This is a genomic window from Lacinutrix chionoecetis, from assembly GCF_053604665.1.
This window is the reverse complement of sequence record NZ_JBSHNQ010000065.1, coordinates 5,001-62,671: the sequence shown is the minus strand read 5'-3', so window position 1 is coordinate 62,671 and position 57,671 is coordinate 5,001. Positions and strand designations below refer to the sequence as shown.

The following is a 57,671-nucleotide window of genomic DNA, read 5'->3' as shown; positions in this document are numbered from 1 at the left end:
TTATTCTTCTTTTTTAAAGAAAGACAAAAATAAACGCCGTTTTAAAACCATAACGGTTGGCTTAACAGCAGACCGTGAAATTATTTACAACCGTATTAACGAACGTGTAGATATCATGATGGCAGAAGGGCAGCTGGACGAAGCTAAATCGCTAATAAACAAACAAGAACTAAACGCCTTAAATACTGTTGGTTACAAAGAACTTTTTGCTTATTTTAAAGGAGAATATACACTTGCTTTTGCCATTGAAGAAATTAAAAAAAATACGCGTAGGTTTGCAAAACGACAACTCACTTGGTTTAAACGTAACGAAAACATCAACTGGTTCGATTACAAAACAGATGTAGCACAAATTATCTCAAAATTAGAAAGTAAAATGTAAAAGAGCACTTTCTATTGTGAGAGTAGCAGTATATTAGTTGTAATAAATAATTTTATGAAAGAAAAATTAACGTATTTTTTTAGACTTATCTATCAAACCAAAGATAAAATAGCCTTTTACCCTTCTCTTATTGGTTTTATAGGCTCTACGTTTGCCTTCATCATGTTTTATTTAGAAGAACGAGGCATTTCTAAATATCTATTAGACATTGTTCCTCAATTAGTAATTAATAATACCGAAACTGCCAGAATACTTTTAACCACATTTATTGGTGGATTAATTTCAATAATGGTTTTTAGTTTTTCTATGGTAATGATTTTGTTAAGTCAGGCATCGAGCAACTTCTCTCCTCGCCTGCTTCCTGGTTTAATATCGAATAGAAGACATCAAATGGTTTTAGGAGTTTATTTAGCTACTATTATTTATTGTATATTATTGCTGGTCTATATAGAACCTAATGGTGACAAATACCAACTCCCAGGATTTTCTGTATTATTTGCTATTATATTCATGCTCAATTGTCTTGCGGCATTTATTTATTTTATTCATTCCATTTCTCAGGAAATTCAGATTAGTAACATCATGGAGAAAATATTTAATACCTCTAAAAAACGATTGGAAGTATTAATTGCTCACGAAGATGAAAAAGATAATAATAAACAACTTAAAGACACTAATAACTGGAAAAGTTATCACTCTACAGTAAGTGGTTATTTGCAAGACGTGTCGCTTAAAAATATTGCCGAAATTGCAAAAAAAGCAAATACGCATATAGAAATAACTCCTGTTAAAGGAACTTTTGTTTTAACCGAAAATGATTTGTTTAAAGCCGAGAATGAGCTTAATGATGAACAGATAGAAAAAATACTAAGGCTTTTTGTTTTTTCTAAAAGCGAAATGATAGAAGATAATTACACGCTGGCTTTTAAACAACTTACCGAAATTGCTGTTAAAGCCATGTCACCAGGTATTAATGATCCTGGAACGGCATTAAACGCTATAGATTATATTACTCAGTTGTTTGCAATTCGAATTAGAAAAAACGATTTCACCTATTATAAAATAGATGGTGAGATTAGAGCTTCTATGAATACTGTTACCTTTAAAGAATTGCTATTTCAAGTTATGGCAGCTTTAAGAACGTATTGTAAACATGATATTATTATCGTACAGAAATTGTTAACTATGTTATCGAGTTTAGAAGCCATTTGTGAAAACGAAAACTATAAAAAAGCAATATCTATTGAAACGGAACAACTAAAAATAGATGCCAAAGAAAATATTAAAAATGAAAGAGATTTATCTTTTTTAAATAGTAGTAAATAAAAAAAACCACTGCTTTGCAGTGGCTTTTCTTTAACTTGATTATAGTCTTAGTCTGGGTTGACTACTAACCTGAAACCTTCACCGTGAATGTTTAAAATCTCGACTTTGTCATCTACTTTTAAATACTTACGTAATTTGGCAATATAAACATCCATACTTCTTGAAGTAAAGTAGTTATCATCTCTCCAAATTTTTGTTAGTGCTAATTCTCTGGGCATTAAATCATTTTCATGAAGCGCCAGAAGACGTAGCAATTCATTTTCCTTTGGAGATAACTTAGTGGCTTCGCCACCTTTATAGGTTAAAAATCTTAATTTAGAATTAAGATCGAAATTACCTATTTTAAATTCAAACTGCTTACTATCTGCAACAGTTTCGGTTGCTTTACGTTGCATAATTGCTTTAATTTTCATTAAAAGCACCTCACTATCAAAAGGTTTATTTAAGTAATCGTCTGCTCCAACTTTATAACCTTTAAGCACATCTTCTTTCATGGCTTTTGCAGTAAGGAAAATAATTGGCACATCGGCATTTTTTTCTCTAATTTCCTTAGCTAAGGTGAAACCATCTTTATAAGGCATCATAACATCTAAAATACAAAGATCGTAATCGTCCTTTTTAAACTTTTCGAAACCTTCCATACCGTTTTTGGCGTGGACAACTTCGTAGTCGTTCATCATTAAATAATCCTTTAATACGGTTCCAAAATTTGGATCGTCCTCTACTAATAATATTTTCTTTTCTTGTTCATCCATAATGTTATGATATTAACGGAAGTTTAATTGTAAAAGTACTTCCTTTGTCTTTTTCACTTTCTACTGATATGTGACCACTGTGGTCTTCTACTATTCTTTTAACGTAAGCCAAACCTAAACCGTGGCCTTTAACGTTGTGTATATTTCCTGTGTGTTCTCTATAAAACTTTTCGAAAACACGTTTTGCTGCAGCTTTGCTCATGCCACTGCCTTCATCTGTAATTTTAATTAAGATACTATTTCCAACATTTAAAGTATCTACAGTAATTTTAGGAGATTCTGGCGAGTATTTTACTGCGTTATCTAATATATTTACAAGCACATTGGTAAAATGTGTTTCGTTTGCTAATACAAACGATTTTGATGCTGTTAATTCTGTTTCAATGTGTCCGCCCTTGTCTTCAACAATTAATTCTACATGAGAAATAGCATCTTCTATTAAGTCGTGTAAACGTACACGTTCCTTACTAATATTTAGCTCGTTTTTTTCAAGTTTAGATATTCTTAATACATTTTCTACTTGTGCATGCATACGCTTATTTTCTTCACGTATCATATGCAAATAGCGCTTTACTTTTTCTTTATCATCTATTATTTTTGGATTCTTAATAGAATCTAAAGCTAAGTTTATGGTTGCAATAGGCGTTTTAAACTCATGCGTCATATTATTAATGAAATCTGTTTTAATTTCAGCAATCTTACGTTGCTTCATTATTTGAGTTAATGCTGTAATAAAGGCAATTAAAATAATGGATGTAAACAAAATTGATAAAGCCAACATACCTAATACAGACGACCATATAAACCGATCACGTTCTGGAAAATTAACTAATAAACGGTAGTTGTTATTTCCGTTATCTTCTGAAAAAATAGGGAATTGTAAGGTGATTTGGTTTTCTAAATCAAAATTATCTGTTTGTATTTTAGTTGCCAAACCATTACTATAGATTGCAAATTCGTAATCAATATCTATATCATCCTGCAATAGTTTTAATTTTAGCAATTTATCTATGCGTTCTCGAGAAGTACGTTTAAGTATTGGTTTTCGCCAAGCAAAATTTTTATAATGTGTTTCGTACATTATATCTTCGGTTTTGCTAATTTGAGATAAAATGGCATCTGAGCCTATTGTTCCATCAATTTCACTTGTTTTATAAACTTTAGTTTCGTTTTCGTTTATAATTTTTTTAATATTAGTACTATCTAAACCTATGTCAAAGAGCGCAGAAGATAATTTATAATTTTCTTCTAAAATTCCATTTCTGTAAACCAGTGTTTCGTTTTTATCTCGATTTTCCTGCTTTACGTAAAGATTAATAAGTGCTGTTGTGTCCTTATCTACTTCAATACCTTGGGCTATTAACTTTCTTAATTTTATAATATGGTCTCTGTATTCATCATCTTCAATAGTTTTAGAGACATAGCTTAATGCTTTTTTTACAGTAAAATTAAAGTTATCTTCCTTATTGCTTATAGAATTTGAAATGTAAAAACCTTGAACAAAAATGATACCTATAAGAGACAGACTCATCAAGATAACTAATACAAAAAACACTTTTTTACTCATTCAGTCAAAATTAATATTTTAACATTTAGTAAGCGGTGCATTTAACCTTACATTAACAAAAATGTTAAATTTTAGCTTTTAAGTGTTTTTTTTAAGAGTAGAGTGTGCACTTTTAACACTTCTTTTTGAGTTGTTTCCAAGTCGGTGTTAACAATTACAAAGTCCGAAAGACGCATTTTAATGGCGTCTTTCCACTGGTTTTCTATTATTGCTTTTACTTTCTGCTCATCGACATTATCGCGTTTTACTACGCGAGCAATACGTTCTTTTTCTGATGCCGTAACTGTAATAATATAATCGTAGTTTTTATAGCTTCCATTTTCGAACAGAATAGCAGCTTCTTTTATAATATATGGTGCTTCTTGCTTATTAAGCCATTTTTTATAATGTTGTCCTACTTTAGGATGCACAATGGCATTCATTTGTTCTAAAAGGGCTTTATTGTTAAATATTGCTTTAGACAAGTATGGCCTGTTTAATTTATTATCAACATAAGCTAATTCTCCAAATAGCGCTATTAGTTTCTTTTTAATAACTTTAGAGGTATTCATTAATTTCTTGGCCTCATCATCTGCTATATATATGGGTATTCCCAATTTAGCAAATGCCTTTGCAACTGTCGTTTTACCACTACCTATACCTCCTGTAAGTCCTACTGTTATCATTCTGAGATTATATATTCAATTTTTTGTTCATGTAATCGCGCACTTTTTATATTTTTTGGAGACGCCACCAATTTTGGTGTTAAGTAGGCAGATTGACTGTTACGCTCTTTAAAGTCGCAAATTACTTTAAAGTCTTCAATATTAACAGCTTTAAAACTTGTTAAATTAGTATAGTAAGATACTGTAACTGTTTTAGGAAAATAATTCACTTCAAGATTATTAGGAATATTAATCAGGTTTAAAGGTAACGTTATGGTACCTTCTGTAAATTTCTCTGCATTAATGGCAATACTAACCGCTTTTGTTTTAACAAGAATTTGATTATCTAAAGAATCTAACTTTAATATTAATCTAGTGTTTATTGGTTTATTAATGTCGTTTTTCTCAAATAATTCGGTTTCTAAAAACTTCAGTTTTTTAATTAAAGATTCTGGACCAATTACTTTTACCGAGTCTGGGAATGCAACAATACTATCTAAAACGTCATAACCCGGAGTATAATCAAGTTTTAAATTAGGTTTTACAGGTACCATTTTAACAGCATTTATATCTACATTAAAAATTAAAGTATCTGGATTTATGGTTTTTAGTTTTATTTCTTTCCTAAATTGATTGTTTATTCCTGCGTAGCCTCTGGACAAAGACCAGATGTAAACAGAATCAGATTTCCTAATGTCTTTTCTAAAATCGATGGCAACAGATGGTGTATTAAAGTAATATTTTAGCCACTGAAAACCTGACGTTGTCATGGTAAGGTTTAACGTATTAGACGAGTCGTTAAGCACAATCATCTCGTCTGGTATGTCTTTTAAATTAACATTAAACTTTACCGTATTAGTATAAGAAGCTGAAAGTCTCGCCAATACCAAAATAAAAAAAGCAAGCAATAAAAAAATGAAGAAAACATTTAGTTTTCTACTTCTTACAAAGGTTTTTATTCTGGAGGTAATTATAGACATTATTTTAATTTAAAAAACAACTTTGGAAATTGTGTTTCCGGATTTCGGTTTAAAACACCAATATAAACTGTAGATTTTAAAAAACCCATGCCATAACCAAAAAACTGAATTGATAATGCAATTAGAGATTGAAAAGCAACAATAATACTTTTAGATTGTATTAAAGCCAATATAAATGCCAAACCATAATACCAAATCACGACATATAGCGGTAATAGGATATTAAATAACGCCACAATAACAGAAAACATGACACCAAATACAAAAATCGTTGGAAACCAGTACGTTATTTTTTTTGTCGAAGGATGCCATGTGTTAAGAATTGGTCTAACCATCCCAAATTTTTTAACTTGCGTGTAAAATTTAGACCAAGAAATTCTACGTTTATGATACACGTATGCCGTTTCAAAAAAAGCAGTTTTAAAACCTAAATTCCACAAGCGTATAGATAAATCCGGATCTTCACCTGGATGAATATTTCCAAAACCTTTTGTGGCTTCAAAGGCTTTTTTAGATAAGCCCATATTAAAACTTCTGGGTTGAAATTTGTTAACACTTTTTTTATTTCCTCTTATGCCTCCAGTAGTAATAAAAGACGTCATACTAAAATTAATTGCCTTTTGTAAATTCGAAAACGTAGCATGTGCTGCATCTGGTCCTCCAAAACAATCTACATACTCATTTTCTAAGTTGTTTTCCACAGCCTTAAGATAGGTTACAGGTAAAATGCAATCGCTATCCAATATTATAAAATAGTTACCATTAGCCTTCTGCATACCATAATTTCTGGAATCTCCAGGTCCAGAGTTTTCTTTATAAAAATAAGCTATGTTTAACTGTGACTTGTAATTTTCTATAACGGTTTTCGAGGTGATTGTAGAACCATCTTCCACTACAACAATTTCGTAGTCTAACGTTGTATGGAGATTTGCAAAACTTTGTAAAAGCTCTGCAATCTCGTTAGGACGATTGTAAACAGGGATAATAAAAGAATATACTCTTTGCATAAAACAAATGTACAGTAAACCAATAAAAAAAGCCACTCTAAAAAGAGTGGCTTTTAAAAAATTTATGCTGTACTATAATTTTAGTAAAACATATTATAAACTAATATTAGTTTTTAATAATTCTAACAGTCTCTACTGCACTTCCAACAGTTACTTGTACAAAGTAAGCTCCAGATTGCAATTTAGACATATCAACGTCGTTAGATACTGCATTTGGTGCAATTCTAATTACTTCTTGACCTAACATATTAAATACAGATACATTGTTAATTGCTTGTTGTGCATTTAACGTTAACGTATTATTTACTGGGTTTGGATAGTAAGAGAAAATAGTATTACCATCGAAATCTGTAGTTGATAATGTAGCCTCAGAGATTGTTAATTCAATTGGTCCCGCAACTTTAGCAACACCAGTATTGTAAACTCTTACATAGTAAGTAGTTCCATCTGTTAATCCTCCAACATCTGTCATTCCTTCTCCAACACAAGCAACTTCTGTTCCACCACATGCATCGTAAATAGCAGCGGTATCTGCAGTAGTATCAACAGTTACTGCTCCTGTAGTTGTAGCTACAAAAGAATACCAAATATCTTGGTCGCCTCCTGTAGGTCCACAGGTTGCCGCAGCAATTCCAGAATCTGTAGCGTTAGTAGAATCACCGGTAACCATTACTCCTAAAGTAAGCGCTTCTGCATCTGCACATTCGTCGTTTGGAGGAGTACAAGCTGCTTCAATCGTAAATAGGAAATCATCACCAGAGCTAATCCAAGCTCCTACACTTATATAGTACTCAGTTCCTGCAGTAGAAGCAAAATCAACTGAAGTAGTTAAAGTACCTAACCCATCTTCACTTGCAACGCAAGCTCCTTCGGTAAATCCAGCACAAGTTCCATCTGTACTTTCGTAAACTCCAATTTGAGAACCTTCATTTGCAGCTACAACAGTAATTGTAACGTTATCTCCTGTTCCTGTAAATTGATACCAAACATCGTTTCCAATACTACCATCACATGATGTTGCTCCTCCTGCTCCTGTAGCTTGAATGGTGGTTCCATTTAATGTTTCACCACAACTAATAGGCTCAGAACCTGTACATAAATCGTTAGCTGGTGGTGGAGGTGTTGGGTAAGCGCATAAATCGAAATTAACTCCTGCCGTAGTAGAAGTACTTCTTACACTTACATAATATGTAGTACCAGACACTAAATCCTCACTAACAGACGTTGAAGTACAAGTTGTACCTACTTGAGTTAATGCTCCACATGATCCTTCAAAAATAGATACATACGTTGATGATGTTCCAAAATCCATAGTTTCAGTAACTGATAATGTATAGTTCGCTGTTGTTGTTGGAACAAAAGTGTACCATACATCGCTATTTGTAGTTGAGCAATCTGCTTCTGCTGATGCTGTAGCCGATACTGTTGTACCAGATACTGCATTAGAACATGTAGCATCTGCAGATTCTGTTAATACTAATGCTCCTGCACAATCATCATTTGCTGGTGGTGGTGGTGGAGTACCTACACACACATCGAAATTAGTTTGTGCAGTAGCAGTAGGGCTTGACGACCAACCATAAACTCTTAAGTAATATGTGTTTCCAGCAGTTAAACCTGATACAGTAAATGAATTAGGATCACTTTCTCCAACTTCATTAGCTGCTGTCATACTACATCCTGCTAAATCATCGAATACACTCATTCCCATATCTGTAGCAGTACCATTAACTGCAGTTACATTTAAAAGCGATATTAAGTGAGCAGTGTTAGTCGCTGTAAAAGTAAACCAAACATCATTATTTGGTGTTCCTGTTGCATCATCTGGTTGCGGTGAAGCTGTTGCTGCAACAGTTGTTCCTGCAGTAACTTCTCCACAATTTAAATCTTCGTTTACTGTCAATCCTATAGCATTATCACACTCATCGTTAGCTGGTGGACAAGCAAAATCTGTAAACGACCCTAAGTCCGTATCACATGAATTATCGGTATCATGTACTAAAGTTATGTCTATTGTTGAACCAAATGCATAAGGTCCAACTGTTGTAACACCTGTAGCGTTTACAGGAGTTGATGTTGTACCATCAAAAATATTTATTGATGTAGCATCTCCTAAACTAGTAACATCAACATCGATTGAAAACATTGAAGTTGCACAATCTAATACTACTGTTCCATTTCCTGCAGGAGCAATACAAGCCGGAGCTTCATCAAAAGATATAGTGTCTAAAGCTAAATCGCTTTCAAAACTCGCTCCCATAGTTGCTCTAAATGTTACGCTTATAGTTTGACCTGCATAAGTAGCCAAATCTACAACACCAGTTAAAAACGGATCATTTTCAAGTTGCTGTTGCCCAGAAATAGTAAAAACACTATCTGTACCATTAACAAGAACTTCTAAAGTCCCCATATTTACACCAAACATATGGTAATCGAAAAATAAAGCGGGTGCTGTTAATGTAGATAAGTCAACTAATGGAGAGATTAAATCTACTGAAGACCCAGCCGTAGCCGTTGTTGCTTCTGTAAATAAATAATTTCCATCACTTACTCCAGATCCTGGTCCAGTTCCTGTAGATGATGTATCTGTCGTAGCAGCAACTTCCCAGTTATAACCTCCGGCAGCTACTGTAGCACTCCAGCAATTTTCACCTGTAAAATCTGCTGCAGAAACTGTAAATGTCTCAAACGTCTCTGTGTATGGTGCTGCTTGTGCAGTACAAGGGGTTGTGAATGAAAATGGCCCAACCCATTGTGAAACACCTGATCCTCCTGTTGCTCCGCAATCTGCAAGGACATAATATTCATAATCAACATTTGGTGATAGTCCAGTAAATGTATGTGGGTTACCAACTCCTGCTTCTGTTGCAGTCATTGTTTGTGTTCCACCTGCCGTAATGTTAACTAATTCTACGTTATACACACTGGCTGTGCCATTTTCGGTCCACGACGCCTCAGCAGAAACAGTTGTTACAGTCGAAATTGTCAAACCACTCGGGTCTACACAATTTGCAACCGTTGTAAAACCAAATGGTCCTGCCCATGGCGATAAATCACCTCCGCCACAGTCTGCTTGCACATAAAATTCGTAATCATTAGCATCTGTTAAACCTGATGCTGTATATGGGTTTGTAACGCCAGAAGCTGTTGCTGTCATTGTTTGTGTTCCGCCAGCAGTAACGTCTACAATTTCTACATTCCATGAAGTTGCAGTATTATTCTCTGTCCAACCTAAATCTGCACCAGAAGTAGTAATGTTACTTGCTGTTAAAGCTGTTGGTGGAAGGCAAGTAATTGATGTACTTCTAAAAGAAGTTACATGACAAACAGAACCTCCAGCACATGTTTCGTCTGCAGTAACGTGCAATCTTACCTCTGATGAAGTAATTGCAGAAACTGTTAATGGAGATGGCCCGGATGCAATTACATTGTTTGATAAATCAGTAATCGTTACAAAGACATCTGCTCCAGCATCAGTGGCTACAAATTCATAATCTTCACCTACAACTATTCCGTTTATTGTGTTATACTCGGTGGAGAAAGTACAAGTTGCAATTTGTTGACTGACATTGTTGTTATTAGATGTCACTGTCAAATATGCTGTAGAATTGATACATTGCGCCGAAACAGCGAATGATGCAAACAGCATTAAAAGTAAAAAAGTAATTTTTTTCATATTAAATTGTTTTAGTTAAAAATTGGTAATTAATATCCTAAAATATTGATAATATATAGACTAATCATGCTATTTGTTGACAAATCGATTATATGCCTCTAATAACAGTTTAAATGCATTTTTTGATGGATACTTCGATATAAATGAGCGTAATCAATTCAATATCAGTTTTAAATAAAAAAAACCATGTAAATTAATTTACATGGCTTAAAAATTTGTTTCGTATTATACCTTATACTACTTCTGCCCTTCTACAAAAGCATCCATTACAGCATCGCTTACTCCCATATTACTAAAACCTCCATCGTTATACAAGTTTTGTAAAGTCACACGGCGTGTTAAATCGCTAAATAGTGTTACGGTGTAATTAGCGCAATCTAAAGCCGTTGCATTGCCTAATGGCGACATTTTTTCGGCGTAGGCAATAAAACCATCAAAACCTTTAACGCCACTTCCTGCAGTTGTAGGTGTTGGCGATTGCGAAATAGTATTTACGCGCACACGTTTATCTCTGCCAAAAAAATACCCAAAACTACGCGCTATGCTTTCTAAATAGGCTTTATTATCTGCCATATCGTTATAATCTGGAAACACACGTTGTGCTGCCATATAGGTTAAGGCAACAATACTTCCCCATTCGTTCATGGCATCTTGCTTATATAATGTTTGCATAACCTTATGAAACGACATTGCAGAGACATCTGTTCCTTTTTGTGTCCAGTCGTATTTTTGATCTGTGTATGCTTTTCCTTTTCTTACGTTAATAGACATGCCAATAGAGTGTAAAACAAAATCAATTTTACCGCCTAAAATTTCCATAGATTGCTCAACAAGATTCTGTAAATCTTCTTCACTTGTGGCATCGGCTGGTATAATTTGAGAGCCTGTTTTTTCTGCTAACGCATTAATTTGCCCCATACGCATAGCCACTGGTGCATTAGTAAGTACAAATGTTCCTCCTTCTTCATGTACACGCTCTGCTGTTTTCCATGCAATAGAGTTTTCGTCTAATGCGCCAAATATAATTCCTCGTTTTCCTTTTAATAAATTGTAAGACATATCTTAAATTGGTTTTCGTTGTTTCGTTTATTTGTTCTCTTTATCCAAAGATAGTATTAATTCAACAATTGTTTAGCATGTGCCAAGGCAGAGTTAGAAACCTCTAAACCGCCTAACATTTGTGCTATTTCCACTATACGCTCGTCGTGATTAAGTTTTACAAGATTAGTAGTTGTTACATTATTTACATCTTCTTTATACACTTTAAAATGTGTATGTCCTTTGGCTGCTATTTGTGGTAAATGCGTGATACTAAATACTTGCATCGTAGTGCTCATTCCAGCCATTATTTCTGCCATTTTATTTGAAATTTCACCAGACACTCCTGTGTCTATCTCATCGAACATAATAGTAGGTAGTTTTATGTATTGTGTAAGTATTGACTTTATTGCCAACATAATTCGAGATAACTCACCTCCAGAAGCAGCCTTTTTTAAAGGTTTAAAATCGCCTCCTTTGTTCGCTGAAAATAAAAAACTTAAATCCTCTTTACCGTTGCTATAATAATTTTGGGTAACCGTTAAATCGATTTTAAATTGTGCATTTAACATGCCTAATTGTGCCAAAATGACCTCCAGTTTTTTAGTTAACGACGGGATTGCTTTTGTTCTTTTATTATGAATTACTAACGCCAAAGCATCTAACTCCTCTGTTACTTTAGCGATTTTGGCTGTTGTTTTTTCAATTTCCGAATCTACATTTTCTGTAGCTAGCACTTTATCTGCTAATTCCTTTTCAATAGTATTTAGCTCTGTAATGGAGTTAACCACGTGTTTTTGATACAGATTGTGAATAATGGTTAACCTCCCGTTTACTTCTTCTAAACGGCTTGGGTCTGCTTCTAAATTTTCCTGAAAGGTTTCAAGTTCAGTAAACACGTCGTCTAACTCTATTAAGCTACTGTTGGTGCGATTGTACAGGTCTTGATAAGTTGATGAAATACCTGATAATTGTTTTAGTGTATTTTTTAATTCGGTTAAATTAGCCAAAACACCTATTTGCTCTTCGCTTAATAATTGATTTGAAGCTGTTAATTTTTCTTGAATGGCCTCAATATTATTTAGCATTTCGTATTCTTCTTCCAAATTTTCGAGTTCGCCCTCTTTTAAATTGGCCTGAGATAATTCATTTAATAAAAACGAATTATAATCGTGCTCTTTTATAGCTTCAGTTTGAAATTTCTTTAATTTTTCTAACGCCTTATTAAGCGTTTTGTATTCTAACCTTTTATCTGAATATTCTTGAAGTTCGCCTTGAGTGTTTGCCAATGCATCTATTACTTGAAACTGGAAAGCATCGTCTACCAACTGAAGCGTTTCGTGTTGCGAATGTATATCTATTAATTGCGCTCCTAATAGCTGTAAACTCGACAAATTAACTGGAGAATCGTTAACGAAAGCTCTCGATTTTCCGCTTGGCAAAATCTCTCTTCTAATAATTGTTTGTGGCTCGAAGTCTAAATCTTCGGCTTTAAAAAGATGTTCTAAATTGTAATTAGTGATATCGAAAACGGCTTCAATAATACACTTCTTTTCTTTATTACGCAGGCTTCCTAAATCGGCTCGTTTGCCTAAAATTAAAGATAATCCGCCTAATAAAATAGATTTTCCTGCGCCAGTTTCACCAGTAATAATGGTAAATCCGTTATTAAACCCAACTTGTAAATGGTCTATTAAAGCGTAGTTTTTAATGGATAGTGAAGTGAGCATGCTTTGTGTTATAAATTACAATTAGAAAGTTAAACTTTCTTTTTAAGAAAACCCAAGTAATAAGACCAATTTAGTACTTAATATTTCTCCATTTACTGGCATGAGTAGGTGCTACTCGGTTTAATAATTCTATAAGCGTAGTTACATCCACGTTTGGTCCAGCAGAGAAAATTTGTTCAATTTCTTCGGCTTTTGCATCAAAAAACACACGTGCAAGGTAAGAATTAGGTCTGTTTGCGTTCATTTTTCTAAAGAAAGCAAGTGCCAATGCAATTTCATTTTTAGCATCTCTACTATTCTCACTCATAGTGTCTAAACCTCTTCTGTGGTAGTTGTACATTACGGTTCTAAATTCGCTAAAAGTTGGAGAAAGAATGTTATCTATAAGTGCAAATCTACTTTGCAATCCATCTTCCAATTTCCAACCTCTATTATTTTCCTGTTGCGAAAAGTTTACAATGCGTTGTGCTTGTTTAAAATATGGGTCACCACCTTCTTTTGCAAACGATTCTGCATCTAAGCCTAATACCATATTAATATGAAATGCCAACACAGAAATAAGATTAGATTCGTATTGGTTTTCATTATATATTAAGGTTTGAAATTCTAAATATCGAAACGTAAAATCTTTATCGTTTATATTATAAATTGGTGTTGTATAGGTGGAGCCATAAACAGGTCTTGAAGATTGTACTTGAATAGCGGCATTGAAATTTTCTCCATTTTGTTCTGTAACATTAATTACTATGTTACAATCTATGCGCTCCTGAGTTTTAAACTTTCTATTTGTCCACTGCGTTTTATTAACGAACTCTGTTAACTGTGTCTCTAAGGTTTTAAAAATTTGAAGATTCTCGTTTCCAGTTAACTGCGCATTTACAACAACGTTGCAATTAAGCTCTTGAGCAAAGCCGAAACCAGTTATTAAAAACAGTAAAAATATAAGAAAATTACGCATTTATTTTTTGTGTTATAACGCTTAAAATATCTAAAGCAACTTCTGCTTTAGTCTTTAATTGATATGCGTTTATATTATTTTTATTATCGATAATAGTCACTTTATTGGTATTGGTTTTAAAACCTGCACCTTTATCATTTAACGAATTTAATACAATTAAGTCTAAATTCTTCTTTTTTAGTTTGCCTTTTGCGTGTTCAAGTTCATTATCCGTCTCTAAAGCAAAACCTACTAAAAGCTGACTTGTTTTTATAGCTCCCAAAGATGCCAAAATATCTTTGGTCTTTTCTAACTCTATGGTTAACGTTGTATCTTTCTTTTTTATTTTACTGTTTGATACTTCTTTTGGCTTATAGTCTGCAACTGCTGCAGAAAGTATGGCTACATTTACCGTTTTAAAATGATCGTGTGCTGCAGTATACATTTCCTGTGCACTTACTACCGGAATTACTTTAATTAAGTTGTGGTTAACTTTTTCATGCGTTGGCCCAGTAATTAATACCACTTCGGCTCCTAAGTTAGCTGATGCTTTTGCTATTTCAAATCCCATTTTACCACTAGAATGATTACCTATAAAACGTACTGGATCTATAGCTTCGTAGGTTGGACCTGCAGTGATGAGTATTTTTTTTCCTCGTAATGGTAGTTTTCCTAAAACATCAGCTTCAATAAAAGCGACAATGGCCTCTGGTTCTGCCAGACGACCTTGCCCAACCAAACCACTTGCCAGTTCTCCTGAGGTAGCAGGTATCATTATATTACCAAAACCTTCTAATGTTGCAAACGTGTTTTTAGTGGAAGGATGTTTATACATATCTAAATCCATGGCTGGAGCAAAATACACAGGACATTTGGCAGACAGATAAGTTGCTAATAATAAATTATCGCAAGTACCATTTGCCATTTTAGACAAGGTGTTTGCTGTTGCAGGAGCTATTAATAAATAGTCTGCCCAAAGCCCTAATTCGACGTGATTGTTCCATTGTGCATTTTCATCGTCTTCATTGTAAAATGAAGAGTGCACCGGATTTTTTGATAGTGTAGAAAGTGTAAGAGGAGTTACAAAGTCTTTAGAAGCAGGTGTCATAACGACTTTTACGTTAGCACCTGCTTTTATAAATTCTCTTACTAAAAATGCTGTTTTATAAGCGGCAATACCAGCACTAATGCCTAATAGTATATTTTTGCCACTTAAAATAGACATAGTATTTTAGTCTTGGTTATCTTCTTCTGTACTTCTATGGTAAACTTTACCATCTAACCATTCTTTTACAGCTAAAGCGTGCGGTTTAGGGAGTTTTTCGTAAAACTTAGAAACTTCAATTTGCTCTTTGTTTTCAAAAATTTCTTCTAATGAATCGTTGTAAGTTGCAAACTCTTCCAACTTTTCAATTAACTCTTTTTTAATTTCAGAGTTAATTTGCTCTGCTCTTTTAGCGATAATTGAAATCGCTTCGTAAATGTTTTCTGTAGGTGCATCAACTTTATTTCTATTGTAAGTTGTTGTACTTAAAGGAGCATCGATTTTTTTTAAATCCATAGTTGTTATATTAACTTTTTTGTATTGTAATCTTCTAACTGCTGTAAAGCATCATTATATTTTTCTGTTGCATCTTCAATAAATTCTGAATTTGCATAAGACTTTTTAAAGGCGTTATAATAATTTATTGCCGCTTCTAAACGTGCTTTCTTTTTGTATTCCACACTTTTTGATGCTAATTTATAAGCAGAATCAAATCTAATATACATCGCCTCTTCACGAAGTGATGAGCCTGGAAAATCAAGCACAAAATTATCTACAGCAGCAATAGATGCCTTAAAATCTGAAATTCTATTGTACTGTTTCGCTATTTCGAAAGCCTTTTTTTCTAATTTATAATCTAACTCTTTCACCAAGGCATTGACTTCGGTCGCATTATTAGATTCCGGATAAATATTAATATACTCTTGTAATTTTTCAAGAGCAGTTACCGTATCTTCCTGATCTTTTGAATATACAGGAGACAATTGATAGTAACTTTTTGCTGCTTTAAACAGTGCTTCTTCCTTTTTTGTACTTTTTGGATAAGCCGAAACAAAACGCTCAAAATGGTAACCAGCAATATAATATTGCTCCATTTGATAAGACGCATCTGCATTTAAAAACATCAATCTTTCGGCTTGTGGTTTCCCTCTGTATTGAGGAATTACTTGCTCGAACAATCTATTTGCCTTAGCATATTTTCCTGCATCATATAATTCTTCTCCAACTTTATATTTTTTAGCTATATCTTCAGATTTTAATGCTTTTTGATATTCGTTACAAGAGCTAAAAGTTAAAACTAATATGAGAATGTAAAAGATGTTTTTCATCTGTGATTTTTAATGTAAATTTTTATTTATTTGAGAATAAGAATCATACTCATTTCCTCTATTTTCAAACAAGATGCAAAAATACGCTATTAATATGGATTTTAAAAATATTATTTTGGCGCTAAAATAAGAGTTGAAACACAGCTATTACTTGCTTTAAGTAATATTTAACGCTCAAATGCTTTTAAAAAATCTTCTATCTTAAGTTTTAACTCATCCGTTGCAACTACTAATGGTAAACGCACAGTATCGTTACATAAATCTAAAGCTTGTAAAACAGCTTTAATTCCTGCCGGATTATTTTCAGAAAAGATAAGGCTTGTAATTTCCATTAATGCAAAGTGAATATCATAAGCTTTTTTAGCCTCTCCTGCTCTTCCTAAATCAATCATTTTAGAAAATGCTTTAGGTAATGCCTGGCCAATTACAGAAATCACACCATCTCCTCCAGCGAGAGCTACTGCTAACGCTAAATCGTCGTCTCCAGAAATGATACCAAAACCATCTGGCTTATCTTTTAACAACTGAAGGTATTGCGCCACATTGTTACCTGCTTCTTTTACGGCTACAATATTTTCAAAATCTTTACCTAATCTTATGGTGGTTTCAGGCAGCATATTAGAAGCGGTTCTTCCTGGTACATTATATAAAATAATTGGTACTGGAGAAACTTTTGAGATTGCTTTAAAATGCTGATAAATACCTTCCTGAGTAGGCTTACTGTAATATGGTGATACAGACAAAATACCTGCAAAAGCAGATAAATCTGTGTTTTGTATTTCTTCAATAACCTCAGCGGTATTGTTTCCACCAATACCTAAAACCAATGGCAGTTTGCCATTGTTGGCCTTACTAATGGTTTTAATTATGTCTTGCTTTTCTTGTTTTGTAATGGTTACACTTTCTCCTGTAGTACCACTAATAACAATATAATTGGTTCCGTTTTCTATATTAAATTTAACAATATTCGCTAACGCTTCATGGTCTACTTCGCCTTGAGTTGTAAATGGTGTAACTATAGCGATTCCTGTTCCTAAAAAAGGATTTTTCATTGTGTTATAATTTATTTAAAATATTAAGATATTTCTTTAATTCTGAAGTAAATGTTTTAAAATCATTCACTTCGGTTTTTATTATTAAGTCGTTAATACGTTCGTCTGCCTCCAGAATCCCTATTTTAAATTGTGCATTCGAAGCACTGGTAAATACTTTTAAAGCAATATCATCTGCTTTGTAATAGCTAATTAAAGCATGGTATTCGGTATTTAAGAACTGTTTTAATTCTTTATTTTTAATGACGCCTTTCCAGCCTAAATCTTTTAATGTATAGGTAGGATTAAAGACGGCTTCATCTTTTTTTACCTGCGCTTTAAAAGCAATTATATCTATATTTTCTTCTTTAACTGAAAGACTTTTTGCCAAAGTTTTAAAATCTGGAATACTTTTTAATTCTATAGTATTTACAATAACTCCTACCCGTTTAATTTTAGTATTAGATGCTGTGACAATTCTATTTTTTAACCGAGAATTGATATAGTTTTTATTAGATTTTTCTTTAAATCCTTTTAAAATCATTTATATTTAGACTTTGTACAAAAATAGCAAAACCTAACTTAATGTTTGCTTAAAATTTTAAGTATTACCTATGAAATATTATCACGTCCTTTCTTTAATAGTCTTGCTTTGCACAAGTGCTTGCAAACAGGAGCCAATGACGCTTTCTAAAATTGAAGGTAAACAAATTGGAATACATGACAGCCTTAAAGCTGACGTTAATTTTGAAAGCTTAATTGCACCTTACAGAGCGCGCTTAGAAGAAGACATGAATACAGTTTTATCTTATGCGCCAGAAACCTATTCTAAAGCTCATGGTGATTTTAATACTGCTATAGGTAATTTAATGGCAGATATTGTGTATTTGGAAGGCAACCCAATTTTTAATAAAAGAACAAATAAAAACATTGATGCCGTACTACTAAATCATGGCGGTATTCGCTCTATCATTTCTAAAGGAAATATTACAACAGAAACAGCCTTTCAAGTTATGCCTTTTGAAAATAGCATTGTAGTTGTAGCTTTAAAAGGACAACAAATAGATAGTATGATGCATTATTTAAGCGAAGCCAAAAAAGCACATCCTGTTCGTGGCATTACTTTAACCTTAGATAAAAATTATAAGATTTCTAAAGCGCTTATTAATGACAAACCTATTATAAAAGATAAACTCTATTATGTAGCTACTAACGATTATCTATACAATGGTGGTGATAGAATGCGTTTTTTTAAACCTAATGATTCTGTTTATTATTTAGACTATAAAATTAGAAATGCTATGATAGATTACTTTAAAAAAGTAGATACTATTAATCCGAAAATCGATAATCGTTTTACCCAAACCAAATAATACAAAAATAATGAAACGTAGAACTTTTATACAACAATCTTCTGCTGCAACTGCTTTAGTAACACTTGGTGGCTTTGGGTTTCAGGCTTGTAATGCCACACCAAAAACCAAACAAATTACCATCTTGCATACTAACGATGTGCATAGCCACATCGATCCTTTCGAACCAGATGCTGCTTATAATGCTAATCAAGGAGGAGTTGCCAGGCGTGCAACTTTAGTAGAAAACATTCGAAATGAAAACCCAAACACTCTGTTACTAGATGCAGGAGATATTTTTCAAGGCACGCCTTATTTTAATTACTATGGCGGCGAATTAGAATTTAAATTAATGTCTAAAATGAAATACGATGCAGCCACCATTGGTAACCACGATTTCGATAATGGCATCGATGGATTATATGCCCAGCTACCTCATGCCGATTTTAAATTTTTATCTGCCAATTACGATTTTAAAAATACCATAATGAATACTCATGTTAAGCCTTATCATGTGTTTGTTAAAGACGGTATTAAAATTGGCGTATTTGGTCTTGGTGTAAAATTAGATGGTTTGGTAGATAAAAAAATGTACAAAGAAACAGACTATCTGGACCCTATAGAAATTGCCACAGACATGTCGAGAATTCTAAAAAATGAAGAACATTGCGATCTTATTATTTGTCTCTCTCACTTAGGGTATTATTACGAAAACAAACCAGACAAAGTCTGCGATTTGTCTCTTGCAAAAGCAACTAAACACATAGACCTGATTATTGGAGGCCACACTCATACATTTTTGCCAAAACCAACGGTTGCACAAAATAAAGAAGGTAAAAATGTTTTAGTAAACCAAGTGGGATGCTACGGTATTAATTTAGGAAGAATAGACTTTTATTTTGATGCTGATAAAAATAAAACCGCCAATGGCACTTCTATAATTGTTTAACATTTAGCTTAAACCTAACGAGTTAAACCATAAAATTTAGAATGCATGTTATCTGAAATAATTACAAAAATTTTCTTTTTAATTGCCGTAATCGATCCGCTTGGTTCTGTTCCTGTATTTTTAGAAGCCACAAAACAATTAGACGACAAACACAAGAAAAAGGTAGCCATTAGAGCTTCTTTTATTGCATTTCTTATTCTGTTGTTTTTTATAGTAGTAGGTCAATTTATACTTGATGGTATGGATGTTACCTTAGATGCGTTTCAAATTTCGGGAGGTGTGATTTTGTTTTTATTTGCTTTAACCATGATTTTTGGGGAAGGTAAACCAGAGTCTGAAAAACATTTAATTAACGATTATAAGCATGTAACTATTTTTCCAGTTGCCATTCCTTCCATTGCTTCTCCAGGAGCAATAATGGCAGTCGTATTGTTAACAGATAATACTATCTACACTGTCGAACAGCAAGCCATTACAACAGGATTGGTTATTGTAGTTATTGCATTAACCATGTTAATATTACTTGGAGCAAGTTTAGTACAAAAAAGAATTGGAGAATACGGCATTACCGTAATTAGTAAAGTAATGGGTTTAATATTGGCAGCATATGCCGTTCAAAGTATATTAACTGGACTAAAAGATTTTTTTGTAGTATTAAAATAGTAAACTACAACTCAAGCAACCAGTGCTTTTCCCTAATTAAAACAACATCTTATAATAGGTATTCATTTTAGTCATGATATAAATATAAACCAGATAAAAACCAGCAATTAAAAGCATTGAGTATACCACATTTAAAATGTAACCAGAATTTACAAATAAATTAGCAACCTGTACCATTTCTGAAAAAACAATACATACACTTACTAAAAAGAGCATGAGTCCTCGTTTTGTATCGTGATATAAATAGTTAATTAAAGAAAAAGAAAGCACTAACAGAATGCAAACGTTATAAGTGCATTCTATTAAAAAATTTAAAGTATAAACCTCTAAAGTATCGTCTGCCAAAATCATTTGGTTCAATGCCAATATAAGGTATACATTAAACACGGTAAGTACTATTATAGGTAGTTTAAACTTCTTAATTAATATCCCTAAATTAATGCTCCTCGCTATGTAAATTAATAAATTTGCATAGCCGAAAACGTAGGCTATGTTAGTTATTTTAGACACTAAGTTATAGTCAAATTGCCAAAAAATCCTTGAAAACTCTGCTACAGCACAAGCAATTAAAAATACGGCAAAATTAGTACTCTTTCTATCAGATTCTACTAAATATAAATAAACGAATAAAGGAAAAACTAAGGCTCTCGAATAATTTGATAAGGTATGCAAATTAAACAATACACCAATTAAAAAGGAACAAGCAAGTGTAATTAACAAACCAGTAATAAACTGAAGCTTAGTAATTTTCATGATAGTAGATTTAGGGACTACAAGTATAATAAAAATTACCTTTTAATCGGTTAAAAGAATCATTTAATCGATGAAATGCATAATAAGTGCTTCTGAAAATTTCTAATTTAATTCTTCCTTTTTAATACAATAACGCTTTTTCACTACACTCTCTACTTTGAAATAAAATGAGTAAAATTCCTGAAAAATAGAATATTGTAGACAGGTAGCTTAGTTTAACGTCTGGATTAATATAGTAATAGGCTATTAAAATAAGTTCGGCCATGGCAAGACTTAAACAACCTAAAAATAGAATCAAGTATTTAGAGGTAGTATTCTGAATGTAATTTATAAAGGACAATGATACGAGTAAGAATAGGATAACGTTATATACCAGTTCCATAATTTGAGTTGTGACTAAAAAACGTTGTTCAAAATCGTCTGGTTTAACGATATTAACCAATACATAGACTAAATAAATGTTTAATAACAATAAAATAATTAAATCTACACTGTAGTTAAGGAATAATTTTTTTGGACTGATGGTTCTCAATACATAAGCTATTAAGAACGAAAAGGCTATAATATAAATAGTTGTGGTAATATAAAAACGATACGTTGATATTACATTAAAACCCAAGAAGTTAATAAAATCGCCTATTGCAAATAAAATTAAGAAAACGGCAAACCTTTTCGATATTGTTTTTGTGAATTTAAAATAAATTTTTACCAATAATGGCACCATAAGCAACTCGAAGGAAGTTGCAAAATTTTCGAAACCCAGCAAACTGATGCCAATAATTAATATTATAATTACGGCACCTGTTATAAGGTACATTTTTGGTTGAAGCATAGGTAGATTAGCGATATAATAGACTCCTAAATTAATAATTAAATTAGCGAATACAAAAGTAACTCACTGATTTAAAGCATATTTAAAAACTCAACCTCTGTAATTAACGGTATATTTAATTTTTCGGCCTTTTCTTTTTTACTTGGTCCCATTTTATCACCAGCGACTACAAAATCTGTTTTAGAGGAAATAGAGCTTACGTTTTTGCCGCCATTATCTTCAATTAATTTTTTAAGCTCTGATCTTGAGACCTGAGTAAACACACCAGAAACCACAAACGACTTACCTTCCAACTTATTGGTTTGGTTAGCCAATTTCTCAGCAGAAATCTCTAATTGCACACCAACCTTTTTTAAACGTTGGATGGTATTAATGTTTTCTTCCGAAGCAAAAAAAGCAACCACACTTTCTGCTATTTTAATTCCAATTTCATCAACGTTCTCTAAATCTTCGATTGACGCATTTGCTAATGCTTCTATACTTTTATAATGTTTTGCCAACTTTTTAGCGACGGTTTCACCAACAAACCGAATACCTATAGCAAACAGCACGCGCTCAAAAGGAATTTGCTTTGAAGCTTCAATGCCATTAATTAAATTATCTGCACTTTTTTCTGCCATACGTTCAAGTGGCAATACTTGACCTTTGGTAAGCGTATACAAATCGGCATAGTTAGTAATTAATCCTTCGTTTACCAACAACGCAACGGTTTCACCACCCAAACCTTCAATATCCATTGCTTTTCGGGAAATAAAATGCTGAATTCTCCCAACAATTTGCGGTTTACAGCCATTATAATTCGGGCAAAAATGTTTGGCCTCACCTTCTAAGCGCTCTAAAGGTGTTTGGCATTCGGGACAATGGGTAATGTATTGGGTTGGTTGCGAATCTATTGGTCTCTGCGATAAATCTACAGCTATAATTTTTGGGATAATTTCGCCTCCTTTTTCTACAAAAACTTCGTCATTTACTCTAATGTCAAGCTTTTCAATTTGGTCTGCGTTATGTAAAGAGGCGCGTTTTACAATGGTTCCAGCTAATTCTACTGGTTCTAAATTTGCTACAGGCGTAATGGCTCCAGTTCTTCCTACCTGGTAGGTTATCTCGTTTAATATAGTAGAAACCTGCTCTGCTTTAAATTTATATGCCATTGCCCAACGTGGCGCTTTGGCAGTGTATCCTAATTCTTCCTGCTGGTATAAGTTATTTACTTTTACAACCACGCCATCGGTTTCGTAAGGTAAGTTATGTCTGGCTTTATCCCAATGATTTATAAACTGAAAAACCTCATCTATGCTTTGGCACAGGCGTGCTTCGTTAGGCACTTTAAACCCCATCTTCTTAGCTTTTTCTAAACTTTCAAATTGCGTTTCAACACCTAAATTAGCACCTGTTAAGTTATATAGTAAGCACTCTAATGGCCGTTTGGCTACCTCTGCACTGTCTTGTAGTTTTAAACTTCCTGATGCTGTATTTCTTGGGTTTTTATAAGGCTCTTCGCCATTGGCAATGCGTTCTTCATTCATTTTTATAAAGCCATTAAAAGGCAATACAATTTCACCACGAATATCGAATTTTGCCGGATAATTGCCTTTAAGCTGCAATGGCACTGATTTTATGGTTTTTATATTTGCAGTGACCTCGTCTCCCTGAAAGCCATCGCCTCTGGTTACTGCACGAAGCAAGTTTCCGTTTTCGTAGGTTAAACTTATGGATGCACCATCGTATTTTAGCTCACAGGTATAGTTTACTTCTCCATCCACTAACTTTTTAATTCTAATTTCCCAATCCTGTAAATCTTCTAATGAATACGAGTTGTCAAGCGAATACATTCTATGCTCGTGTACAATGGTATTAAAGTTTTTGGTTACTTCTCCTCCAACGCGTAATGTTGGTGAATTAGCATCGTAAAACTCAGGGTGAGCCTCCTCCAATGCCTGTAATGCTTTTAACTTGATATCGAAATCGTAATCGCTAATTGTTGGATTATCGAGAATATAATAGTTGTAATTGTGTTCGCGAAGTTCCTGGCGAAGTTGTTGTATTTTATCCTGTGTAGTCATCTTAAAATTAAACCTCTATTATTTCATTTTTATTTTTAGATACTGAGGGCTTTTTACATCGCTCCCATTCCATATATTCTTATTTACAATCTCGATTGCAAATTCATCATTAACAATCCATTTTATTTCATTTTGATATGTTTTAAGCCAGTGTATAAAGTTAAAAGCATGACTTAAGGTGATTGAATTATCACTGTTAATATTATAAATTTCTATAAAAAATTGCTCGTCGTACACATTGTACACAAATGAAATAATTCTTTTTTTGTCTGGTGTTACGTGAGGGAATTCAGGAAAAATAGCTGTTTCTTTTCCACTTGTTCTATCAATAAAACTATAAAAGGCATCTTCGGCTTCTGGATAGACATGATACATAACATACTGATTTAGAAAATCGACATCACCATAATACTCATGAGTAGAATTACTGTAACCCACTTTGCTTTTGTAAACAACCACACTGTCTTTTACTGGCAGTGTAATATTATGGGTGCTATCCTTATTTTTTTCAATTTTTACTAATGCGTTTGCGGCTAACTGCTTATTATTTATACTTTTAATTGCATCAAAACGTGCTTTAGAAATTAACTCTAAATCTAAATAAGCCGACAAACATTCTATATTTGCTTCTTTTGTATTATGTCTGGTTTCGCTGGTGAGTTTAGACCCAACACAAATTTGATCTTCAAAGACCTTTACATCTTCAATATTGCCTAAGAAGCCTTCAAAAACATAACGTTTTCTTGTGGTATTACTCATGCCAACAACATCTTCCCATTGTATTATTGCCCAACGGCCTTTTATGGTTTTTCCTTCGTCTTCAATTTCAATAACATCATCTGTATAGCCTAAAATCTTGACAAAATCACCATTATTAAACTTACCATCTACAGTACCGTTTGCCTGCCTGATATTTAATCCGTTTCTTGAAATTACATACTTGTATTCAATTGGTTTTTCGTACCGTACATTATTATAATAGTCTGTAATTATAGTGTAGTAAGCATCGTCTGTATAGACATTAGGGTAGATTGTAAAAAAGTCGTTAAATACGATTATAGCCGAATAGTGAATTGGATCCTTACTAATTCTCGCCTTTGGTTTTAATCTGTCTATATAAGTAGTATCATTTACCTCTACAATACCAATAATACGTTTGCTTGTTGTGGTTATTTTATGTGTGGATTTTAAGGAATCTATAACTTTTGAAGTGTAGAATCCAAAATCTGAATCGACTTCATTAATCCCTTTTTCATCTTCTAATAATTTAAATTCTTCTACTGATGGTTTTGTAAAAATAATATGCTTTCCCGTTACAAATAAGGTGTCATGAGGCACAGAACTAAAATCGTAAGAGTTTGTAGACCACGTATATTCCACTTTTGTTTTTACAGGAGGCTCGATATGAGGTGTAACTTTTTCTGGTTGTTTTTTACAACCGAATAACAATAAAATTGTGATAATAGAAATAGCTTTTTTCATATTATAATCGTTCTTTATTTAACCATTTTGGTGCTGGTAATGGTATAAAATTATTCATTTTTTCTAATAAACCATCAATAGTGTGGTCTATAACAACTGCGTTTAAATTTTCCTGACTTAAAAACCCTTTAGCGACCATTGTTTTACACTGTTCAATTAAAGCATTATAATAACCGTTGGTATTTAAAATACCAATGGGTTTAGCGTGCAACCCTAATTGTCCCCAAGTGGTAATTTCAAAAAACTCATCCATAGTACCAAAACCTCCAGGAATGATAATAAAACCATCACTTTTCTCGTACATTTGTACTTTGCGATCATGCATATTATCTGTAACAATTAACTCGGTTAAAGCAATATTAACAATCTCCTTAGTTTTTAAAAAATTAGGAATGATGCCAATTACCCTTCCGTTATTTTCTAAAGTCCCGTTGGCAACCTCTCCCATAATACCTATTTTGGCAGCACCATAAACTAATATAATATTATGTTGTGCTAAAGTTTTACCTAAAGCATATGCTTCAGAAATTATTTTAATGTCGTTACCTTTACTTGACCCGCAAAATACTGCAATAGATTTCATTATTTACTTGCTTTTAACATTCTATCCTTACCGAATATATCCTTTATAATTTCTACATTTTTAAATCCGAAACTTTCTACTAACGTCTTTGTTTCTACACTTAAATACTCATTAATTTCAAAAAATAATTCGCCGTTTAAAGTTAAGCGCTCTTTGGCAAACTCTGTAATAGCCTTGTAGAATTGTAAAGGGTTATCATCGTCTACAAATAATGCTACATGTGGCTCATTATTTAATACATTATTTTGTATTTCAGCTTTTTCAAGGTTTCTAACATATGGCGGATTAGACACGATGATATTAAATTTTTGAGCGGGTAAAATGAGCGTTGATGCCTTACTATTTAATATATTGGCTTCCATAAAATGGATATTTACGTTATTTAAATCGGCATTTTGTTTTGCTACCTTTAAAGCTTCCGCAGAAATATCTATAGCATAAACCTTAGCGTTTTTTATTTTTTTTGCCAGCGAAACAGCAATACATCCAGATCCTGTACCTATATCTAAAATTGAATGTGTTTTAGCGTTCTCTTCTTTTAATTGCTTAATAACAAGCGTAACGAGTTCTTCGGTTTCTGGTCTTGGAATTAGCGTGTGTGTATTCACTTTAAAGGGTAAGCCATAAAATTCGGTTTCACCTAAAATATATTGAATGGGTATCTCATTTTTTAAATCTTCTAAAGCCTTAAAAATAGGCTCTTGCTCTGCTTTAGTAATCGACAAATTTCTATCTAAAGCACTTTGTAATCTTGAAATGTTATAAAACGCTTCTGTACACAGAAAGAAAAAACTGGACACTTCTTCTTTACCATAAATAGTGTCTAAGGTTTTATGAAATATATGCTCTAAATCTTTTAATAACACGTGATTTGTAATTGTCTGTTGTTAATCTTTTGTATAACTCTTATGTTGTTTTTGCACTATAAATCTCTTATCATCCACACACCACAATTATAATGGCCAGTTGCTCCTAATGGTGCTTTTAAATGTTTAAAATTATAAGATTCGTAAATGTGAATTGCTTCCTTTAATTCGGGAATGGTTTCCAAGTAACATTGCTGATAGCCTAAACTTTTAGCTTTTTCAAGACATTTTGCAAAAATTTTCTTTCCGTAACCTTTACCACGAACCCGTGAAGAAAAATACATTTTTTGTACTTCGCAAGTCTTGTCATCTGTCCCGCTTAAAGGTTTTAATCCACCTCCTCCCTCTACTTCGCCATCTACAGTAACTACATAATAAATTTCGTTTTCATTGCTGTAAGCCTCAAACATTTTAGGTGTCTCTTTATCTGCATACGCTGTACCAACCAATGGCAGATTATATTCTAAAAAAACCTCACGTATTACGGCTTCTATTTTAGCATTATCTTCTTGTTGTATTTCTCTTATTACAATATTATTTTTACTCACTATATTATACTATTTTTACGCCATATTTAGAGGTTGAAGATACACTAATACCGAACAAATTAAAAAAATTCAAGATGAAGAAACTCATAATCTTATCAACAATTATATTCGTGGTTTTTAGCTGTAACATTACTGATAAACCTGAGTTTTTAAGAGTTGAAAATATTGAAATTGAAGAATCTAACAGCGAATTTATTGTCTTAACCGCAGATGCTTTTTTTAATAACCCTAACACTATTGGTGGAAAACTTGAAACTGAAGGCATAAAAGTAGTAATAAACGACATCGAAGTAGGTACAGTAACCTCTAAAACTTTCGATGTGCCTGCAAAAAAAGAATTCTCAATCCCATTAAAAGCAAACATCCCTGCTAATAAGCTTTTAAATTTAAACAACTTAAGTGGCATCTTAAATAGTGTACTAAACAAAGGCGTGCAAGTGCATTATAAAGGAGATATTAAATACAAAGTGTTTGGGTTCTCCCATAAATATACCGTAGATGAAATACAAGATGTAAAAATTAAAATCTAAGGTTGAGTGTACACGAAACATACATGGCACGTGCAATACAAATTGCAAAAAATGGTTTAGGCATAACGCGACCTAACCCTATGGTTGGTGCTGTAATTGTATATAAAAATAAAATTATTGGAGAAGGTTTTACCAGCAAATATGGAGGTAGCCATGCCGAAGTAAATGCTATACATGCCGTAAAAAACAAGGCGTTATTAAGAGAAAGCACCCTGTATGTAACACTCGAACCGTGTTCGCATTACGGCAAAACACCTCCATGCAGCGATTTAATTATTAAGCATCACATCCAACACGTTGTTATTGGTTGCGTGGACGATAATCCTCAAGTTGCAGGTAAGGGAATAAAAAAACTCATTAGCGTAGGTTGTAAAGTAAACGTTGGTGTTTTAGAAGACGCATGTAAAGCGCACCATAAACGCTTTTTTACGTTTCACAATAAAAAAAGACCCTATATTATCTTAAAGTGGGCAGAAACTAATAATGGTTTTATTGCTCCAAAAACCAAAAACGAAAATAAGCCCGTTTGGATTACGAATGTACTATCTCGACAGTTAGTCCACAAATGGAGGGCTGAAGAGCAAGCCATTTTGGTAGGTACAAACACCGTGATTAAAGACAACCCAAGTTTAACTGTTAGAGATTGGACTGGAGCAAACCCAACACGTGTTGTTTTAGACAGAAACAAATTACTATCGAAAGCATATGCCGTTTTTAATAATGCCGTAGAAACGCTAACCTTCACCCAACACACCGTTAAAGAGCTTTGCGACCATTTATACAAGCAAAACATTAATTCTATAATTATTGAAGGTGGCGCAAAAACGCTTCAGCTTTTTATAGATGAAAATCTTTGGGATGAAGCCAGAGTATTTAAAGGGAATACTGAGTTTAAAGAAGGGCTAAAAGCACCTCGGCTTTCTGGGCAACTTATTTTTAAAGCACAATTAGCAGAAGACACTTTGCGAATTTATAAAAACAAACTATAACTGCCGTATTGAATTGTGCAGCACAAACGATGACAAAAATAAAAACTATAATATTCGATTTTGGCGACGTATTTATCAACTTAGATAAAGAAGGCGCGATGGCAAACGCATTAGAGCTTTTTGAAATGGAAACACTTTCTGAAGAACTTATAGCCATTAACACGCTTTACGAACAAGGCTTACTTTCTACCAACGAGTTTATAGAATTTTACAGCGATAACTTTCCAAAACTTTCAAAAAAAGAAATTATTGAAGCTTGGAATTATATTATTTGCGACTTCCCCTCTAAAAGATTGGACTTTATCACCCAGTTAGCAAAAGAAAAAAAATACGAATTAATACTATTGAGTAATACTAACGAGCTTCATATAAATTGTATTAAAGAACATATTCCTTTTTACGAAGATTTTAAAGCAGCATTTAACACGTTCTATTTATCTCATGAAATCATGTTAAGAAAACCAAATGAAGATATTTTTAAATTTGTTTTAAATGAAAATAATTTAAAAGCTGAAGAATGTCTTTTTATAGATGATACTAAAGAAAATACAGATACTGCTGCTAAACTTGGTTTTCACGTATGGAATAACAATCCTAAATCTGAAGATGTTATCGATTTATTCACAATTAAAAGTGACCTGTTTTGATTTATCTTTTGCTTAGCATCCTTGCTTCTACTTTCGTCTTTATTATTTTTAAACTTTTGGCTAAATACAAGATTAACACCTTACAATCCATTATTGTAAATTATTTTGTTGCCTTTGCCATGGGTATATTAACCACTACAGAAACCTCAACAGTAAATGAGGTGATTGATACCAAGTGGTTCTATGGTGCGGTTTTTTTAGGCTTTATGTTTATCTCAATATTTAACGTATTAGCCCTAACTGCGCAACGTAGTGGGCTTTCGGTTGCTTCGGTAGCCAGTAAAATGAGTGTGGTAATCCCAATTACTTTTGGCTTATATGCCTATAACGAAAGTTTAAGTTTTCAAAAATGTGTTGGTATTTTATTGGCATTAGTTGCGGTGTATTTAACTTCGGTGAAAGCAAAGAGCAGCAAAGTAAAACTTAAACATTTATGGCTTCCTATTGTTTTGTTTTTTGGTTCTGGGATTATAGATACGACTATTAAATATCTTGAAACTTCTTATGTTGCTAAAGATGGAATCCCGCTGTTTTCGGCAACTATATTTGCTGTCGCTGGTAGCATTGGTGTTATTATACTTGCTGTAAAAGCCATAAAAGGAACACTAACAATAGATTACAGAAGTATCTTTGGAGGTATTATTTTAGGCGTGGCTAACTACTATTCTATTTATATGTTACTAAAAGCATTACAGATTGAAAACTTTGAAAGTTCGAGTATATTCACCGTAAACAATGTCGCCATTGTAATGCTCTCTACAGTAATAGGATTGGCGTTCTTTAAAGAAAAACTAAGTATTAAAAACTGGTCTGGAATCTTGATGGCGATAATTTCTATTGCATTAGTAACTTTGTCGTAATGGAAGATTTTAATAATAGTGATACTTATAAAACAATTTTAAAGCCTTCTAACGAAGTTCTTTTTAAAGACAAAAACTCGAAGTTTTACAGTTATGCTTATCCTATAACAAATGAGGATGATGTTAAAATTTATCTCGATGGACTAAAGGAGCAACACAACAAAGCAGGACATTTTTGCTATGCCTATCAAATTGGCAACGATGAAAACACACTAAATTATAGAACAAATGATGATGGCGAGCCTAATAACAGTGCAGGTATGCCAATTTATGGACAAATACAGTCTTTCGAGGTAACCAATGTATTAATAGTTGTTGTTCGCTATTTTGGAGGTGTGAAATTAGGTGTTGGTGGCTTAATTAATGCTTACAAAACAGGAGCGCAACTTGCTTTAGAAGCCTCAAAAATTGTAAAACGCACGATTAATGTAAATTTTGTTATCAAGTTTGAGTATGAGTTAATGAATAAAGTAATGCGTGTAATTAAAGAAAAAAACTTAAACATCACCAATCAGAAATTGGAACTGGATTGTGAAATTACTATTTCGGTTAGAAAAAATGATGCTGAAGCTATTTTAGAAATTTTCGAATCCATTTATAAAGTACAGATTAAAAAAATTACCCATTAATTATTTAATGCCTCTAAAAAATATTTTGGTGGTCTTGTTGGTCTGTTTGTGTTTAAATTTACAAACACTAAAACCACATTTGCAGTTGATAGAATTTGACCCAAATCATTCAATATTTCATACTCAAATTCCACACTTGCAGAAGGTGATTTTTTAAGTGAAGTTTTTACCGTAATTACATCATCATATTGTATAGGTTTCTTATATTTTACACTTAGTGACACGACAGGAAGCCCTAACCCACTTGCCTCCATTTTTTTGTAAGAAATCCCTAATTTTCTTAACCATTCAATACGTGCTATTTCCAGATATAATGCATAGTTTCCGTGATGAACTACACCCATTTGATCTGTTTCTGCATAACGCACTCTTATATCTATTTTATCGGTTTTCATATTCGATTTCTAAATTATTTTTCGTAGTTTCGTTCAAGCTATCAGTATGAGAAAAAAAAACTAAATATTCAATAGCAAATCATTTTTTTTTTAAGTTTTTTGTTCACATATTTGCCATGCTATAATACAGATCGTTGATGTTCCATTTTTATGTCTGTAAATAACTAACTTAAAAAACACTTAAATTTAACAATGAGTATAACTGCGCAATCGGTCTGGAATAACTGTCTTAATTTTATACAAGATAATATCCAACCTCAAGCATATAAAACTTGGTTCGAACCAATAGTCGCGGTGAAGCTTACAGACAACGCTTTAAGTGTTCAAGTACCTAGTAAATTCTTTTACGAATGGCTTGAAGAACATTATGTTAAAATTTTAAAAGTAGCACTTACCAAAGAATTAGGAGAAACTGCCAAACTGGTTTACATTATTAAGATGGAAAACACTTATGGCAACAAGCAACCTTTTACCGAAAAAATACCGAGTGCTAATCGCTCTGGTGTTAAGGCTCAAGATGTCGATGTGCCTTTAAAGAATAAAGATAGAGAATTACGTAATCCGTTTGTTATTCCAGGTATTCGTAATGTAAAAATTGAATCGCAACTTAATCCAAACTATAATTTCGATAACTTTTTAGAAGGCGATTCTAACCGTTTGGCACGTAGTGCTGGCTTAGCTGTTTCAGCAAAACCTGGTGGAACTTCTTTTAATCCGTTATTAATATTTGGAGGTGTAGGATTAGGCAAAACACATTTAGCCCATGCCATTGGTGTGGATATTAAGGACAAGTATCCTGAAAAAACAGTTTTGTATATCTCTGCTGAAAAATTTACCCAACAATATATAGACTCGGTAAAGAAAAATAACAGAAACGATTTTATACATTTTTATCAACTAATCGATGTATTGGTTATTGATGATGTACAATTTCTTTCAGGAAAATCTGGAACTCAGGATGTTTTCTTCCACATCTTTAACCATTTACACCAGAACGGAAAGCAGGTTATTTTAACCAGTGACAAGGCTCCTGTAGACATGCAGGATATAGAGCAGCGTTTGTTGTCGCGTTTTAAATGGGGATTAAGTGCAGAATTACAAACACCAGATTTTGAAACCAGAGTTTCAATCCTTAAAAATAAACTGTATCGTGATGGTGTAGAAATGCCGGATGACATTATTGAATATGTTGCTAAGAATATTAAAACTAATATTAGAGAGTTAGAAGGCGCTATTATCTCTTTAATTGCTCAATCTTCATTTAATAAAAAAGAAATAAATATCGAATTAGCAAAACAGGTTGTCGAAAAGTTTGTAAAGAATACAAAACGCGAAGTATCTATAGATTACATACAGAAAGTTGTTTCAGACTATTTTCAAATGGATGTAGATACTCTTCAGTCTAAAACCAGAAAAAGACATATTGTACAAGCAAGGCAATTAGCTATGTTTTTTGCTAAAAAATTCACTAAAGCGTCGTTAGCAAGTATTGGTTCTCAAATTGGTAAGCGTGATCACGCTACGGTATTACACGCCTGTAAAACGGTAGATAATCTATCTTCTACAGATAAGCAATTTAGAAAGTATGTTGAGGACTTAACAAAAAAGCTTTCAGTTTAAAAAATCCTTTATTATGGTTAGAATACTAATGGTTTGCCTCGGAAACATCTGTCGCTCACCACTAGCTCATGCTATTTTAGCTTCAAAATTAGACGCTGAACATTTTGAAGTAGATTCTGCCGCAACAAGTAATTATCATATTGGTGATTTACCAGACAAACGCTCTATTGCTGTTGCCAGAAAAAACGGATTAGACATAACCAGTCAACGCGGAAGACAATTTAAAGTTGACGATTTCGAAACATACGATTATATCTATGTTATGGATAAATCTAACTTCGAAAACGTAGTAAAAATGGCACGTAATGTCGATGATATTTCTAAAGTTAAATTAATTTTAAACGAAAGTCATCCCAACAAAGACCTGGAAGTTCCAGATCCTTATTATGGAGGCGATGCTGGTTTTGACAAGGTGTATGCTATGCTTGATGAGGCTTGCAACTCTATAGCCAAAAAACTAAATTAGTGATTGAGCACGTATATTAGTTATCTGTTTATTAATTTTATTAAAATTTGATACTACTATGAAACATCTTTACACTACACTTCTTTTTTTCTTTATAAGCCTATTAATTACTGCTCAAACGGTTGAGTTAACTGCTTTTGGACCTTCTTTTAATAATCCGGTAGAAATGGTTAATGCCGGAGACAGCAGGCTTTTTGTTGTTGAAAAAGCAGGAGTAATTAAAATATTAAATTCAGACGGCACAGTAAACTCTACACCATTTTTAGACATTAGTTCTTTAGTTGGTTCTGGTGGAGAACGTGGATTATTAGGTCTTGCATTCCCTCCAGATTATACAACAACTGGTCGCTTTTATGTAAACTATACAGATGACTCCAGTACACAAACGCCAAACACTATTGTAGCGCGTTATACGGTGAGTGCAAACCCAGACGTTGCAAATACAACCGGAACTACACTTTTAACCATACCACAACCCTATAGCAATCACAATGGTGGGAAATTAACTTTTAGTCCTAATGATGGCTATTTATACATCGCTTTGGGAGATGGAGGTTCTGGTGGAGATCCACAAAACTTAGCACAGAACTTAAATACCCTTTTAGGAAAATTATTGCGAATAGATGTTAGCGGTTCTGCCTATACGAATCCTAGCGATAATCCATACATTACAGGAGGAGGTTTGCCAGAAATCTATGCTTATGGCTTAAGAAACCCTTGGAAAACTTCGTTCGACAAAACTACTGGCGACTTATGGATTGCAGATGTTGGGCAAAGTTCTTACGAAGAAATAAACCGCGTTTCAGGCTCTGGAAATCCAGGAGATAATTATGGTTGGAAATGTTATGAAGGTGCACACCCATTCGACACTACTGGCTGTCCGCCAATAAGTGCGACAGTTCAGCCAGTGAGTGAATATGTTTATGGAAATAATGGTTCGGTTTTTAGATGTTCTATAACAGGTGGTTATGTTTATAGAGGCAACCAATATCCAAGTTTTGCTGGTAAATACTTTTTTGCAGATTACTGTAGCGGAGAAATTGGAATTTTAACTGGTAGCGGAAACAATTGGACTATGAGTATGAATCTGGCAAACATAAACTCATCTTGGGTTAGTTTTGGAGAAGATAATAATGGTGAACTATACATTATTAGCCAAAATGGAAGTATTTACAAATTAACCGATCCGCTTTTAAGTGTAGATGAAGACTCCTTAAATAGTTTTAGCCTCTTCCCAAACCCTGCAAAAGATAATGTGACTCTAAAATTTGCTACAGATGATAGTTTTATAGAATCTATTGAAATTACCAATATTCAGGGTCAAATAGTAAAAAAAATAGCACCTGAAACTTCTGAAACATTAACAATTTCAACCGAAACCTTTTCTAATGGCATATATTTAGTAAAAATTAATACATTTACTGGACAACAATTAGTCAAGAAATTAGTAATTTATTAAATGAATAACACTTACGGTATACTATATCTTATCCCAACCACTTTAGGCGATACCGAACCATTAAATGTTTTGCCATTAACTGTAAAAAAAATTATAGAGCAGGTAGATATTTATATTGTTGAAAACGAAAAAACCGCAAGACGCGATATTAAAAAAATATCACCAGGTAAAAAACAGTCTAATTTAACACTGTTTCCTTTAAATAAGTTTACAGATGCAAGCGAATTACCAAGCTATCTTGAACCCTGTTTAAAAGGTTTAAATGTTGGATTAATTTCTGAAGCAGGCTGTCCAGGCGTTGCAGATCCTGGAGCAGAGGTTGTAAAGTTAGCCCATCTTCAAAATATTAAAGTCGTTCCACTAGTTGGACCTTCATCAATTTTATTAGCAATAATGGGCAGCGGAATGAATGGGCAAAGCTTTGCTTTTAATGGTTATTTACCTATAGATAAACATGAGCGCAAACAAGAAATTAAACGCTTAGAACGCTTGTCTTTCGAGCAAAACCAATCGCAATTATTTATAGAGACACCTTATAGAAATAATAAATTTTTAGAAGATTTATGTAATATATTAAATGGTAACACAGACATTTGCGTAGCTTGTGATATTACTTTATCCACGGAATACATAAAAACAATGTCTGCAAACGATTGGAAAAAAAATAACGTTGACCTTCATAAAAGACCAACGTTATTTATTATTCATAAAACTTAGTGTTTTCTATGCTTTCATAGAAACTTTTGCTTTCTGGTTAGGTACAATTTTAGACGTATCGTAACCCTGAAATCGTTTCATATAATATTTAATAGAAGTACCATAGGCATCTTCAAAACCATTTGCACCATAGCTTCTTAAGTATTTTTTTACGCCTCCAGGACCTGCTAAATGCGCAGCAGCAAGAATACCAGACTCGGTAACCAAAATACCATTAATTCGTTTACCACTAAAACGTGCTATATCTTTTCTTAACACCCATTTGTTACGTTGCGCATTTGCAACAAAGGCTTTCTCTTGCAATTCTGGTGTGTTTAAAAAATGTGTAGTATCATGAATACCAATCATTTTTAAAGTACTCCTCCCAAATTGATACTTACCTAAATAGCCTAAGGTATTTACTCTAAAATAGTTATTTTGAGACTCTTTAAACCCCAATTCCTCTTTGAACCCTGTAAAAGATTTTCCTAAAAGTGGTGTAAATAAATTTGCATCTTTATGAGCCGAAACCATGCTTGGCTTACCTAAATTATTTACATCTTGAAGTTCAACAGTGTTATCGCTAACTAAAGCGAAATCTTTATTGTTAGTGTTAACCGAAAGCGATACTATAACTAAAATACATATTGTAAGCGCTAATGAAACTAACTTTGCAATACTTTTTTTATTCATAATCATTAGATTTTTTAAAGCAGCTAATTAACAATAAGCATGCCTAAAATTTCGAGGCGCAAATATACAACATTTTTTTTAATCCTGTAAATCAATCGATTAACTGCTTTTAAAAGTAGACAGCGTGGAACTTTATGCCGTTTTTACCGTTGAATTCCACGGTTGGAAATGGCACTTTTAAAGTGTTAAAAACGCTGAAAACTGATTTTAACAGCCCAGAATTTGTTTTAATCCTGGTCAAATCTACATCTAAACTTAAATAGTATTGACGCTGTCTGTTTTGTTTTATCAACGCGTTATTAACAATAAGTGTCTCATTTCCAGATAACATGCCTTCTCCTCCATACCCAAAAGCCACATTTAGCCATCTTGGCATGTTACTGTTTTTAAAAAAGGAATAGATATTGGCAGAGAGCCAATAGGTTTGCCCATTGTAGTCTTTTAAAGCTTCTTCTAGTATACCGTTACCTAATTTATCTGGTCTTTGTGGTGCATAATTGGTGCGATGAAATGAGTATTTCATTACAATACGCTGTTCTTCCCAAAATAGTTCTTGCCCAATATATAAACCTGCTCCAGCTGTATTAGCAGTGAAATCTCCCCAACTAAAACCCCATTCTTGAGAAAAACCATCCATTAGTTCTACAGCAGTTAAAAATGAAAAGCCCAGGGTAGCGCCATATATAAGTTGGTCTTTTTTACGCACACCACTCCATCTTAAAGTCTGCGCTCCAAATCTTCCTAATTGATACGCAGAAAAAGTGTGACCAAGCTTATCTATTTGAAGCCATTCGTTATTATCATTTGTAGTATGGAATTTTGAACGCTCATAATCCGCATACCAAAGCTGATTTAAACCTATAAGCGTTAGACCACCAATTGTAGCTTCAGAAATTACTACAGCATTTCTTCTTTTTTTATTTAAAGTATCGCTTGGCTTAAAGAAATCCGTGCTCTGTGAAAAGACAGAAACACTATTAAATGTAATTAGTAAAAAAAGTAAAGCGTATCTCAATATTATCTATTTACGCCTTGTTTATTTATCCAGGCTACATATTCTCGCTTATTTGCATTATGCTGAGCTAATGTTTTTGCAAATTTATGGTAACCAAAGTTTTTAACGTTAGCTACAAAATAAAGATAATCGTGCTTTTCTGGATTTAAAACGGCGTCTATTGCAGATACATCTGGCATAAAAATGGGTCCTGGTGGTATACCAGCATATTTATAAGTATTGTATTTAGAATCTGTTTCTAAATCTTTGTAAAGAACACGTTTAATAACACGGTTAAAATCTCCGGATTCCTTTTTTACAGCATAAATTACTGTTGGATCTGCCTGTAATGGCATGCCTCTTTTTAATCGGTTTAAGTAAACGCCTGCCACTCTTGGTCGCTCATCTACTTTTGCCGTTTCTTTGTGAACTATTGCTGCTAAAGCTATAACTTCTGCTTTAGTAAGATCGAGTTGCTTTGCTTTCTCAAGTCTGTTTGCGGTCCAGAAACGATTATATTCTTTTAGCATTTTATCTCTAAAACTATCTGCAGAAGTATTCCAGTACAGCTCGTAACTATTAGGCACATACATGGCTAATGCCGTTTCAGTTTTAAATCCGTTTTTACTTAAAAATTCTGGGTCTGTCATCGCTTGTAACAATGAAAGGCTATCTGCTTCAATTTGAAAAGCAATACGTCCAGCCAAATCTTCAATACGTTCCTGATTATTGAATGCTATTTTAAGTGGTAAGTTTTTACTTCTAATAGAGTTAATAATCTCATTATTACTCATTCCTTTTTTAATAATAAAACGACCTGCCTTAATATTTGTGGTGTATTTTTTTTGTTCTGCTAAAGCATCGAAGCCATCAATATCTTTTAATAATGGTTTTAATTGTTCTCTAACTTCGGCGTATTTAGCATGAGTTGGCACAAAAATGTAGGCTTCTTCATTATTGAATGCTGTATTGGGTTTAAGCATGGCACCATAGATAAAATAGGCAAAATAAGCTGCTATGGCTAAACCTATAATGGCGATGGCAAAAAGTATTTTTTTAAAGTACATTATTAATTAGTTGATATAAATATTCGTTTTTATAGTTTCCGTTATGGAAATTCCAATCTTTTTTTAAACCCACCTTTACAAAGCCCTGATTTTCAAACAGGTTAATGCTGGCTGTATTTGCTTCAGAAATATTGCAATATAATTGATGTAAATCTAAGTGTGTAAAACAATAATCGGTTAACAATTCTATGGCTTCTTTCCCATAGCCTTTGCTCCTGTTTTCGGTATCCTTAATTAATATACCTATACCTGCTCGATGGTGTTTTGGGTCGAAATCGAATACATCAATCATACCAAGAGTATCGTCTTTATAATTCGAAATTACCAATCGTAATTGCTTAACTTCATAAATATCTTTGTGTGCATGTTCTAAATATTGTCTAATTAAAAACTTAGAATATGGCGTAATGGTACTGCTTAATTCCCAGATAGTTTCATCATTTTCAATGGCATGAATAAAAGCTAAATCTTCTGGCTCAAGGGCTCTTAAATATATATGTTTACCTTTGAGAGTTACCATTTTATTTCACCTTTAAAAACAAATGTGGCTGGTCCTTGAAGCCATATATTTTTATAACCTGTTGCTGTTTTTTCAAAAGAAACCAAAAGCTTTCCTCCTTCAACATTTAAATTTACAGTATTGCTACTTGTCTTACCTGTTGTATGCATTGCCAAGGCTACAGCTGTTACTCCTGTACCGCAAGATAAAGTTTCATCTTCAACACCTCTTTCGTACGTTCTAACAGCAAATGTGTTGTTATCTATTTGCTCTACAAAATTTACATTTGTTCCTGCATTATTGTAAGGACTGCCATTGCGTATTTTACAACCTTCTGCCTTGACATTAACATTCTCAATGTTTGTAACTAAAGTAACATGATGAGGAGAACCTGTATTTAAAAAAGTATGAGTGTTAAAAACATTTACAGCATTCACATCCTGCATCTTTAATTTTACAAAATCATTATCAATGGTCGCCTCGTGTAAACCATCTATTGCATTAAACGTTGTGTGTTTGTCTATAATATTTAACAGTTTTGCAAAGGCAACAATACAACGTCCACCATTTCCACACATGCTGCTTTCCTTTCCATCTGCATTATAATAGACCATTTTAAAGTCTGAAGTTGGATCGTTTTCCAATAAAATTAAACCATCTGCTCCAATACCAAAGCGTCTGTCGCACAAATGCGCAATTAATTTGGTATTGTTTTTGTTGAATATTGCTTGACGATTATCAACAAAAACAAAATCATTTCCAGTACCTTGATATTTGTAAAAGGTGTGTGTCATTAAATGAATTTTACTCCGACAAATATAGTGTATTGAAAATTTATTTGTGTTGTTAATATGACGTTAAAGTTGAATTTTCAACTCAATAAAAAATTATTTTTATAGTTATACTATTAATTCTAAACTAAATATAATATGAAAAAGATAGCAACGCTGGTTTTAGTTTCAGTCTTAGGAGGCGCAATAACTCTGGGAACATATAAAACCTTTCTTGAAGAAGAAAAAACAATTACAGAAACAGAACAATTTAATCAACCTTTTTTTCAACCTGTAAATTACAAGGCGACTAACACAAATTTGGCCGCTATTGAGGGTATGGATTTTACTGTTGCTGCAGAGAAAACATTAGACGCAGTAGTACATGTAAAAAACCTGACCTCTACTAATCAACAACTAACCATGCGTGATTTATTTATGGGACGTGCACCGCAGCGCAGACAGTTAGGTACTGGTAGTGGCGTAATAATTTCGCCAGATGGCTATATAATTACAAACAACCACGTTATAGATGACTCTGAAAATTTAAGTGTTACACTTAACGATAATAGGACTTTACAAGCTACAATTGTTGGTACAGATCCTAAAACCGATATTGCTTTATTAAAAATTGAAAGCGATGAGATTTTGCCATATACTACCTTTGGAGACAGCGATACTGCCAAAATTGGCGAGTGGGTATTAGCAGTTGGTAATCCATTTAATTTAACTTCTACAGTTACTGCAGGAATTATAAGTGCTAAATCCAGAGATTTATCTGGAGATAGCAGCCAATCTTTTATACAAACCGATGCAGCAGTAAACCCAGGAAATTCTGGTGGTGCTCTAGTTAATGCTAATGGAGAACTTATTGGTATTAATACAGCTATTACTTCTCAAACAGGTTCTTATATAGGTTATTCTTTTGCGGTACCAAGTAACATTGCTAAGAAAGTGATTCAAGATATTATGGAATTTGGAAACGTTCAAAACGGAATTTTAGGCGTACGTGGAGGCTCTTTAAATACCAATGCTGCCGAAAAGTTAGGCGTTGGAGAAACAGAAGGTTTCTATGTAGATGATGTAGATGCAGATACAGGTGCTGCCATTGCAGGTTTACGTAGTGGTGATATTATAAAGAGAATCGATAATATTGAAATAAAGAAATTTTCGGACTTAAGAGGTTACTTAGATACCAAACGTCCAAACGATAAGGTAAATGTTTACTTTTTAAGAAACGGCGTTCAAAAAGAAGCAGAAGTTACCTTACTTAAGGTTAACACGATTACCGTACCTATGATAGGTGTTTTAAAAGAAGCTAAACCTAAAGAACTAAGAAAATTTGGGGTAAAAAATGGTGTAAAAATAGAGCGTCTTACAAGCAATCAAAACTATGCTAACTATTGGTTAAACAATGGCATTCAAGAAGGTGATATTGTAACCGCAATTAATGATATTAAAGTAAATACGGTTGACGATATTAAAAATGTAATAAAAAACAGAATCGATAGCGAGCCGTTTAAAATTGAAATTATAAACTCTAACGGAGAGAGTCAACGTTACTTTTTTAGATAAATCGCTCATAGATTTACCAAATTTAAAAGGTGCTTTAGTTTATTCTAAAGCACCTTTATTTTTTCATCTAAAATGTTTTACGAAAACGTTTGAAATAACTATTTTTGCAAAAAATTTCAGCCAAGCTGAAACTCATTTATAAACCATTAAACACTTAAACGAATGCCAGTTAAAGAAACCTATGAAAACGAATTAGCTTTTCAAGCCGACAGACGTCGTGCTACCGTAGAATTTATTAAGATTGTTAGCGACCTTTGGTACGACAAATCTATAGAATTGGTGCTTTTTAGAAATCAATTAATAGATAGAAATGTTAGCGAGATATTAAACCTACATGAATATGCTGGTGAATTTGTGCAAAAGCCAATCTCGGTTTTTGATTCTGTAGAAATTGCTCAAGCTATTAAAACTTTAGATGTTCCACCAGCAAAACTGGATATTGGTAAATTAACTTACGAATACCATTTAGAAGAGCAAGAACACACCAATGCTATGGCATTTGTAGCAAGCAAATTAAAAGGTGCAAGTGCAACAGAAGAAATTACACCAAAAGATGTTGTGCTTTATGGTTTTGGTCGTATTGGTCGTTTAGTAGCTCGCGAATTAATGACACGTACAGGAAAAGGTAGCCAATTACGTTTACGTGCAATTGTAACACGTGGCAAAAACGATGCTACCGTTTTAGAAAAAAGAGCTTCGTTATTACGTAACGATTCTGTTCATGGCGAATTTTCTGGAACGGTGGCTGTAGATTTAGAAAACGAGTCTCTAATTATTAATGGTACAACAGTTCGTGTTATCGCTGCCAACCAACCAGAGGATATCGATTATACTAAATATGATATTAAAGATGCATTAATTATAGATAACACAGGTGCATTTAGAGATAAAGAAGCTTTAACACGTTTAAAAAACTCTCCTGGCGCAAATAAAGTTTTACTAACTGCTCCTGGAAAAGGAATTCCAAATATAGTACATGGAGTAAACCACTTAGAGAACAATCCAGATACAGTAGATATATTTTCAGCTGCTTCTTGTACTACTAATGCAATTACTCCTGTTTTAAAGGCCATTGAAGATACTTATGGAGTAAAAAGCGGACATTTAGAAACGATACATGCTTATACAAACGACCAGAATTTAGTAGATAATTTTCATAAAAAATACAGACGTGGTCGTGCTGCGGCATTAAACATGGTGATTACAGAAACTGGCGCTGGTGCTGCTGTTTCTAAAGCATTACCAAGTTTTGAAGGTAAATTAACATCCAACGCAATTCGTGTTCCTGTACCTAATGGTTCTTTAGCAATTTTAAATTTAGAACTAAAAACTAAAGCAAGTATAGACAGTATTAATTCTACTTTAAAAAAATATGCGCTTGAAGGAGATTTAGTTGAACAAATTAAATACGAAATGAGTGATGAGTTAGTATCAAGCGATATTGTTGGTAGCTCTGCTCCTTCTATTTACGATAGTAAGGCAACAATTGTTAGAAAAGATGGAAAAAATGCTATTCTTTACGTGTGGTACGATAATGAGTATGGATACAGCCATCAGGTTATTCGCTTAGCGAAACATATAGCTAAAGTAAGACGCTATACCTATTACTAATAGTTTACAACGTTTATATAACTCCAGACTAATTGGAGCACACATAAAAATCTCACAATAACATGTGAGATTTTTTTTGTTTAATAGTTCTTTTAACATAATTCAACGCAACCATTTTTAACCGCTCGCATCTATAATTAAAACGCTAACAAATGAAAAAACCAACTGTTAAAGTCATTTTGCTTTTTATGACTATAGTTTTAAATTCTTGCTTTTGGAATACTGCAGACGACGATTTTGTAAACCCAAACTTTCAACCTTTACAGCAATACGAAGCTGTTACCATGCTTAGAACCGAGTTTGAAAACGCCACGCTACTTCTACCACCAGAACCCATATCTGAAACTGGAAAAATTTATGTAAAAGATGGTTATTTGTTCATAAATCAACCAAATAAAGGATTTCATGTTTTTGACAATTCTAATCCTTCAGCACCTGTAAACATTGCTTTTTTGAAGGTTTTGGGTTCTTCAGATTTAAGTACAAAAAATGAAATGCTGTACATTAATAATGCAACAGATTTAATAGCTATAAAACCAAATTTTGAAAACAGCACTATCGAAATCACAAAACGCATTGTTAATACATTCCCTGAGTTAGCCTCACCAAGCAATTGTTGTTACCATAATACAGCAGAAAACGAAGTAATTATTAACTGGACTTTAATAGAATAACCATGAAAAAATATAGCATCATACTAATTTTATTCGTGTTTTTGGGTTGCGATTCAGATTCAAATACAAGTAATAATACTTCTGCATTTTCCGATAATTCAATTGGTCAAGGTGGGTCTTTAGCACGTTTTGCATTGTTTAACAACTACCTTTATACAGTAGATAATCAAGATTTAAATGTCTTTAGTATTTTAGACAACGAACAACCTGTACAGGTTAACGAAGTCCCTATAGGTTTTAATATTGAAACGCTTTTTAACTATAAAGAATATCTTTTTATAGGGTCGCAAAACGGCATGTATATTTATAGTGTTGCAACTCCTGAGACACCAGAATATCTATCAGAAGCACAGCATTTTACGGCATGCGATCCTGTGGTTGCAAACTTTACGCATGCCTTTGTAACCTTACACTCAGACATTGGTTGTGGTAATACATTAAACCAATTACAAATTTATAATGTTGAAGATTTACAAAATCCGGTATTGCTCTCTACCAGAAATCTTACACGCCCAATTGGGTTAGGGCTGTATAACGATTACCTTATTGTTTGCGACGATGAAGTAAAAATTTTCGACATTTCAAACCCTGAAAATGCACAATTAGTCCATAGTATTAATCGTGACGCTTTCGATGTTATCATTCAGGAAAACTTGTTAATATTAGTAGGTGAGTCTGGTGTTTATCAATACAATTTAGACAGTACCAATATTCAAAACACAACAGAATTAAGTACCATTAACATCTAATCTGTACTTTTTTAACGTATATATATAAGCTTCACAATTTGTGAGGCTTTTGTAGTATTATACTCTTAACTCATTTAAACTTTTTGCCAATAAACTAAACTATATTCTTTATTTTTGCAGCAGAAAAACAACCAATTTTATAACAATGAATTTAACTAAAGCATTTTTACTTTTATCATTAACCTTTTTTACGTTTCAACTTCAAGCCCAAGATACTAATGCAAATGATGCTGCAGAAGACAAATTGTCTTTAGATAGCGGTACCATAGACAGTCAATTTCAATATTTAACAGAAAAATCTAATGGCTGGAGAGATGAACGTGGTCAACGATACGAAGTAGTAAAAATACAATGGATAGATAAGTTAAAATCTAACACTATAGATTCTCTTAAAGCTGTACATAAGTCGCTAAACGAAACAAAAGCTGTGGTGACTAAACAAGAGCAAGAAATTTCTAAATTAAAAACGAGTTTAACATCTACTCAAGGTACTTTAGAGCAAACTAATACAGAGAAAGACAGCATGTCTTTATTTGGATTACAAATGAGTAAAAGCGGTTACAATGGGCTTATGTGGTCTATAATTGCAGGATTATTGGCTTTAGCTTTGTTTTTTATGTATCGATTTAAAAATAGCAACGCCATTACCAGAGACGCTAAAATAGCATTAGCAGAAACTGAAGAGGAATTTGAAGAACACAGACGTATTGCATTAGAACGTGAGCAAAAAGTACGCAGACAATTGCAGGACGAAATAAACAAGCATAAAAATTCTAATTAAGAATAGCTACGGTATTAATAGGTATTGTTTACTTACTATGTAATTTTTAATTAAGCACGATTTTTGAATACAAATAAAATCTGTAACTTCGGTTACAGATTTTTTTTATGTAATACTATAAGCTATACGAGCCCATTAAAAAATTATGATTATAGTTAAAGCCGAAATACAACACCTTAACGATCTATTACCATTGTTCGATGGCTACAGAGTATTCTATAAAAGAACAAGCAATATAGAAGGTGCAAAAAAATGGTTAAAAGAACGTTTAGAAAAACAAGACACTATTATTTATATCGCTTATACTGAAGATATAGCCGTAGGTTTTATGCAATTATTCCATAGTTTTACTTCTATTTCTATGAAACCGCTTTATATTTTAAACGATTTGTATGTTGCTAAAAACTATAGAAAACAAGGGTTTGGTGTAGCGCTATTAAATCAAGCAAAAAGAAAAGCAAAAGAAGATTGTTATAAATTTGTAGTCCTTCAAACTGAAAAAGACAATCCTGCACAACATTTATACGAAGGTTTAAATTGGAAACAGGATAAAGATTTGCACTATATTTGGGAAAATGAAAGTTTATAAATCTAAAATAGGACACAGCTTAATTATCATTATTTCACTCATGTGTGCTGGATTATTATTTTTAGCCTATTATAAAAACGCTCCAAGTACAATGTATTGGGCTTTTGGAATTTTTTCAGCTTTAATTATTGGTTATGTTATCTATCTAAATCTTTCAATTAAGTATATTATTAATAAAACAGACCTCATTATAAAATGTGGTGTTCTTTATAATAAAGAGATTAGTATTTATAAAATTAAATCTGTAGCACGAACAAGTATTCTCTTATCTTCTCCTGCTCCATCTTTCGATAGAATTGAAATAATTTATAATACCTTTGAATCTCTGGTACTTTCTCCAAAACATGAAGTTGAATTTGCCAAAGCATTAACAGAAATAAACCCAGAGATTATCAATAAGGTTAACAACAAATAACAAAGTCTATTTTACAAATGAAGAATGCCCTGAAACTCACCATCGTTTTATTTTTAACTGTTAATTTCAGTTTCGCTCAAGATTGTAATTCACTGCATATTGGAAAATTTCAATTAAACGATGATCGTATAGACCTACGTTGTATTATTGAAAGAACCGAAACAGAACAAACAGAATTGAACCTTAATACAGGAGAAATATTCACAGGATCTATAGAATGGATTGACCATTGTTCTTATATTTTTACATACCTAAAGACAAATAGTGAAAATCCTGCTTATCAAGTTTTCATAGGAAAGAAAATGAGAGTTGACATCACTAAAATTGAAAACAATAACATTTTTTTTGATGCTGTTATTGACGACATGGATTTTAAAATGTCTTACTTCATGACGCGGATAGAATAGTTATTAATCAATTCAACTATCTTTGTGCTAAGAGAATAAAACAATGAGAATAGACATAATAACCGTTTTACCAGAATTATTAAAAAGCCCATTTGAAGCTTCCATATTAAAGCGCGCAATAGAAGCTAATCTGGTTTCGGTTCACTTTCATAATTTAAGAGATTATACCACAGACAATTACAAGTCTGTAGACGACACGCAATTTGGTGGTGGTGCAGGAATGGTAATGACTTGCGAACCCATAGACAAGTGCATCACAGCTTTAAAAGCACAACGCGATTACGACGAAGTTATATACATGACTCCAGATGGTAATACCTTAAATCAAAGCATAGCAAACACACTATCCTTAAAAGAAAATATTATTATTCTTTGTGGTCATTACAAAGGTGTAGACCAACGTGTTCGTGATATGTTTGTAACTAAAGAAATCTCCATAGGTGATTATGTACTATCTGGTGGCGAATTAGGAGCAGCCGTTTTGTGCGATGCAGTAATTAGGCTTATTCCTGGCGTTTTGGGTAATGAGACCTCTGCCCTAACCGATTCTTTTCAAGATAATTTGTTAGCACCACCAATTTATACTAAACCAAGAGACTATAAGGGTTATAAGGTACCAGAAGTTTTATTTAGCGGTCACGCAGCAAATATTGAAAAGTGGCGGGAAGAACAGGCATACAAACGCACAAAAGAGCGTCGTCCAGATTTATTAAACGATTAAATTAATGAGAATAGATTTATCACAGGCGTATTGCGCAACGCTATTTACTGTGTAAAAACTAAAGAAATAATGAATGAAAAGCCAGAAATAGTAACTATTAATAACAAAAAACTTGTAGGACACGCTATAGAAATGTCGTTAACAGAGAATAAAACATTTCAATTATTCTCTGGGTTTATGCCCATACGTAAAAACATTCAAAATACAATTGGAAACGATATTTACGAAGTTTTAATTTATGACCATGAGTATTTAAAACAGTTTAATCCAAACAACACATTTATAAAGTGGGTTGCAGTAGAAGTAGAAAACTACGAAACGCTACCAGATAACATTAAAACCTTAGAATTAGAGTCTGGCCTATATGCTGTATTTAACTATAAAGGTCTGCCTCAAGATTTTGGTAAACTCATGCAGTACATCTATACAGATTACCTTCCAAAATCCATATATAAATTAGACAACAGACCACATTTTAATGTTTTAGGAGAAAAAACAAAACGCAATAGTCCAGATTCTGAAGAAACTGTTTGGATACCAATACAACCAAAATAATTTTTGTTCAGTCTGTTTTTACCTATTATCCTCTATGAAACAGGAAAAAAAAGACTCCAATTTGTTCTGTCTCAGCCGTAAATATTAAACATTAAAAAAAACAAATTATTTATTGCAAATTAGTATTTAATACTTATTTTTGCACCCAATTTCGGGTTAACCTCTGGCGATGTACGTGCATGTTGTTCTGAATTAATTATAAAAAACAAATAAAGATGGAATCTTTAATAAAATTTGTACAAGACGAATTTGTACCAACAAAAGACTTTCCAGAATTTTCGGCAGGAGATACAATTACAGTATACTACGAAATTCGTGAAGGTGAAAAAAGTAGAACACAGTTTTTTAGAGGTGTAGTATTACAAAGAAGAGGAACTGGAACATCAGAAACTTTTACAATTAGAAAAATGTCTGGAACAACTGGAGTAGAACGTATTTTCCCAGTAAACTTACCAGCATTACAGAAGATTGAAGTAAACAAAAGAGGTAAAGTTCGTAGAGCAAGAATCTTTTACTTTAGAGGTCTTACTGGTAAAAAAGCAAGAATTAAAGAAGCGAGAAGATAACAATCGCCTCCTTTTAAATAACATTAATAAGCCTAACTTAAACAAGTTAGGCTTTTTTGGTTATAAACAATTGTTAATAACCTAAGCTTATAACTTGTTGATAAATAGAATGTTAAAATCTTTGGATATCTTGAAGTTATAATGTACTTTAGTAGAACAATTAATAACAACCTCCGCGTTGGTTTCTAAATTTATTTTAGAATTTATATTTAATTGATTTTAAAACTTTGTTATGCAAATAACTAATGAGTTTTAAAATAAGTACTTAAAATTTAATTTTAAGTATTGATTGTTTTTTGAGATTTTGAAAATACCATATGTAGATATGATTATTGAAAAATCATGATATTTATAAAATTACAGTATGTTTTTCAGGTTGTAATTTAATAAATTGAAAGTTTCTGAAACAGTAGTAGAGATCGAAAGTGAATACGAAAGGACGAAACAAGACTTTAAACTACATACCTCGCGAAAGTGAAGTACACAAATTAAAGTTTCAAGAAAAACAATTACAGGTACTGAGGCGTAACAGGTCAATACATTTTGAAAGTTACCCAAATGTATCATTGATTTAACAGATTTTGAATCGAAAAGATGTAAAACTTACGTTTTAGATCGAGTTAGTGAAAGCTAAATAGATCAGTTGATGTTATCTCAAAAAAGCCATAATTCTAATAGTTAGATCTATTGTGTTATGGCTTTTGTTTTTAATAAAATTCAATAAGGTTTACACATTGTATTATATTAATTTCTATTTTCAAAAGAAATTAATAAAAACAATACTTTTGCAGCATGAACCTACCCTTTATAATAGATAAAACTTTTACTTCTAAAGATTATACCCTATCAAATCTGGCAAAAGCCGAATACGACAATTGCACATTTATAAATTGTAATTTCAGCGACACGTTCTTAAGCGGTATTTCATTTTTAGAATGCGAGTTTATAGATTGCAACTTTAGCTCAGTAAAACTTAAGGAGGCTTCTTTTAAAAATGTTACATTTAGTAACTGTAAACTTTTAGGCGTTCCTTTTAACGAATGTGATTCATTTTTATTAGCCATGACTTTTAAAAGTTGTGTGCTTAATTTCGCCTCTTTCTACAATTTGAAACTTAATAACACCCTATTTAAAGATTGTAAATTAGAGAAAACCGATTTTACAAATACCAATTTAAAACAATCCATCTTTGCTAACTGCAATTTAGATCAGGCTGTTTTCGATAACACTAACTTACAACAAGTAAATTTTAAAACGTCTTACAACTATGCTATTTCCCCATCAAAAAACCAAATAGAAGGTGCTAAATTTCTTAAATCCGAAATTTTCGGACTTTTAAAAGATTACAATATTATAATTGAATAATTTTAAGGACTAAAAATTATTAATTTCATAAAATGAAAGACAGATAATCAAAGTCTTTACAAATCCTGTTAAGTCACTTACTTCAAGCTTTAAATTAGTCTCTTAATTTCGTATATTCGCAATCCCGAAACGTTTCGGGATTTTACCAATTAAAACATCTTATTTATATGTCAACAACACCAAAAATCATTTATACAAAAACAGATGAAGCTCCAGCTTTAGCAACACGTTCTTTTTTACCAATAGTAAAAGCTTTCGTGAAATCTTCAGGAATAGATATCGAAACTAAAGATATTTCATTAGCTGCCAGAATTTTAGCAGTATTTCCAGATTTTTTAAAAGATGATCAAAAGGTTAGTGACGACTTAGCTTTTTTAGGCGAATTAGCAAAAAAACCTGAAGCTAATATTATAAAGCTACCAAATATTAGTGCCTCAATTCCGCAATTAAAAGCAGCGATAGCAGAATTACAGGAACAAGGTTTTAACATACCAAATTATCCGGATGAGCCTGAAAATGCAGAAGAAAAAGAAATAAAATCGAGATATGATAAAATTAAAGGTAGTGCTGTAAATCCAGTATTACGTGAAGGAAACAGTGATAGACGTGCACCAAAAGCCGTAAAAAATTACGCTAAAAAGAATCCTCACTCAATGGGAGCTTGGTCTAAAGATTCAAAATCTCACGTTGCGACAATGAGCAAAGGTGACTTTGCCCATAATGAAAAGTCTGTAACAATCGAAGAGGCAACTTCTGTAAAAATTCAACACACAGACTCAAAAGGTAATAAGACAATTTTAAAAGATGATTTGGGGCTACAACAAGGTGAAATTATTGATGCAACAATAATGAGTAAAAAAGCTTTAATCAGCTTTTTAGAAGAACAAGTTGAGGACGCTTTAGATAAAGGAGTGTTATTTTCGTTGCACATGAAAGCGACAATGATGAAAGTAAGCGACCCTATTATATTTGGGCACGCTGTTCGCGTATTTTTTAAAGACTTATTTGATAAACATGGCAAAACATTCGATAAAATTGGTGTAGATGTTAATAACGGTTTTGGAAATTTATTAAGTAGCCTCCACCAATTGCCAGAAAATAAGCACGAAAAAATTAAAGAAGATATTCGTTATGCTTTAGAGCATAGCGCAGATTTAGCCATGGTAAATAGCGATAGAGGAATAACCAATTTACATGTGCCAAGTGATGTTATTATAGATGCATCTATGCCAGCAATGATTCGTAACTCAGGAAAAATGTGGAATGCTGATGGAAAATCTCAAGACACAAAAGCTGTTATTCCAGATAGTAGTTATGCTGGAATTTACACAGCAACAATAAACTTTTGTAAAGAAAATGGTGCCTTCGATCCTACAACAATGGGAACAGTTCCAAACGTTGGTTTAATGGCTCAAAAAGCTGAAGAATATGGCTCTCATGATAAAACCTTTGAAATTGAAACTAAAGGAAAAGTTGAAGTTATAGATAGCAACTCAAACACGCTACTCTCTCATAACGTTGAAGCTGGAGATATTTGGAGAATGTGCCAGGTAAAAGATGCGCCAATTCAAGATTGGGTAAAACTGGCTGTAACCAGAGCAAGAGCATCGGAAACACCTGCCGTTTTTTGGTTAGATAAAAAGAGAGCACACGATGCGCAACTAATTAAAAAAGTTAACACTTATTTAAAAGATCACGACACAAACGGGTTAGATATTAGAATCTTATCTCCTATTGATGCTACTATTTTTACCTGTAAAAGGTTAAAAGAGGGCAAAGATACTATTTCAGTTTCTGGTAATGTATTACGCGATTACTTAACCGATTTGTTTCCAATTCTCGAAGTTGGCACAAGTGCGAAAATGTTATCTATAGTGCCATTAATGAATGGAGGTGGTTTATTTGAAACTGGTGCTGGTGGATCTGCACCAAAACACGTACAACAGTTTGTTGAAGAAAATCATCTGCGTTGGGATTCTTTGGGTGAGTTTTTAGCATTAGCTGTCTCTTTAGAGCATTTTAGCGATGTAAATAACAATCCAAAAGCAAAAATTTTGGGTGAAGCTTTAGACAATGCTACCGAAAAATTATTAGAAAATAAAAAAGGACCATCTCGTAAGGCTGGAGAATTGGATAATAGGGGCTCTCATTTTTACTTGGCATTATATTGGGCACAAGAATTAGCGCAACAAACAGAGGATAAGGACTTAGCCTCGCAATTCGCAATAATTGCCAAAGAGTTAGAGGAAAATGAAACTAAAATCGTTAAAGAATTAAACGAAATACAAGGTAAGCCAGTAAATATTGGTGGTTATTATGAGCCAAACGAAAAGTTAACAAACGCTGCAATGCGTCCTAACACAACTTTTAATGCTATCATAAATAAATAATAGCTCGATATTAATATTGTTAAAAGCTCCTGTAATAGGGAGCTTTTTTTATACTTTTACTTTTGAAAAAATGCTATAAATGATTAGAACAAAATTATTAATACTCATCTTCTTATGCTCTAAAATAAGTTTCCTTCTCGCTCAAGAAAAATTTACTCTAAGCGGTACAGTGCGAGAAGAAATAAGTAACGAAACTTTAATTGGTGTTAATATATTATTTCCAGATCAAAATGCTGGAACCATAACAAACGAATATGGTTTCTATTCTATAACATTACCTGAAGGGCAATATAATTTAGTATTAAGTTATATTGGTTTTAGCAATAAAACTCAAAATATCACTCTCGATAAAGATTTAAAAGTGAATTTTACGTTATCTGCTGCAACAGAAAGTTTAGAAGAGGTAGTTATAACAAAGAACATAGAAAAATTAGACCTTAAAAAGCCTCAAATGAGTGTGAACACGCTCTCATCATCGACCATAAAACAAATTCCTGTAGTTCTTGGAGAAGCAGATGTTATCAAGGCCATTACATTATTACCTGGTGTTACCAATGCTGGTGAAGGTTCATCTGGGTTTAATGTTCGTGGTGGTGCAGCAGATCAAAATTTAATACTTTTAGACGAAGCAACTGTTTTTAACTCCTCACATCTCTTTGGACTATTTTCTGTATTCAATCCAGATGCGATTAAAGATTTGAAATTATATAAAGGAGGTATTCCTGCTCGGTATGGAGGTAGGGTTTCTTCCGTATTAGATATCTATCAAAAAGACGGAAATAACAGAGAGTTTCATGCCAATGGTGGAATTGGCTTAGTGTCGAGCAGATTACTTATAGAAGGCCCTTTAAAAAAAGAAAAAGGATCATTTCTTTTAGGTGGACGAAGCTCGTATGCACATCTATTCCTTCCGCTATTCGATATCGATAATATCGCCTATTTTTATGATTTAAACACCAAGCTCAGCTATAATATTAACGATAATAATAATATTTACTTATCTGGATATTTTGGGAGAGATGTTTTTAGCTTGTCTGAAAGTTTCAGAAACACCTACGGAAATACAATTTTAAATTTTAGATGGAATCATCTGTTTTCAGATAAATTATTCTCAAACATATCGCTTATTTATTCCGATTATTATTATGGTCTGGATTTAGAGTTTGTAGAATTTAATTTTAATTCTGGTATAAGGAATTTCAATCTTAAGTACGATTTAAAGCATTACATTAATAATAAATTTAAATTACAATACGGATTAAATAGTATCTATTATAAATTCAATCCTGGAGAAATTGAACCTTCTACTCCAACTTCTGGAATAAATGCCGATAAATTAATCGATAAGTACGCTTTTGAAAATGCAGTATATTTAGATGCCGAGCATAAAGTTTCAAAAAAATTAACACTTGCCTATGGCTTAAGATTAAGTTCTTTTCTCCGTTTAGGACAGACTGAATTAAACGTTTATGAAAATAATCAACCCGTTACCTTTAACGACAACTTTCAAATATACCAAAGTGCAGATCCTATAAATACAGAGTCTTTTAGCCAAAGTGAAACTATAAAGTCATTTCTAAATTTAGAACCTCGTTTTTCAGCAGCCTATCAAATTAATCGTAATGCATCTGTAAAAGCAAGCTATAACAGAATGTCGCAATACTTACATTTATTATCTAATACTAGCTCACCAACACCATTAGATGTCTGGACGCCAAGTGGTAAGTACGTAAAACCGCAATTTTTAGATCAATATGCTGTTGGCTATTTTAAAAATTTTAAAGAAGGCGATTTCTCTTTAGAATTAGAAACCTACTATAAAGACGTAAAGAATAGAATCGATTATATCGATGGAGCAAATCTTATAGCAAATGATGCTATAGAACAAGTGATTTTAAACGGAAAAGCCAGAGCATATGGTTTCGAAGTGCTCTTTAGAAAAAATGAAGGTAAATTTAAAGGCTGGATTGCCTATACCATTTCAAAATCCGAACAAAAAACCGAAGGACGCTCACAAAATGAAACAGGAATTAATAATGGTAATTGGTACGATACAGGTTACGATAAAACACACGACTTATCCATTACCACCAGTTACAATTTAAATTACAAATGGGATTTTAATGTGAATTTTTTGTTTCAAACAGGTCGTCCAACAACATACCCAAACGGGCAATATATTTATAATGAGATAGTGATACCAAATTATAGTCCCAGAAATTCCACACGTCTGCCAAGCTATAATCGTTTAGACCTATCCGCCACTTACACACCAAAACCAAATAAAACAGAAGGATTGCAAAGTTCTTGGGTTTTTGGAATATACAATGCCTATAACAGACGTAACGCCTCATCCATCTCCTTCGCTCAAAATAAAGAAACAGGTACAAATGAAGCAACACGTTTGGCTATTTTTGGAGTTGTACCCTCAGTTTCATATAATTTTAAATTCTAAAAAAAATGAAAAAATTATTTTATGTGCTAATATCGCTTTTTATTACAACTTCGTGCCAAGATGTAATTGAGGTAGAAGTTCCCAATGCACCGCCAAGATTGGTTATCGACGCTTCGCTTAATTGGTTCGAAGCGACATCAGGAGCCTACCAAACTATAAAACTATCACTATCGGCTCCTTTTTTTAATAATCAAATACCTCAAGCAACAGGAGCTGATGTTTATGTTACAGACACGCAAAATACAATCTATAATTTTATCGACAGCAATAATAATGGTACTTACGAATGTTTTACTTTTATTCCGCAACTTAATGAAACCTACACAATTAATATAACATACAACAACGAAACATACACAGGTACAGAAACTATGAAAAGTGTAACACAAATAGACTATGTTGAACAAAATAATGAGGGAGGATTTACTGGTGACGAAATAGAAATAAAAGCCTTTTATACAGACCCTGCAGACCAAGAAAATTATTATTTTTTCGAATTTAAAGAAGAATTTGAAACCAATCCCTATTTAGACGTTTATGATGATGAGTTTACAAACGGAAATCAAATTTTTGCCTTTTACACAAATCCAGATACTCAAGTAGGAAATCAAATAGCAATTAAAAATTATGGTGTTTCAAGACAATTTTACGAGTTTATGTTCCTGCTACTACAACAAACTTCCGAAGGAGGTGGTGGACCGTTCGAGGTGCAGCCAGCAACAGTTCGCGGCAATTGTGTCAACATAACTAATCCAGACAATTATCCATTTGGTTACTTTAGAGTATCTCAAGCCACTGAGGTAATTTATTTTATAGAATAATATTTTTAATATTTTAATCTGGGCGTTACCAAAACATGCAAAAAAGCATGTTTTCGTCGTGTCATCCACTATATCTTTTTTTTGCATATATGCAACAAAAAAAAGGATGCCGCTACTACCACTAACGCAATTACCAACAATAATTAAACACAATTATCGTATTTTTGAATCATGACATTTGAAAAAACTACAGAAAAAGACTCAAAATATAATCATCTTGAAAAGATGAGTACCACAGAGCTCCTAAAAAATATTAATAATGAAGACAAAACTGTTCCAGATGCAGTTGAAAAAGCTATACCACAAATCGAACAATTGATTGAACAAATTGTCTTAAAATTAAAAAATGGAGGGAGATTGTTTTATTTGGGAGCAGGCACCAGCGGTCGCTTAGGCATTGTAGACGCCTCAGAATGTCCACCAACATTTGGCGTACCTCATGAAATGGTTATTGGACTAATAGCCGGAGGAGATAAAGCCATTAGAAAAGCCGTAGAGTTTGCAGAAGATTCTCAAAAACAAGGTTGGAAAGATTTAAATTCACGCAACGTTAGTGATAAGGATGTTGTAGTAGGTATAGCTGCATCAGGCACTACGCCGTATGTTATAGAAGCATTGAAAAAATGCAATAAGAACGGTATTACTACTGGGTGCATTACTTGTAATCACAATAGTCCGTTGTCTAAAGCTGCTCAATTTCCAATCGAAGTAATAGTAGGTCCAGAATTCGTAACCGGAAGTTCGAGAATGAAAGCTGGCACCGCTCAAAAATTAGTACTTAATATGCTAACGACGTGTACCATGATAAAGCTTGAAAAGGTAAAAGGGAATAAAATGGTAGATATGCAGCTTAGCAACAATAAGCTAGTAGATAGAGGTATAAAAATGCTTATGTCCGAACTAAATATTGACAGAACTATGGCAGAAGCATTATTAAAGGAAAATAATAATGTAAGAGCATCTATTAATGCCTATAATACTCAAAAAAATGGAGACAAAGAAAACAAATAAAGAAGTCTTATATAAGGGGTTAAAAAAAATGGGAATATCTTTAGTTCTTATGTTTTTAGGCCCAACAGTCGTGTATATCGCATTTAGTAACCAAGAAAAAATACTCTACATTCCATTATTAATATTTGGAATATTACTATGTAGTAGTGCTGTTTTCTTTGCTTTTAAAGGATTAAATATAATCCTTGATAGCATGTTTAAAAATAATGAAACCAGTTAATTCTAACTGTTTATTAGTTTTCATTTAATTAAGTAGAAAATTTGAAGATAAAAAAATGATTATAAAAAGCTGTTATTAAACTTTTGTTTTATAGGAAACAGTATCATTTTTTTTAGATTTACAGTTATAGGATAATCTTCGCTTTTAAAGTTTCAAAAATAAAAACCGATTATAAACAAAAAATCCTCAACAAATAAATGCTGAGGATTTCTAAAAAAGGCGACGACCTACTCTCCCACAAGTGTAGTACCATCGGCGCAAATAGGCTTAACTTCTCTGTTCGGAATGGTAAGAGGTGAGCCCTATCGCTGTAATCACCTTAAATCTTTCGGCGATAGTATATTACTATACTTAACCGTATAAAATAACATATTGAAAAAAGCACGCTTAGCGTGATTGACATGAAAATAAATATCTATTGAACTTTATAAAAAAACAGGCGTACAATAAGCCTATGGGTTATTAGTATCACTCGGCTATGACATTACTGCCTTTACACCTATGACCTATCAACGTGGTAATCTCCCACGACCCTTTAAAGAAATCTCATCTTGTGGTGGGTTTCGCGCTTATATGCTTTCAGCGCTTATCCCTTCCCAACGTAGCTACTCTGCAATGCTCCTGGCGGAACAACAGATACACCAGAGGTTAGTCCAACTCGGTCCTCTCGTACTAGAGTCAGATCCACTCAAATTTCTAACGCCCACTGTAGATAGAGACCGAACTGTCTCACGACGTTCTGAACCCAGCTCGCGTGCCACTTTAATGGGCGAACAGCCCAACCCTTGGGACCTTCTCCAGCCCCAGGATGTGACGAGCCGACATCGAGGTGCCAAACCCCCCCGTCGATGTGAGCTCTTGGGGGAGATCAGCCTGTTATCCCCGGAGTACCTTTTATCCTTTGAGCGATGGCCC

The 57,671-nt window shown here is 33.0% G+C and carries 58 protein-coding genes and 2 rRNA genes (2 of these 60 cut by a window edge); 31 read left to right on the top strand and 29 right to left on the bottom strand.

Features of this window, described 5'->3' with window-relative positions:
• Positions 1–382: the final stretch of a tRNA (adenosine(37)-N6)-dimethylallyltransferase MiaA gene (gene miaA / locus ACVC43_RS02780; RefSeq protein WP_452223042.1), read on the top strand. It extends 530 nt beyond the left edge of the window; the window shows 382 of its 912 coding nt (coding positions 531–912); its start codon lies off the left edge, out of view; the stop codon is at positions 380–382.
• A 54-nt stretch (positions 383–436) separates the two neighbouring features.
• On the top strand, positions 437–1,708 hold the full coding sequence (locus ACVC43_RS02775; protein ID WP_452223041.1) for a DUF2254 domain-containing protein: 1,272 nt from the start codon (positions 437–439) through the stop codon (positions 1,706–1,708).
• Between the two features lie 47 nt (positions 1,709–1,755).
• On the opposite strand, the gene ACVC43_RS02770 is transcribed toward ACVC43_RS02775, so the two are convergent.
• From ACVC43_RS02770 to ACVC43_RS02705, 14 genes are all read right to left on the bottom strand, one after another.
• The gene (locus tag ACVC43_RS02770; RefSeq protein ID WP_452223040.1) at positions 1,756–2,463 is read right to left on the bottom strand and encodes a response regulator transcription factor; all 708 of its coding nucleotides are present in this window, start codon (positions 2,461–2,463) and stop codon (positions 1,756–1,758) included.
• A 4-nt stretch (positions 2,464–2,467) separates the two neighbouring features.
• Positions 2,468–4,030, bottom strand: a complete 1,563-nt coding sequence (locus ACVC43_RS02765; RefSeq protein ID WP_452223039.1) for a sensor histidine kinase — start codon at positions 4,028–4,030, stop codon at positions 2,468–2,470.
• 71 nt (positions 4,031–4,101) lie between these two features.
• Positions 4,102–4,695: a dephospho-CoA kinase gene (gene coaE, locus ACVC43_RS02760; protein ID WP_452223038.1), complete on the bottom strand. Its 594-nt coding sequence runs from the start codon at positions 4,693–4,695 to the stop codon at positions 4,102–4,104.
• Positions 4,692–5,654 carry a CdaR family protein gene (locus ACVC43_RS02755; RefSeq protein WP_452223037.1) on the bottom strand — a complete coding sequence of 321 codons (963 nt, stop codon included), beginning with the start codon at positions 5,652–5,654 and terminating at the stop codon, positions 4,692–4,694. Before ACVC43_RS02755 ends, coaE begins: the two co-directional genes overlap by 4 nt.
• Positions 5,654–6,661 (bottom strand): glycosyltransferase, encoded by a 1,008-nt coding sequence (locus ACVC43_RS02750; RefSeq protein ID WP_452223036.1) that lies wholly within the window; start codon positions 6,659–6,661, stop codon positions 5,654–5,656. Before ACVC43_RS02750 ends, ACVC43_RS02755 begins: the two co-directional genes overlap by 1 nt.
• A 106-nt stretch (positions 6,662–6,767) precedes the next feature.
• On the bottom strand, positions 6,768–10,337 hold the full coding sequence (locus ACVC43_RS02745) for a fibronectin type III domain-containing protein (RefSeq protein ID WP_452223035.1): 3,570 nt from the start codon (positions 10,335–10,337) through the stop codon (positions 6,768–6,770).
• Between the two features lie 237 nt (positions 10,338–10,574).
• Positions 10,575–11,396 carry an enoyl-ACP reductase FabI gene (locus ACVC43_RS02740; protein WP_452223034.1) on the bottom strand — a complete coding sequence of 274 codons (822 nt, stop codon included), beginning with the start codon at positions 11,394–11,396 and terminating at the stop codon, positions 10,575–10,577.
• A 56-nt stretch (positions 11,397–11,452) separates the two neighbouring features.
• The gene (gene recN / locus ACVC43_RS02735; protein ID WP_452223033.1) at positions 11,453–13,105 is read right to left on the bottom strand and encodes a DNA repair protein RecN; all 1,653 of its coding nucleotides are present in this window, start codon (positions 13,103–13,105) and stop codon (positions 11,453–11,455) included.
• Positions 13,106–13,175: 70 nt separating this feature from the next.
• Positions 13,176–14,063 (bottom strand): type IX secretion system protein PorD, encoded by an 888-nt coding sequence (porD, locus tag ACVC43_RS02730; RefSeq protein ID WP_452223032.1) that lies wholly within the window; start codon positions 14,061–14,063, stop codon positions 13,176–13,178.
• A complete protein-coding gene (coaBC, locus tag ACVC43_RS02725) occupies positions 14,056–15,267 on the bottom strand; it encodes a bifunctional phosphopantothenoylcysteine decarboxylase/phosphopantothenate--cysteine ligase CoaBC (protein ID WP_452223031.1) in 1,212 nt (403 codons plus the stop codon). Before coaBC ends, porD begins: the two co-directional genes overlap by 8 nt.
• Before the next feature lie 6 nt (positions 15,268–15,273).
• Positions 15,274–15,603, bottom strand: a complete 330-nt coding sequence (locus tag ACVC43_RS02720) for a DNA-directed RNA polymerase subunit omega (RefSeq protein WP_452223030.1) — start codon at positions 15,601–15,603, stop codon at positions 15,274–15,276.
• Between the two features lie 5 nt (positions 15,604–15,608).
• Positions 15,609–16,415, bottom strand: coding sequence for an outer membrane protein assembly factor BamD (locus tag ACVC43_RS02715; protein WP_452223029.1), 807 nt, complete (start codon positions 16,413–16,415; stop codon positions 15,609–15,611).
• A gap of 167 nt (positions 16,416–16,582) precedes the next feature.
• The gene (dapA, locus tag ACVC43_RS02710; RefSeq protein ID WP_452223028.1) at positions 16,583–17,467 is read right to left on the bottom strand and encodes a 4-hydroxy-tetrahydrodipicolinate synthase; all 885 of its coding nucleotides are present in this window, start codon (positions 17,465–17,467) and stop codon (positions 16,583–16,585) included.
• Positions 17,468–17,471: 4 nt separating this feature from the next.
• A complete protein-coding gene (locus ACVC43_RS02705; RefSeq protein WP_452223027.1) occupies positions 17,472–17,990 on the bottom strand; it encodes a DUF6913 domain-containing protein in 519 nt (172 codons plus the stop codon).
• 70 nt (positions 17,991–18,060) lie between these two features.
• Between ACVC43_RS02705 and ACVC43_RS02700 the strand changes: the two genes are divergently transcribed.
• From ACVC43_RS02700 to ACVC43_RS02690, 3 genes are read left to right on the top strand one after another with little or no spacing between them, the layout of a single operon-like run.
• The gene (locus tag ACVC43_RS02700; protein WP_452223026.1) at positions 18,061–18,819 is read left to right on the top strand and encodes a 5'-nucleotidase C-terminal domain-containing protein; all 759 of its coding nucleotides are present in this window, start codon (positions 18,061–18,063) and stop codon (positions 18,817–18,819) included.
• Between the two features lie 10 nt (positions 18,820–18,829).
• Positions 18,830–19,747: a bifunctional metallophosphatase/5'-nucleotidase gene (locus ACVC43_RS02695; protein WP_452223025.1), complete on the top strand. Its 918-nt coding sequence runs from the start codon at positions 18,830–18,832 to the stop codon at positions 19,745–19,747.
• Positions 19,748–19,792: 45 nt separating this feature from the next.
• Positions 19,793–20,410: a MarC family protein gene (locus ACVC43_RS02690; protein WP_452223024.1), complete on the top strand. Its 618-nt coding sequence runs from the start codon at positions 19,793–19,795 to the stop codon at positions 20,408–20,410.
• Positions 20,411–20,446: 36 nt separating this feature from the next.
• Here the strand turns inward: ACVC43_RS02690 and ACVC43_RS02685 are convergent, their stop codons facing one another.
• The 7 genes from ACVC43_RS02685 to ACVC43_RS02655 all read right to left on the bottom strand — a co-directional run bounded on the left by ACVC43_RS02685 (position 20,447) and on the right by ACVC43_RS02655 (position 27,537).
• Positions 20,447–21,163, bottom strand: a complete 717-nt coding sequence (locus tag ACVC43_RS02685; RefSeq protein ID WP_452223023.1) for a hypothetical protein — start codon at positions 21,161–21,163, stop codon at positions 20,447–20,449.
• Positions 21,164–21,284: 121 nt separating this feature from the next.
• Positions 21,285–21,995, bottom strand: coding sequence for a hypothetical protein (locus ACVC43_RS02680; RefSeq protein WP_452223022.1), 711 nt, complete (start codon positions 21,993–21,995; stop codon positions 21,285–21,287).
• A gap of 71 nt (positions 21,996–22,066) precedes the next feature.
• Positions 22,067–24,058, bottom strand: coding sequence for an NAD-dependent DNA ligase LigA (gene ligA, locus ACVC43_RS02675; protein ID WP_452223021.1), 1,992 nt, complete (start codon positions 24,056–24,058; stop codon positions 22,067–22,069).
• 18 nt (positions 24,059–24,076) lie between these two features.
• The gene (locus tag ACVC43_RS02670) at positions 24,077–25,540 is read right to left on the bottom strand and encodes a hypothetical protein (RefSeq protein WP_452223020.1); all 1,464 of its coding nucleotides are present in this window, start codon (positions 25,538–25,540) and stop codon (positions 24,077–24,079) included.
• A 1-nt stretch (position 25,541) separates the two neighbouring features.
• Complete coding sequence (locus ACVC43_RS02665) at positions 25,542–26,123, bottom strand: LOG family protein (protein ID WP_452223019.1); 582 nt, start codon at positions 26,121–26,123, stop codon at positions 25,542–25,544.
• Complete coding sequence (gene prmC / locus ACVC43_RS02660; protein WP_452223018.1) at positions 26,123–26,989, bottom strand: peptide chain release factor N(5)-glutamine methyltransferase; 867 nt, start codon at positions 26,987–26,989, stop codon at positions 26,123–26,125. The genes ACVC43_RS02665 and prmC overlap by 1 nt, the downstream gene beginning before the upstream one ends.
• Before the next feature lie 56 nt (positions 26,990–27,045).
• Positions 27,046–27,537: a GNAT family N-acetyltransferase gene (locus ACVC43_RS02655; RefSeq protein WP_452223017.1), complete on the bottom strand. Its 492-nt coding sequence runs from the start codon at positions 27,535–27,537 to the stop codon at positions 27,046–27,048.
• A gap of 74 nt (positions 27,538–27,611) precedes the next feature.
• Here ACVC43_RS02655 and ACVC43_RS02650 point away from each other — a divergent pair, with 74 nt between their 5' ends.
• From ACVC43_RS02650 to ACVC43_RS02630, 5 genes are read left to right on the top strand one after another with little or no spacing between them, the layout of a single operon-like run.
• Positions 27,612–28,067 carry an LEA type 2 family protein gene (locus tag ACVC43_RS02650; RefSeq protein ID WP_452223016.1) on the top strand — a complete coding sequence of 152 codons (456 nt, stop codon included), beginning with the start codon at positions 27,612–27,614 and terminating at the stop codon, positions 28,065–28,067.
• A 2-nt stretch (positions 28,068–28,069) separates the two neighbouring features.
• Positions 28,070–29,056 carry a bifunctional diaminohydroxyphosphoribosylaminopyrimidine deaminase/5-amino-6-(5-phosphoribosylamino)uracil reductase RibD gene (gene ribD / locus ACVC43_RS02645; protein WP_452223015.1) on the top strand — a complete coding sequence of 329 codons (987 nt, stop codon included), beginning with the start codon at positions 28,070–28,072 and terminating at the stop codon, positions 29,054–29,056.
• 29 nt (positions 29,057–29,085) lie between these two features.
• Entirely contained in the window at positions 29,086–29,703 is a 618-nt protein-coding gene (locus ACVC43_RS02640) for an HAD-IA family hydrolase (RefSeq protein WP_452223014.1), read from the top strand.
• A gap of 56 nt (positions 29,704–29,759) precedes the next feature.
• Positions 29,760–30,563 carry an EamA/RhaT family transporter gene (locus ACVC43_RS02635; RefSeq protein ID WP_452223013.1) on the top strand — a complete coding sequence of 268 codons (804 nt, stop codon included), beginning with the start codon at positions 29,760–29,762 and terminating at the stop codon, positions 30,561–30,563.
• On the top strand, positions 30,563–31,192 hold the full coding sequence (locus ACVC43_RS02630; RefSeq protein ID WP_452223012.1) for an IMPACT family protein: 630 nt from the start codon (positions 30,563–30,565) through the stop codon (positions 31,190–31,192). Before ACVC43_RS02635 ends, ACVC43_RS02630 begins: the two co-directional genes overlap by 1 nt.
• Here the strand turns inward: ACVC43_RS02630 and ACVC43_RS02625 are convergent.
• Positions 31,189–31,587, bottom strand: coding sequence for an acyl-CoA thioesterase (locus ACVC43_RS02625; protein WP_452223011.1), 399 nt, complete (start codon positions 31,585–31,587; stop codon positions 31,189–31,191). The genes ACVC43_RS02630 and ACVC43_RS02625 overlap by 4 nt on opposite strands.
• 192 nt (positions 31,588–31,779) lie before the next feature.
• Between ACVC43_RS02625 and dnaA the strand changes: the two genes are divergently transcribed.
• The 4 genes from dnaA to ACVC43_RS02605 are packed head-to-tail and all read left to right on the top strand — an operon-like array spanning position 31,780 to position 35,849.
• Positions 31,780–33,207: a chromosomal replication initiator protein DnaA gene (gene dnaA / locus ACVC43_RS02620; RefSeq protein WP_452223010.1), complete on the top strand. Its 1,428-nt coding sequence runs from the start codon at positions 31,780–31,782 to the stop codon at positions 33,205–33,207.
• 13 nt (positions 33,208–33,220) lie between these two features.
• Positions 33,221–33,673, top strand: a complete 453-nt coding sequence (locus ACVC43_RS02615) for a low molecular weight protein-tyrosine-phosphatase (RefSeq protein ID WP_452223009.1) — start codon at positions 33,221–33,223, stop codon at positions 33,671–33,673.
• 58 nt (positions 33,674–33,731) lie between these two features.
• Entirely contained in the window at positions 33,732–35,132 is a 1,401-nt protein-coding gene (locus ACVC43_RS02610) for a PQQ-dependent sugar dehydrogenase (protein WP_452223008.1), read from the top strand.
• Positions 35,133–35,849 carry an SAM-dependent methyltransferase gene (locus tag ACVC43_RS02605; protein WP_452223007.1) on the top strand — a complete coding sequence of 239 codons (717 nt, stop codon included), beginning with the start codon at positions 35,133–35,135 and terminating at the stop codon, positions 35,847–35,849.
• Positions 35,850–35,855: 6 nt separating this feature from the next.
• On the opposite strand, the gene ACVC43_RS02600 is transcribed toward ACVC43_RS02605, so the two are convergent.
• From ACVC43_RS02600 to dapF, 5 genes are all read right to left on the bottom strand, one after another.
• On the bottom strand, positions 35,856–36,521 hold the full coding sequence (locus tag ACVC43_RS02600) for a peptidoglycan-binding protein LysM (protein WP_452223006.1): 666 nt from the start codon (positions 36,519–36,521) through the stop codon (positions 35,856–35,858).
• Between the two features lie 109 nt (positions 36,522–36,630).
• Positions 36,631–37,536: a DUF2279 domain-containing protein gene (locus tag ACVC43_RS02595; RefSeq protein ID WP_452223005.1), complete on the bottom strand. Its 906-nt coding sequence runs from the start codon at positions 37,534–37,536 to the stop codon at positions 36,631–36,633.
• Positions 37,537–37,538: 2 nt separating this feature from the next.
• A complete protein-coding gene (gene mltG, locus ACVC43_RS02590) occupies positions 37,539–38,582 on the bottom strand; it encodes an endolytic transglycosylase MltG (protein ID WP_452223004.1) in 1,044 nt (347 codons plus the stop codon).
• Entirely contained in the window at positions 38,572–39,102 is a 531-nt protein-coding gene (locus ACVC43_RS02585) for a GNAT family N-acetyltransferase (protein ID WP_452223003.1), read from the bottom strand. Before ACVC43_RS02585 ends, mltG begins: the two co-directional genes overlap by 11 nt.
• Positions 39,096–39,875 (bottom strand): diaminopimelate epimerase, encoded by a 780-nt coding sequence (dapF, locus tag ACVC43_RS02580; RefSeq protein ID WP_452223002.1) that lies wholly within the window; start codon positions 39,873–39,875, stop codon positions 39,096–39,098. The genes ACVC43_RS02585 and dapF overlap by 7 nt, the downstream gene beginning before the upstream one ends.
• Before the next feature lie 135 nt (positions 39,876–40,010).
• Between dapF and ACVC43_RS02575 the strand changes: the two genes are divergently transcribed.
• From ACVC43_RS02575 to ACVC43_RS02495, 17 genes are all read left to right on the top strand, one after another.
• Complete coding sequence (locus ACVC43_RS02575; RefSeq protein WP_452223001.1) at positions 40,011–41,426, top strand: trypsin-like peptidase domain-containing protein; 1,416 nt, start codon at positions 40,011–40,013, stop codon at positions 41,424–41,426.
• A 162-nt stretch (positions 41,427–41,588) separates the two neighbouring features.
• Positions 41,589–43,037, top strand: a complete 1,449-nt coding sequence (locus ACVC43_RS02570; protein WP_452223000.1) for a glyceraldehyde-3-phosphate dehydrogenase — start codon at positions 41,589–41,591, stop codon at positions 43,035–43,037.
• A 152-nt stretch (positions 43,038–43,189) separates the two neighbouring features.
• Entirely contained in the window at positions 43,190–43,711 is a 522-nt protein-coding gene (locus tag ACVC43_RS02565) for a hypothetical protein (RefSeq protein WP_452222999.1), read from the top strand.
• A gap of 2 nt (positions 43,712–43,713) precedes the next feature.
• Positions 43,714–44,460: a hypothetical protein gene (locus ACVC43_RS02560; RefSeq protein ID WP_452222998.1), complete on the top strand. Its 747-nt coding sequence runs from the start codon at positions 43,714–43,716 to the stop codon at positions 44,458–44,460.
• 145 nt (positions 44,461–44,605) lie between these two features.
• Positions 44,606–45,241, top strand: coding sequence for a tRNA (guanine-N1)-methyltransferase (locus ACVC43_RS02555; RefSeq protein WP_452222997.1), 636 nt, complete (start codon positions 44,606–44,608; stop codon positions 45,239–45,241).
• Between the two features lie 145 nt (positions 45,242–45,386).
• A complete protein-coding gene (locus tag ACVC43_RS02550; protein ID WP_452222996.1) occupies positions 45,387–45,830 on the top strand; it encodes a GNAT family N-acetyltransferase in 444 nt (147 codons plus the stop codon).
• Complete coding sequence (locus tag ACVC43_RS02545) at positions 45,817–46,245, top strand: PH domain-containing protein (protein ID WP_452222995.1); 429 nt, start codon at positions 45,817–45,819, stop codon at positions 46,243–46,245. Before ACVC43_RS02550 ends, ACVC43_RS02545 begins: the two co-directional genes overlap by 14 nt.
• A gap of 17 nt (positions 46,246–46,262) precedes the next feature.
• On the top strand, positions 46,263–46,652 hold the full coding sequence (locus tag ACVC43_RS02540) for a hypothetical protein (RefSeq protein ID WP_452222994.1): 390 nt from the start codon (positions 46,263–46,265) through the stop codon (positions 46,650–46,652).
• A 43-nt stretch (positions 46,653–46,695) separates the two neighbouring features.
• Complete coding sequence (gene trmD / locus ACVC43_RS02535; protein WP_452222993.1) at positions 46,696–47,373, top strand: tRNA (guanosine(37)-N1)-methyltransferase TrmD; 678 nt, start codon at positions 46,696–46,698, stop codon at positions 47,371–47,373.
• A gap of 69 nt (positions 47,374–47,442) precedes the next feature.
• Complete coding sequence (locus tag ACVC43_RS02530) at positions 47,443–47,928, top strand: GyrI-like domain-containing protein (protein ID WP_452222992.1); 486 nt, start codon at positions 47,443–47,445, stop codon at positions 47,926–47,928.
• Between the two features lie 215 nt (positions 47,929–48,143).
• Positions 48,144–48,494, top strand: coding sequence for a 50S ribosomal protein L19 (gene rplS / locus ACVC43_RS02525; RefSeq protein WP_452222991.1), 351 nt, complete (start codon positions 48,144–48,146; stop codon positions 48,492–48,494).
• A gap of 792 nt (positions 48,495–49,286) precedes the next feature.
• Positions 49,287–49,859 carry a pentapeptide repeat-containing protein gene (locus ACVC43_RS02520; RefSeq protein ID WP_452222990.1) on the top strand — a complete coding sequence of 191 codons (573 nt, stop codon included), beginning with the start codon at positions 49,287–49,289 and terminating at the stop codon, positions 49,857–49,859.
• 167 nt (positions 49,860–50,026) lie between these two features.
• The gene (locus ACVC43_RS02515; protein WP_452222989.1) at positions 50,027–52,249 is read left to right on the top strand and encodes an NADP-dependent isocitrate dehydrogenase; all 2,223 of its coding nucleotides are present in this window, start codon (positions 50,027–50,029) and stop codon (positions 52,247–52,249) included.
• A 79-nt stretch (positions 52,250–52,328) separates the two neighbouring features.
• Positions 52,329–54,704, top strand: coding sequence for a TonB-dependent receptor (locus ACVC43_RS02510; RefSeq protein ID WP_452222988.1), 2,376 nt, complete (start codon positions 52,329–52,331; stop codon positions 54,702–54,704).
• A gap of 5 nt (positions 54,705–54,709) precedes the next feature.
• Positions 54,710–55,525 carry a DUF4249 domain-containing protein gene (locus tag ACVC43_RS02505; protein WP_452222987.1) on the top strand — a complete coding sequence of 272 codons (816 nt, stop codon included), beginning with the start codon at positions 54,710–54,712 and terminating at the stop codon, positions 55,523–55,525.
• Between the two features lie 171 nt (positions 55,526–55,696).
• Positions 55,697–56,536, top strand: a complete 840-nt coding sequence (gene murQ, locus ACVC43_RS02500; RefSeq protein WP_452222986.1) for an N-acetylmuramic acid 6-phosphate etherase — start codon at positions 55,697–55,699, stop codon at positions 56,534–56,536.
• A 28-nt stretch (positions 56,537–56,564) separates the two neighbouring features.
• Complete coding sequence (locus tag ACVC43_RS02495) at positions 56,565–56,756, top strand: DUF6095 family protein (protein ID WP_452222985.1); 192 nt, start codon at positions 56,565–56,567, stop codon at positions 56,754–56,756.
• A 214-nt stretch (positions 56,757–56,970) separates the two neighbouring features.
• Here the strand turns inward: ACVC43_RS02495 and rrf are convergent.
• Positions 56,971–57,078, bottom strand: a 5S ribosomal RNA gene (gene rrf / locus ACVC43_RS02490).
• A gap of 120 nt (positions 57,079–57,198) precedes the next feature.
• Positions 57,199–57,671 (bottom strand): 23S ribosomal RNA (locus tag ACVC43_RS02485) (it continues 2,348 nt past the right edge of the window).

What these genes read in the sequence shown, in the direction of transcription:
- ligA (WP_452223021.1), bottom strand. Translation starts at nt 24,058, where the DNA reads ATGACTACACAGGATAAAATACAACAACTTCGCCAGGAACTTCGCGAA.
- ACVC43_RS02555 (WP_452222997.1), top strand. Translation starts at nt 44,606, where the DNA reads ATGAATTTAACTAAAGCATTTTTACTTTTATCATTAACCTTTTTTACG.
- ACVC43_RS02700 (WP_452223026.1), top strand. Translation starts at nt 18,061, where the DNA reads ATGAAATATTATCACGTCCTTTCTTTAATAGTCTTGCTTTGCACAAGT.
- ACVC43_RS02715 (WP_452223029.1), bottom strand. Translation starts at nt 16,415, where the DNA reads ATGAAAAACATCTTTTACATTCTCATATTAGTTTTAACTTTTAGCTCT.
- porD (WP_452223032.1), bottom strand. Translation starts at nt 14,063, where the DNA reads ATGCGTAATTTTCTTATATTTTTACTGTTTTTAATAACTGGTTTCGGC.
- coaE (WP_452223038.1), bottom strand. Translation starts at nt 4,695, where the DNA reads ATGATAACAGTAGGACTTACAGGAGGTATAGGTAGTGGTAAAACGACA.
- ACVC43_RS02630 (WP_452223012.1), top strand. Translation starts at nt 30,563, where the DNA reads ATGGAAGATTTTAATAATAGTGATACTTATAAAACAATTTTAAAGCCT.
- ACVC43_RS02640 (WP_452223014.1), top strand. Translation starts at nt 29,086, where the DNA reads ATGACAAAAATAAAAACTATAATATTCGATTTTGGCGACGTATTTATC.
- ACVC43_RS02690 (WP_452223024.1), top strand. Translation starts at nt 19,793, where the DNA reads ATGTTATCTGAAATAATTACAAAAATTTTCTTTTTAATTGCCGTAATC.
- ACVC43_RS02750 (WP_452223036.1), bottom strand. Translation starts at nt 6,661, where the DNA reads ATGCAAAGAGTATATTCTTTTATTATCCCTGTTTACAATCGTCCTAAC.
- ACVC43_RS02530 (WP_452222992.1), top strand. Translation starts at nt 47,443, where the DNA reads ATGAATGAAAAGCCAGAAATAGTAACTATTAATAACAAAAAACTTGTA.
- ACVC43_RS02745 (WP_452223035.1), bottom strand. Translation starts at nt 10,337, where the DNA reads ATGAAAAAAATTACTTTTTTACTTTTAATGCTGTTTGCATCATTCGCT.
- ACVC43_RS02510 (WP_452222988.1), top strand. Translation starts at nt 52,329, where the DNA reads ATGATTAGAACAAAATTATTAATACTCATCTTCTTATGCTCTAAAATA.
- dapA (WP_452223028.1), bottom strand. Translation starts at nt 17,467, where the DNA reads ATGAAAAATCCTTTTTTAGGAACAGGAATCGCTATAGTTACACCATTT.
- ACVC43_RS02615 (WP_452223009.1), top strand. Translation starts at nt 33,221, where the DNA reads ATGGTTAGAATACTAATGGTTTGCCTCGGAAACATCTGTCGCTCACCA.
- rplS (WP_452222991.1), top strand. Translation starts at nt 48,144, where the DNA reads ATGGAATCTTTAATAAAATTTGTACAAGACGAATTTGTACCAACAAAA.
- ACVC43_RS02565 (WP_452222999.1), top strand. Translation starts at nt 43,190, where the DNA reads ATGAAAAAACCAACTGTTAAAGTCATTTTGCTTTTTATGACTATAGTT.
- ACVC43_RS02740 (WP_452223034.1), bottom strand. Translation starts at nt 11,396, where the DNA reads ATGTCTTACAATTTATTAAAAGGAAAACGAGGAATTATATTTGGCGCA.
- ACVC43_RS02765 (WP_452223039.1), bottom strand. Translation starts at nt 4,030, where the DNA reads ATGAGTAAAAAAGTGTTTTTTGTATTAGTTATCTTGATGAGTCTGTCT.
- trmD (WP_452222993.1), top strand. Translation starts at nt 46,696, where the DNA reads ATGAGAATAGACATAATAACCGTTTTACCAGAATTATTAAAAAGCCCA.
- ACVC43_RS02560 (WP_452222998.1), top strand. Translation starts at nt 43,714, where the DNA reads ATGAAAAAATATAGCATCATACTAATTTTATTCGTGTTTTTGGGTTGC.
- mltG (WP_452223004.1), bottom strand. Translation starts at nt 38,582, where the DNA reads ATGTACTTTAAAAAAATACTTTTTGCCATCGCCATTATAGGTTTAGCC.
- murQ (WP_452222986.1), top strand. Translation starts at nt 55,697, where the DNA reads ATGACATTTGAAAAAACTACAGAAAAAGACTCAAAATATAATCATCTT.
- ACVC43_RS02540 (WP_452222994.1), top strand. Translation starts at nt 46,263, where the DNA reads ATGAAGAATGCCCTGAAACTCACCATCGTTTTATTTTTAACTGTTAAT.
- ACVC43_RS02755 (WP_452223037.1), bottom strand. Translation starts at nt 5,654, where the DNA reads ATGTCTATAATTACCTCCAGAATAAAAACCTTTGTAAGAAGTAGAAAA.
- dnaA (WP_452223010.1), top strand. Translation starts at nt 31,780, where the DNA reads ATGAGTATAACTGCGCAATCGGTCTGGAATAACTGTCTTAATTTTATA.
- dapF (WP_452223002.1), bottom strand. Translation starts at nt 39,875, where the DNA reads ATGACACACACCTTTTACAAATATCAAGGTACTGGAAATGATTTTGTT.
- ACVC43_RS02665 (WP_452223019.1), bottom strand. Translation starts at nt 26,123, where the DNA reads ATGAAATCTATTGCAGTATTTTGCGGGTCAAGTAAAGGTAACGACATT.
- ACVC43_RS02650 (WP_452223016.1), top strand. Translation starts at nt 27,612, where the DNA reads ATGAAGAAACTCATAATCTTATCAACAATTATATTCGTGGTTTTTAGC.
- ACVC43_RS02680 (WP_452223022.1), bottom strand. Translation starts at nt 21,995, where the DNA reads ATGCTTCAACCAAAAATGTACCTTATAACAGGTGCCGTAATTATAATA.
- ACVC43_RS02505 (WP_452222987.1), top strand. Translation starts at nt 54,710, where the DNA reads ATGAAAAAATTATTTTATGTGCTAATATCGCTTTTTATTACAACTTCG.
- ACVC43_RS02515 (WP_452222989.1), top strand. Translation starts at nt 50,027, where the DNA reads ATGTCAACAACACCAAAAATCATTTATACAAAAACAGATGAAGCTCCA.
- ACVC43_RS02570 (WP_452223000.1), top strand. Translation starts at nt 41,589, where the DNA reads ATGCCAGTTAAAGAAACCTATGAAAACGAATTAGCTTTTCAAGCCGAC.
- ACVC43_RS02695 (WP_452223025.1), top strand. Translation starts at nt 18,830, where the DNA reads ATGAAACGTAGAACTTTTATACAACAATCTTCTGCTGCAACTGCTTTA.
- coaBC (WP_452223031.1), bottom strand. Translation starts at nt 15,267, where the DNA reads ATGTCTATTTTAAGTGGCAAAAATATACTATTAGGCATTAGTGCTGGT.
- ACVC43_RS02545 (WP_452222995.1), top strand. Translation starts at nt 45,817, where the DNA reads ATGAAAGTTTATAAATCTAAAATAGGACACAGCTTAATTATCATTATT.
- ACVC43_RS02600 (WP_452223006.1), bottom strand. Translation starts at nt 36,521, where the DNA reads ATGAATAAAAAAAGTATTGCAAAGTTAGTTTCATTAGCGCTTACAATA.
- ACVC43_RS02585 (WP_452223003.1), bottom strand. Translation starts at nt 39,102, where the DNA reads ATGGTAACTCTCAAAGGTAAACATATATATTTAAGAGCCCTTGAGCCA.
- ACVC43_RS02610 (WP_452223008.1), top strand. Translation starts at nt 33,732, where the DNA reads ATGAAACATCTTTACACTACACTTCTTTTTTTCTTTATAAGCCTATTA.
- ACVC43_RS02705 (WP_452223027.1), bottom strand. Translation starts at nt 17,990, where the DNA reads ATGATTTTAAAAGGATTTAAAGAAAAATCTAATAAAAACTATATCAAT.
- ACVC43_RS02625 (WP_452223011.1), bottom strand. Translation starts at nt 31,587, where the DNA reads ATGAAAACCGATAAAATAGATATAAGAGTGCGTTATGCAGAAACAGAT.
- ACVC43_RS02520 (WP_452222990.1), top strand. Translation starts at nt 49,287, where the DNA reads ATGAACCTACCCTTTATAATAGATAAAACTTTTACTTCTAAAGATTAT.
- recN (WP_452223033.1), bottom strand. Translation starts at nt 13,105, where the DNA reads ATGCTCACTTCACTATCCATTAAAAACTACGCTTTAATAGACCATTTA.
- ACVC43_RS02550 (WP_452222996.1), top strand. Translation starts at nt 45,387, where the DNA reads ATGATTATAGTTAAAGCCGAAATACAACACCTTAACGATCTATTACCA.
- ACVC43_RS02495 (WP_452222985.1), top strand. Translation starts at nt 56,565, where the DNA reads ATGGGAATATCTTTAGTTCTTATGTTTTTAGGCCCAACAGTCGTGTAT.
- ACVC43_RS02685 (WP_452223023.1), bottom strand. Translation starts at nt 21,163, where the DNA reads ATGAAAATTACTAAGCTTCAGTTTATTACTGGTTTGTTAATTACACTT.
- ACVC43_RS02605 (WP_452223007.1), top strand. Translation starts at nt 35,133, where the DNA reads ATGAATAACACTTACGGTATACTATATCTTATCCCAACCACTTTAGGC.
- ACVC43_RS02770 (WP_452223040.1), bottom strand. Translation starts at nt 2,463, where the DNA reads ATGGATGAACAAGAAAAGAAAATATTATTAGTAGAGGACGATCCAAAT.
- ACVC43_RS02670 (WP_452223020.1), bottom strand. Translation starts at nt 25,540, where the DNA reads ATGAAAAAAGCTATTTCTATTATCACAATTTTATTGTTATTCGGTTGT.
- ACVC43_RS02775 (WP_452223041.1), top strand. Translation starts at nt 437, where the DNA reads ATGAAAGAAAAATTAACGTATTTTTTTAGACTTATCTATCAAACCAAA.
- ACVC43_RS02720 (WP_452223030.1), bottom strand. Translation starts at nt 15,603, where the DNA reads ATGGATTTAAAAAAAATCGATGCTCCTTTAAGTACAACAACTTACAAT.
- ACVC43_RS02575 (WP_452223001.1), top strand. Translation starts at nt 40,011, where the DNA reads ATGAAAAAGATAGCAACGCTGGTTTTAGTTTCAGTCTTAGGAGGCGCA.